This is a genomic window from Enterococcus sp. LX10 (genome assembly GCF_023539285.1).
GTDB lineage: Bacteria > Bacillota > Bacilli > Lactobacillales > Enterococcaceae > Enterococcus > Enterococcus faecalis.
Genome location: NZ_CP092784.1, coordinates 207501 through 265171, shown reverse-complemented (window position 1 = coordinate 265171; position 57671 = coordinate 207501). Strand labels below are relative to the sequence as shown.

At 38.5% G+C, this 57671-nt stretch carries 54 protein-coding genes, 22 tRNA genes and 1 pseudogene (2 of these 77 cut by a window edge); 17 read left to right on the top strand and 60 right to left on the bottom strand.

Annotation, left to right across the window (positions count from 1 at the left end):
• Positions 1 to 531 carry the 5' portion of a bifunctional FdrA/YlbE family protein gene (locus MKZ30_RS01375; RefSeq protein ID WP_002355249.1) on the bottom strand. It extends 2481 nt beyond the left edge of the window, so the window shows 531 of its 3012 coding nt (coding positions 1-531); its start codon is at positions 529 to 531; its stop codon lies beyond the left edge, outside the window.
• Positions 532 to 653: 122 nt separating this feature from the next.
• On the opposite strand from MKZ30_RS01375, the gene MKZ30_RS01370 reads away from it, so the two are divergent.
• Together MKZ30_RS01370 and MKZ30_RS01365 are read left to right on the top strand one after the other, a co-directional pair.
• Entirely contained in the window at positions 654 to 2246 is a 1593-nt protein-coding gene (locus tag MKZ30_RS01370) for a PucR family transcriptional regulator (protein WP_033601264.1), read from the top strand.
• Positions 2221 to 3033 (top strand): alpha/beta hydrolase, encoded by an 813-nt coding sequence (locus MKZ30_RS01365; protein ID WP_033601263.1) that lies wholly within the window; start codon positions 2221 to 2223, stop codon positions 3031 to 3033. The genes MKZ30_RS01370 and MKZ30_RS01365 overlap by 26 nt, the downstream gene beginning before the upstream one ends.
• A gap of 40 nt (positions 3034 to 3073) precedes the next feature.
• Here the strand turns inward: MKZ30_RS01365 and MKZ30_RS01360 are convergent, their stop codons facing one another.
• From MKZ30_RS01360 to MKZ30_RS01345, 4 genes are all read right to left on the bottom strand, one after another.
• Entirely contained in the window at positions 3074 to 4285 is a 1212-nt protein-coding gene (locus MKZ30_RS01360) for an amidohydrolase family protein (protein WP_002413500.1), read from the bottom strand.
• A gap of 51 nt (positions 4286 to 4336) precedes the next feature.
• Entirely contained in the window at positions 4337 to 5140 is an 804-nt protein-coding gene (locus MKZ30_RS01355; protein WP_002383656.1) for an ankyrin repeat domain-containing protein, read from the bottom strand.
• Positions 5141 to 5313: 173 nt separating this feature from the next.
• Positions 5314 to 6279 (bottom strand): DUF4822 domain-containing protein, encoded by a 966-nt coding sequence (locus MKZ30_RS01350; protein ID WP_033601262.1) that lies wholly within the window; start codon positions 6277 to 6279, stop codon positions 5314 to 5316.
• Positions 6280 to 6463: 184 nt separating this feature from the next.
• The gene (locus MKZ30_RS01345) at positions 6464 to 7441 is read right to left on the bottom strand and encodes a DUF4822 domain-containing protein (protein WP_002383654.1); all 978 of its coding nucleotides are present in this window, start codon (positions 7439 to 7441) and stop codon (positions 6464 to 6466) included.
• Positions 7442 to 7764: 323 nt separating this feature from the next.
• On the opposite strand from MKZ30_RS01345, the gene MKZ30_RS01340 reads away from it, so the two are divergent.
• Together MKZ30_RS01340 and MKZ30_RS01335 are read left to right on the top strand one after the other, a co-directional pair.
• Positions 7765 to 9108: a sensor histidine kinase gene (locus tag MKZ30_RS01340; protein ID WP_016613996.1), complete on the top strand. Its 1344-nt coding sequence runs from the start codon at positions 7765 to 7767 to the stop codon at positions 9106 to 9108.
• Complete coding sequence (locus tag MKZ30_RS01335; protein ID WP_002355236.1) at positions 9105 to 9797, top strand: response regulator transcription factor; 693 nt, start codon at positions 9105 to 9107, stop codon at positions 9795 to 9797. The genes MKZ30_RS01340 and MKZ30_RS01335 overlap by 4 nt, the downstream gene beginning before the upstream one ends.
• 52 nt (positions 9798 to 9849) lie before the next feature.
• Here the strand turns inward: MKZ30_RS01335 and MKZ30_RS01330 are convergent, their stop codons facing one another.
• The 3 genes from MKZ30_RS01330 to MKZ30_RS01320 form a co-directional block, all read right to left on the bottom strand.
• Positions 9850 to 10995: a cysteine desulfurase family protein gene (locus tag MKZ30_RS01330; protein WP_002383651.1), complete on the bottom strand. Its 1146-nt coding sequence runs from the start codon at positions 10993 to 10995 to the stop codon at positions 9850 to 9852.
• A 125-nt stretch (positions 10996 to 11120) separates the two neighbouring features.
• Positions 11121 to 12857, bottom strand: coding sequence for a septation ring formation regulator EzrA (gene ezrA / locus MKZ30_RS01325; protein ID WP_002375789.1), 1737 nt, complete (start codon positions 12855 to 12857; stop codon positions 11121 to 11123).
• 185 nt (positions 12858 to 13042) lie between these two features.
• Positions 13043 to 13729, bottom strand: coding sequence for an HAD family hydrolase (locus MKZ30_RS01320; RefSeq protein ID WP_010816277.1), 687 nt, complete (start codon positions 13727 to 13729; stop codon positions 13043 to 13045).
• Positions 13730 to 13915: 186 nt separating this feature from the next.
• Here MKZ30_RS01320 and MKZ30_RS01315 point away from each other — a divergent pair, with 186 nt between their 5' ends.
• Positions 13916 to 15268 (top strand): aspartate kinase, encoded by a 1353-nt coding sequence (locus MKZ30_RS01315; RefSeq protein WP_002385384.1) that lies wholly within the window; start codon positions 13916 to 13918, stop codon positions 15266 to 15268.
• Between the two features lie 22 nt (positions 15269 to 15290).
• Here MKZ30_RS01315 and MKZ30_RS01310 read toward each other — a convergent pair whose 3' ends face one another.
• From MKZ30_RS01310 to MKZ30_RS01300, 3 genes are read right to left on the bottom strand one after another with little or no spacing between them, the layout of a single operon-like run.
• Positions 15291 to 15827, bottom strand: a complete 537-nt coding sequence (locus tag MKZ30_RS01310; protein ID WP_002383648.1) for a pyrophosphohydrolase domain-containing protein — start codon at positions 15825 to 15827, stop codon at positions 15291 to 15293.
• Between the two features lie 16 nt (positions 15828 to 15843).
• Positions 15844 to 16677, bottom strand: coding sequence for a DUF72 domain-containing protein (locus MKZ30_RS01305; protein ID WP_002358361.1), 834 nt, complete (start codon positions 16675 to 16677; stop codon positions 15844 to 15846).
• A gap of 50 nt (positions 16678 to 16727) precedes the next feature.
• Positions 16728 to 17462 carry an acyl-ACP thioesterase domain-containing protein gene (locus MKZ30_RS01300; protein WP_010715004.1) on the bottom strand — a complete coding sequence of 245 codons (735 nt, stop codon included), beginning with the start codon at positions 17460 to 17462 and terminating at the stop codon, positions 16728 to 16730.
• A 274-nt stretch (positions 17463 to 17736) separates the two neighbouring features.
• Here MKZ30_RS01300 and MKZ30_RS01295 point away from each other — a divergent pair, with 274 nt between their 5' ends.
• Both MKZ30_RS01295 and MKZ30_RS01290 read left to right on the top strand, forming a co-directional pair.
• The gene (locus tag MKZ30_RS01295; protein WP_002355225.1) at positions 17737 to 18321 is read left to right on the top strand and encodes a lytic polysaccharide monooxygenase; all 585 of its coding nucleotides are present in this window, start codon (positions 17737 to 17739) and stop codon (positions 18319 to 18321) included.
• A gap of 42 nt (positions 18322 to 18363) precedes the next feature.
• Positions 18364 to 19410 (top strand): chitinase, encoded by a 1047-nt coding sequence (locus MKZ30_RS01290; protein WP_033601260.1) that lies wholly within the window; start codon positions 18364 to 18366, stop codon positions 19408 to 19410.
• A 95-nt stretch (positions 19411 to 19505) separates the two neighbouring features.
• Here MKZ30_RS01290 and MKZ30_RS01285 read toward each other — a convergent pair whose 3' ends face one another.
• Together MKZ30_RS01285 and MKZ30_RS01280 are read right to left on the bottom strand one after the other, a co-directional pair.
• Positions 19506 to 19817 carry a DMT family transporter gene (locus MKZ30_RS01285; RefSeq protein ID WP_002361148.1) on the bottom strand — a complete coding sequence of 104 codons (312 nt, stop codon included), beginning with the start codon at positions 19815 to 19817 and terminating at the stop codon, positions 19506 to 19508.
• Complete coding sequence (locus MKZ30_RS01280) at positions 19814 to 20170, bottom strand: DMT family transporter (RefSeq protein WP_002386054.1); 357 nt, start codon at positions 20168 to 20170, stop codon at positions 19814 to 19816. The genes MKZ30_RS01285 and MKZ30_RS01280 overlap by 4 nt, the downstream gene beginning before the upstream one ends.
• Positions 20171 to 20435: 265 nt before the next feature.
• On the opposite strand from MKZ30_RS01280, the gene MKZ30_RS01275 reads away from it, so the two are divergent.
• Together MKZ30_RS01275 and MKZ30_RS01270 are read left to right on the top strand one after the other, a co-directional pair.
• Positions 20436 to 21410, top strand: coding sequence for a ring-cleaving dioxygenase (locus tag MKZ30_RS01275; protein WP_002355221.1), 975 nt, complete (start codon positions 20436 to 20438; stop codon positions 21408 to 21410).
• A gap of 21 nt (positions 21411 to 21431) precedes the next feature.
• Positions 21432 to 22052 carry a flavin reductase family protein gene (locus MKZ30_RS01270; protein WP_002383902.1) on the top strand — a complete coding sequence of 207 codons (621 nt, stop codon included), beginning with the start codon at positions 21432 to 21434 and terminating at the stop codon, positions 22050 to 22052.
• Between the two features lie 44 nt (positions 22053 to 22096).
• On the opposite strand, the gene MKZ30_RS01265 is transcribed toward MKZ30_RS01270, so the two are convergent.
• Positions 22097 to 23425 carry a C1 family peptidase gene (locus MKZ30_RS01265; protein ID WP_002358357.1) on the bottom strand — a complete coding sequence of 443 codons (1329 nt, stop codon included), beginning with the start codon at positions 23423 to 23425 and terminating at the stop codon, positions 22097 to 22099.
• A 149-nt stretch (positions 23426 to 23574) separates the two neighbouring features.
• Here MKZ30_RS01265 and MKZ30_RS01260 point away from each other — a divergent pair, with 149 nt between their 5' ends.
• Both MKZ30_RS01260 and MKZ30_RS01255 read left to right on the top strand, forming a co-directional pair.
• Complete coding sequence (locus tag MKZ30_RS01260) at positions 23575 to 23964, top strand: GntR family transcriptional regulator (protein WP_002358356.1); 390 nt, start codon at positions 23575 to 23577, stop codon at positions 23962 to 23964.
• The gene (locus MKZ30_RS01255) at positions 23964 to 25334 is read left to right on the top strand and encodes a DUF5808 domain-containing protein (protein ID WP_010715002.1); all 1371 of its coding nucleotides are present in this window, start codon (positions 23964 to 23966) and stop codon (positions 25332 to 25334) included. The genes MKZ30_RS01260 and MKZ30_RS01255 overlap by 1 nt, the downstream gene beginning before the upstream one ends.
• Before the next feature lie 43 nt (positions 25335 to 25377).
• On the opposite strand, the gene MKZ30_RS01250 is transcribed toward MKZ30_RS01255, so the two are convergent.
• From MKZ30_RS01250 to MKZ30_RS01225, 6 genes are all read right to left on the bottom strand, one after another.
• On the bottom strand, positions 25378 to 25584 hold the full coding sequence (locus MKZ30_RS01250) for a heavy-metal-associated domain-containing protein (RefSeq protein WP_002355215.1): 207 nt from the start codon (positions 25582 to 25584) through the stop codon (positions 25378 to 25380).
• Between the two features lie 21 nt (positions 25585 to 25605).
• Positions 25606 to 28092, bottom strand: a complete 2487-nt coding sequence (locus tag MKZ30_RS01245; RefSeq protein ID WP_033601149.1) for a heavy metal translocating P-type ATPase — start codon at positions 28090 to 28092, stop codon at positions 25606 to 25608.
• A gap of 15 nt (positions 28093 to 28107) precedes the next feature.
• Complete coding sequence (locus MKZ30_RS01240; protein WP_002379040.1) at positions 28108 to 28548, bottom strand: CopY/TcrY family copper transport repressor; 441 nt, start codon at positions 28546 to 28548, stop codon at positions 28108 to 28110.
• A 128-nt stretch (positions 28549 to 28676) separates the two neighbouring features.
• Entirely contained in the window at positions 28677 to 29840 is a 1164-nt protein-coding gene (locus MKZ30_RS01235; RefSeq protein ID WP_002355211.1) for a cation:proton antiporter, read from the bottom strand.
• 20 nt (positions 29841 to 29860) lie between these two features.
• Positions 29861 to 31228 carry a TrkH family potassium uptake protein gene (locus MKZ30_RS01230; protein ID WP_010816275.1) on the bottom strand — a complete coding sequence of 456 codons (1368 nt, stop codon included), beginning with the start codon at positions 31226 to 31228 and terminating at the stop codon, positions 29861 to 29863.
• A 131-nt stretch (positions 31229 to 31359) separates the two neighbouring features.
• Complete coding sequence (locus MKZ30_RS01225) at positions 31360 to 31902, bottom strand: dihydrofolate reductase family protein (protein ID WP_002419241.1); 543 nt, start codon at positions 31900 to 31902, stop codon at positions 31360 to 31362.
• 246 nt (positions 31903 to 32148) lie between these two features.
• Here MKZ30_RS01225 and genR point away from each other — a divergent pair, with 246 nt between their 5' ends.
• The 3 genes from genR to genA all read left to right on the top strand — a co-directional run bounded on the left by genR (position 32149) and on the right by genA (position 35875).
• Positions 32149 to 32910: a transcriptional regulator GenR gene (gene genR / locus MKZ30_RS01220; protein ID WP_002362941.1), complete on the top strand. Its 762-nt coding sequence runs from the start codon at positions 32149 to 32151 to the stop codon at positions 32908 to 32910.
• A 173-nt stretch (positions 32911 to 33083) separates the two neighbouring features.
• Positions 33084 to 34418: a PTS sugar transporter subunit IIC gene (gene genB, locus MKZ30_RS01215; RefSeq protein ID WP_002355207.1), complete on the top strand. Its 1335-nt coding sequence runs from the start codon at positions 33084 to 33086 to the stop codon at positions 34416 to 34418.
• A 26-nt stretch (positions 34419 to 34444) separates the two neighbouring features.
• Positions 34445 to 35875: a 6-phospho-beta-glucosidase GenA gene (gene genA, locus MKZ30_RS01210; RefSeq protein WP_033601150.1), complete on the top strand. Its 1431-nt coding sequence runs from the start codon at positions 34445 to 34447 to the stop codon at positions 35873 to 35875.
• Positions 35876 to 35911: 36 nt separating this feature from the next.
• On the opposite strand, the gene MKZ30_RS01205 is transcribed toward genA, so the two are convergent.
• The 4 genes from MKZ30_RS01205 to efp form a co-directional block, all read right to left on the bottom strand.
• Positions 35912 to 37048, bottom strand: coding sequence for a cystathionine gamma-synthase (locus tag MKZ30_RS01205; protein WP_033601151.1), 1137 nt, complete (start codon positions 37046 to 37048; stop codon positions 35912 to 35914).
• Between the two features lie 13 nt (positions 37049 to 37061).
• A complete protein-coding gene (locus MKZ30_RS01200; protein ID WP_002383912.1) occupies positions 37062 to 37979 on the bottom strand; it encodes a PLP-dependent cysteine synthase family protein in 918 nt (305 codons plus the stop codon).
• Positions 37980 to 38068: 89 nt separating this feature from the next.
• Entirely contained in the window at positions 38069 to 38206 is a 138-nt protein-coding gene (locus MKZ30_RS01195; RefSeq protein WP_002366057.1) for a hypothetical protein, read from the bottom strand.
• A gap of 168 nt (positions 38207 to 38374) precedes the next feature.
• A complete protein-coding gene (efp, locus tag MKZ30_RS01190; RefSeq protein WP_002355202.1) occupies positions 38375 to 38935 on the bottom strand; it encodes an elongation factor P in 561 nt (186 codons plus the stop codon).
• A gap of 354 nt (positions 38936 to 39289) precedes the next feature.
• Here efp and MKZ30_RS01185 point away from each other — a divergent pair, with 354 nt between their 5' ends.
• Entirely contained in the window at positions 39290 to 39937 is a 648-nt protein-coding gene (locus MKZ30_RS01185; protein WP_002355200.1) for a FusB/FusC family EF-G-binding protein, read from the top strand.
• Between the two features lie 38 nt (positions 39938 to 39975).
• Here MKZ30_RS01185 and MKZ30_RS01180 read toward each other — a convergent pair whose 3' ends face one another.
• The 3 genes from MKZ30_RS01180 to fabF all read right to left on the bottom strand — a co-directional run bounded on the left by MKZ30_RS01180 (position 39976) and on the right by fabF (position 42763).
• Positions 39976 to 40944 (bottom strand): dihydroorotate oxidase, encoded by a 969-nt coding sequence (locus MKZ30_RS01180; protein ID WP_002386045.1) that lies wholly within the window; start codon positions 40942 to 40944, stop codon positions 39976 to 39978.
• Between the two features lie 144 nt (positions 40945 to 41088).
• Positions 41089 to 41523 carry a 3-hydroxyacyl-ACP dehydratase FabZ gene (fabZ, locus tag MKZ30_RS01175; protein WP_002355197.1) on the bottom strand — a complete coding sequence of 145 codons (435 nt, stop codon included), beginning with the start codon at positions 41521 to 41523 and terminating at the stop codon, positions 41089 to 41091.
• A gap of 1 nt (position 41524) precedes the next feature.
• Positions 41525 to 42763, bottom strand: a complete 1239-nt coding sequence (gene fabF / locus MKZ30_RS01170) for a beta-ketoacyl-ACP synthase II (protein WP_002358339.1) — start codon at positions 42761 to 42763, stop codon at positions 41525 to 41527.
• A gap of 297 nt (positions 42764 to 43060) precedes the next feature.
• Between fabF and fabI the strand changes: the two genes are divergently transcribed.
• Positions 43061 to 43813: an enoyl-ACP reductase FabI gene (gene fabI, locus MKZ30_RS01165; protein WP_002358338.1), complete on the top strand. Its 753-nt coding sequence runs from the start codon at positions 43061 to 43063 to the stop codon at positions 43811 to 43813.
• Positions 43814 to 43911: 98 nt separating this feature from the next.
• Here fabI and MKZ30_RS01160 read toward each other — a convergent pair whose 3' ends face one another.
• The 5 genes from MKZ30_RS01160 to MKZ30_RS01140 form a co-directional block, all read right to left on the bottom strand.
• On the bottom strand, positions 43912 to 44325 hold the full coding sequence (locus MKZ30_RS01160; protein ID WP_016614498.1) for a DUF4809 family protein: 414 nt from the start codon (positions 44323 to 44325) through the stop codon (positions 43912 to 43914).
• A gap of 29 nt (positions 44326 to 44354) precedes the next feature.
• Positions 44355 to 45290, bottom strand: a complete 936-nt coding sequence (locus MKZ30_RS01155) for a cation diffusion facilitator family transporter (protein ID WP_016614499.1) — start codon at positions 45288 to 45290, stop codon at positions 44355 to 44357.
• Between the two features lie 142 nt (positions 45291 to 45432).
• Positions 45433 to 46107, bottom strand: coding sequence for an HD domain-containing protein (locus tag MKZ30_RS01150; RefSeq protein WP_002408651.1), 675 nt, complete (start codon positions 46105 to 46107; stop codon positions 45433 to 45435).
• Between the two features lie 12 nt (positions 46108 to 46119).
• Entirely contained in the window at positions 46120 to 46632 is a 513-nt protein-coding gene (locus MKZ30_RS01145) for a DNA-3-methyladenine glycosylase I (protein ID WP_002355189.1), read from the bottom strand.
• 12 nt (positions 46633 to 46644) lie between these two features.
• The gene (locus MKZ30_RS01140; protein WP_002383917.1) at positions 46645 to 47136 is read right to left on the bottom strand and encodes a methylated-DNA--[protein]-cysteine S-methyltransferase; all 492 of its coding nucleotides are present in this window, start codon (positions 47134 to 47136) and stop codon (positions 46645 to 46647) included.
• 110 nt (positions 47137 to 47246) lie between these two features.
• On the opposite strand from MKZ30_RS01140, the pseudogene MKZ30_RS01135 reads away from it, so the two are divergent.
• Positions 47247 to 47839, top strand: a pseudogene (locus MKZ30_RS01135) (bifunctional transcriptional activator/DNA repair enzyme AdaA).
• 17 nt (positions 47840 to 47856) lie between these two features.
• Here MKZ30_RS01135 and MKZ30_RS01130 read toward each other — a convergent pair.
• The 28 genes from MKZ30_RS01130 to MKZ30_RS00995 all read right to left on the bottom strand — a co-directional run.
• Positions 47857 to 48600: an alpha/beta hydrolase gene (locus MKZ30_RS01130; protein WP_002383919.1), complete on the bottom strand. Its 744-nt coding sequence runs from the start codon at positions 48598 to 48600 to the stop codon at positions 47857 to 47859.
• Positions 48601 to 48737: 137 nt separating this feature from the next.
• Positions 48738 to 49556 (bottom strand): histidine phosphatase family protein, encoded by an 819-nt coding sequence (locus tag MKZ30_RS01125; protein WP_033601152.1) that lies wholly within the window; start codon positions 49554 to 49556, stop codon positions 48738 to 48740.
• A gap of 20 nt (positions 49557 to 49576) precedes the next feature.
• Positions 49577 to 51043 carry a glycoside hydrolase family 1 protein gene (locus tag MKZ30_RS01120; RefSeq protein WP_002373156.1) on the bottom strand — a complete coding sequence of 489 codons (1467 nt, stop codon included), beginning with the start codon at positions 51041 to 51043 and terminating at the stop codon, positions 49577 to 49579.
• A 122-nt stretch (positions 51044 to 51165) separates the two neighbouring features.
• The gene (locus MKZ30_RS01115) at positions 51166 to 52596 is read right to left on the bottom strand and encodes a 6-phospho-beta-glucosidase (RefSeq protein ID WP_002355183.1); all 1431 of its coding nucleotides are present in this window, start codon (positions 52594 to 52596) and stop codon (positions 51166 to 51168) included.
• 23 nt (positions 52597 to 52619) lie between these two features.
• Positions 52620 to 54518, bottom strand: a complete 1899-nt coding sequence (locus tag MKZ30_RS01110) for a beta-glucoside-specific PTS transporter subunit IIABC (protein WP_002358327.1) — start codon at positions 54516 to 54518, stop codon at positions 52620 to 52622.
• Between the two features lie 73 nt (positions 54519 to 54591).
• Positions 54592 to 55434, bottom strand: coding sequence for a BglG family transcription antiterminator LicT (gene licT / locus MKZ30_RS01105; RefSeq protein WP_002355181.1), 843 nt, complete (start codon positions 55432 to 55434; stop codon positions 54592 to 54594).
• Between the two features lie 242 nt (positions 55435 to 55676).
• Positions 55677 to 55748, bottom strand: a tRNA-Glu gene (locus tag MKZ30_RS01100).
• Between the two features lie 15 nt (positions 55749 to 55763).
• Positions 55764 to 55851, bottom strand: a tRNA-Ser gene (locus MKZ30_RS01095).
• 10 nt (positions 55852 to 55861) lie between these two features.
• Positions 55862 to 55935, bottom strand: a tRNA-Ile gene (locus MKZ30_RS01090).
• 13 nt (positions 55936 to 55948) lie between these two features.
• Positions 55949 to 56019, bottom strand: a tRNA-Gly gene (locus MKZ30_RS01085).
• 14 nt (positions 56020 to 56033) lie between these two features.
• A tRNA-Phe gene (locus tag MKZ30_RS01080) sits at positions 56034 to 56106 on the bottom strand.
• A gap of 5 nt (positions 56107 to 56111) precedes the next feature.
• Positions 56112 to 56185 (bottom strand) — tRNA-Asp (locus tag MKZ30_RS01075).
• 48 nt (positions 56186 to 56233) lie between these two features.
• Positions 56234 to 56307 (bottom strand) — tRNA-Met (locus MKZ30_RS01070).
• 33 nt (positions 56308 to 56340) lie between these two features.
• A tRNA-Ser gene (locus MKZ30_RS01065) sits at positions 56341 to 56430 on the bottom strand.
• A gap of 12 nt (positions 56431 to 56442) precedes the next feature.
• Positions 56443 to 56514 (bottom strand) — tRNA-Glu (locus MKZ30_RS01060).
• A gap of 14 nt (positions 56515 to 56528) precedes the next feature.
• Positions 56529 to 56602, bottom strand: a tRNA-Ile gene (locus MKZ30_RS01055).
• A 9-nt stretch (positions 56603 to 56611) separates the two neighbouring features.
• Positions 56612 to 56682 (bottom strand) — tRNA-Gly (locus tag MKZ30_RS01050).
• Position 56683: 1 nt separating this feature from the next.
• Positions 56684 to 56760: transfer RNA gene (locus MKZ30_RS01045), tRNA-Asp, on the bottom strand.
• A 38-nt stretch (positions 56761 to 56798) separates the two neighbouring features.
• Positions 56799 to 56872: transfer RNA gene (locus MKZ30_RS01040), tRNA-Met, on the bottom strand.
• A 33-nt stretch (positions 56873 to 56905) separates the two neighbouring features.
• Positions 56906 to 56995: transfer RNA gene (locus MKZ30_RS01035), tRNA-Ser, on the bottom strand.
• 33 nt (positions 56996 to 57028) lie between these two features.
• Positions 57029 to 57102, bottom strand: a tRNA-Ile gene (locus tag MKZ30_RS01030).
• Positions 57103 to 57122: 20 nt separating this feature from the next.
• A tRNA-Met gene (locus MKZ30_RS01025) sits at positions 57123 to 57196 on the bottom strand.
• 22 nt (positions 57197 to 57218) lie between these two features.
• A tRNA-Ala gene (locus tag MKZ30_RS01020) sits at positions 57219 to 57291 on the bottom strand.
• 13 nt (positions 57292 to 57304) lie between these two features.
• A tRNA-Pro gene (locus MKZ30_RS01015) sits at positions 57305 to 57378 on the bottom strand.
• Between the two features lie 11 nt (positions 57379 to 57389).
• Positions 57390 to 57463: transfer RNA gene (locus tag MKZ30_RS01010), tRNA-Arg, on the bottom strand.
• Between the two features lie 14 nt (positions 57464 to 57477).
• A tRNA-Leu gene (locus tag MKZ30_RS01005) sits at positions 57478 to 57563 on the bottom strand.
• A gap of 15 nt (positions 57564 to 57578) precedes the next feature.
• Positions 57579 to 57650, bottom strand: a tRNA-Gly gene (locus MKZ30_RS01000).
• 4 nt (positions 57651 to 57654) lie between these two features.
• Positions 57655 to 57671 (bottom strand) — tRNA-Thr (locus MKZ30_RS00995) (it continues 59 nt past the right edge of the window).

Genomic DNA, 57671 nt, shown 5'->3' with positions numbered 1-57671 from the left:
GATAATACCAGTTCCACAGTCAGGGCCCATCATTAGTAAGCCTTTTTCATGCGCTAATTTTTTCAAACGTACTTCATCTTCAATTGACACGTTATCCGTGAAAGAGAACACGTGTAAATCATTTTTTAAGGCACGTTCCATTTCTGGCGCACCATATTCACCAGGAATACTGAATAGCGCTACATTCGCCTCTGGTAAAAGATCAAACGCTTCTGACCAAGAAGTTGCTGCTTGTGCTTCTTCACTAGTTCCCTTTGCTGATAAATCATCTAAGAATTCATCAATCGCTGGCATAACTTCTTCCATGATGTTTTCTTTTTCACTGTCAACCACAATCATCATGTCGTTTGCAGATGCACTATTGGCCTCATCCGTTAACAAGTTCGTGTTGTTAAGGATGTCTTTGTTGGCATCTGTTCCCATCATGATTTGACTCATGGTTACACCATCTAATGCATTGATTTTATTGGTCAATAACATTAAGTTGATGGAGTCTTGGTAATTGTTTTTCAAAATTACTGTGTGTAACATTGTTCATCCTCCTATCTATTCCTTACAATGCTATTGTATCGAAACGAGAAAGTGTTTTCATCGGACATAATTCTAAAAAAATGGTATAATTTTTATCCATAAGAGGAAAAAAGGAGAAAACGATGAAATTAAGAGAGTTATTATCGATAGGTGACTTAAAAAAAGGTAAAATTTTGACGAAAGAGATTGGTTTAGACAATGAAGTTGATTCGGCAATGGTCTTAGAAGCGATTGATATCGAGAACTGGAGTAGAAAGAATCAGTTAATTTTGACTTCTTTCTACGCATTGCATGATCTACCCGAAAAAGAGTTGGAAAATTTTTTCGTAAAGATGCGCCGAATTGGCATCAGCGGCTTAATTTTGAAAACAGATCGATTCATTAAAATGATTCCAGAGTGGTTTATCGAATTATGTTTCAATTATGAAATTCCTTTAATTAAAATCACACAAGACATTAGCTATGAAAAAATTCTATTTACGATTTACGAGCCTTTGTTGAATTATCAGTCGCATGTCTTACGTACGTATTACGATGTGCGCCAACGTTTCACCAAATTAGAGCGCCACTACCCAACGGTTGAGACGATTATGCAAGAATTTTATGACATCATTAAATTACCCTTCGCTTTAAAAATGTTGGATAAACATCTGGAAATTAGCGATGGTGACTTACCCCATGATGCGATTGTGCTCTCAAGAGAAAAACTAAAAAACAGTGAATTCACTAAAAATGATTACTCTCTTTTAACACTTTATTCTCATGCCAACCCCAAAAAACAGTTGGCACTAGAAGTTTCTATTTTCAATAGTTATTCCACTAATTGTTTACTTCTGGTTTATTTACAAGATGAAAAGGTTAAAGAAACGGATTTAGTGATTATCGAAAATGCGATTGATGTCTTACAAGAAAAATTCAATACCGAAAATTTGTTAAAAAAAGAACGGTATACTCGTTTGAACAACTTAGCGGATGCTATTTTACAAAATACACCGCAAAATCCTGACGAGCTAAACAGTTTGCTTCGTGAAGTGCAAATGCAAGAGCTAGATTCTTACCAAGCGATTGCTTTTTCTACCAAAGACACCAATACACAACTCATGAAAGAACGAATTATTGCCTTACTTCGTACCCTGCGTGTGAAATCCATCTTCTTCGATCAGCTAAATTATTCGGCGGTCCTTTTTAACTTCAATGAAAGTGATGGAAAAATTACAAAGCTGCAATTAAGTCGTTTATTAGCTGAACTTTTAGAAGAAAACGACACGCTTACCGTTGCCGTCAGCAGTTTAAAATCACGAGAAGGGATTAAAGAGCTACTGATTGAATGTCTGGACATTCTGCGCTTTAATGAAACTTTTTATAACGGACCAATTGTCACCTTAGCCGATATCGGGGTATTTAAAAATTTTATCCGCGAAGACCAATTGGAAAATTTAGACGAATTAATTCCTCGCGCACTTTATCAATTAGCCGAAAATAACTACGATTTGTTTGAAACCTTGTACAGTTTTTTCCAAAATAATCGCAACTATAAACAGACCTCTGAAGCGATGTTCCTTCATTCAAAAACGATTCGTTATCGTTTAAACAAAGTGGAACAACTTCTTGATATTGAATTAGCCAATCCCTTGCAATTGTTAAATTATGAAATTGCCACATACATTATAAAGATGAGGAGACGTGCACTTGAAAAACAATCAAACACTCGCTAATGGCGCAACAGTTACTATCTACCCCACTACGACTGAATCAACGAACTATGTCGTCTATTTACATGGTGGCGGGATGATTTATGGAACCAAAAGTGATTTACCAGAAGAACTGAAGGAGCTGTTTACAAGCAATGGCTATACCGTTTTAGCGCTGGACTATTTGTTGGCTCCAAATACAAAAATCGATCACATCTTAGGGACGCTAACAGAAACCTTCCAATTGCTAAACGAAGAGATTATTCAAAATCAGCCATTTGGTTTGTGCGGACGTTCCGCTGGCGGTTATTTAATGTTACAGTTAACCAAACAATTACAAACACTAAATTTGACGCCACAATTTTTAGTCAATTTTTACGGCTATACAGATTTAGAATTTATTAAAGAGCCACGAAAATTATTAAAGCAAGCCATTTCCGCTAAAGAAATAGCTACCATTGACCAAACAAAGCTTGTTTGGGATGATCCTTTTCTTTCTCGCTATCTGCTGTATCATTACAGTATTCAGCAAGGGCTATTGCCGCACTTTTACGGATTACCAGAAAATGAGGACTGGTCTGCTTACGCACTGTCAGACGAAACATTAAAAACGTTTCCACCTTGTTTCAGTACAGCTAGTAGCTCAGACGAAGAAGTGCCGTTCCGCTATAGCAAAAAAATCGGACGGACCATTCCTGAGAGTACCTTTAAAGCGGTTTACTATTTAGAACATGATTTTTTAAAACAAACCAAAGATCCTTCGGTCATCGTTTTATTTGAGCAATTGGATAGCTGGTTGAAGGAACGATAAGCATAACAAAAAAAGAAGCGAGAAATCTCGCTTCTTTTTGTTATTTTTGATAAAGTGTGGTTCCTTTTACCACACTGATTTCCACCGGTGTCTGACGAGCGACAAAAGCCGCCGCACATTCTGCTTCAGTGAGTAAGTAAGTTGCTTCAGCACCAACTTGCGGCCAATTTGCTTGCCCTTGTTCATCTAAAGTCGTGATACCATCTGTCACTAAGCCTAATAATTGTGTTAAAGCATCTTGATCTTTCACATTAAAAAGTTCACCTAAACGAGCCAATTTTTCTTGTAATGAGCCATCACCATAAGGAGACCAGCAATCGTAGATATTGTCACAACCAAGATGGACATTGACTCCATGACGTAACAATTCCATAATTGGCGGAATCGTGTTAGGTGTGATTGGCACGCTGGAATTAATATGAATTTTTTCTGCTGCTAAAGCGTCATAAACTTCGTCACGTTCTTCACCAATGAAATCATTTAACCCGAAGGCATGGCTGATAAATACTTTGTCTTGTAGGCCATATTCTTTCGTTAAACGGATAATTTCTTTAATCGTTGTTGTCCCAGCTTCGTGACGGTCATGTAAATGAATATCCACACCGACACCATGTTTATCTGCTAAGCGGAATGTTTCAGCCAATGATTTTTTGTAATCACCATCTAGTGAATAAGGATCCACGCCACCAATAAAATCGGCACCTTTTGCCAATGCTTGATCAACTAATTCAACGGAATCTGAACGCAGTAAGCCGTGCTGTGGAAAGACGACAATTTCTACCGCAAATGGTTTCGTTTGGGCCAACGCTTGGACTTCATCAAAATAACGTAAGTCTGTCATCGGTTCCACGTCGACATGTGTTCTGAAGGCTGTCGCGCCATGTGGTAATTCTAAGTCAATTAAATGATTTGCGCGTTCTGTTAAAGAAAGTTCTAAACTATCTAAATAAGGGATTTCTGCTTCGACACGTTCCACAATTGACTTCGCTGGCGTCACCGGATACCACGGAACACCTAGTTTACTTTTATCAAAGTGACAATGTTTTTCAATCAAACCTGGTAAAATCAATTGATGGTGACCATCAATAATTGTCAACCCAGGTTCTTCTACCAATTCTTCATTGGGGATGATTTTTGTAAATACTCCATCTGTTACTTCAATTGCCACTTCTTTGGTTACTGTCCCAGATAACCAGTCACCTTCTTTTTGATACCCTGTTTCAATTCGAACATTTTTTAACCAATAATTCATGCTTTCCTTCACTCCTACCTGTATTTATTCCTTCCCGAAAGGACACAATACTTAGTTGTACTGTGCTAAAATTTTACTAATTTCCGTATAACCTTTTTGATTGGCATAGTCCATTGCTGTTCGACCAGAATTGTCTTTAATGGATTGATCCGCACCATTTTCCATTAACAATTTTACAATATCTTGGTAAAGTTGGTTCCCTTCACGTAACCCCACTGCCTCAATCAACGCTGTATAGCCAAAGTCATTTTGGAAATCTATGTCTTCTCGTCCATCTTCTAACAAGAGCTTCACATTGTCAATATGTCCTTTTTCAGCTGCCGGAATTAACGCATTGCCACCGTAACGGTTATGCTTAGTTAAATCTGGTGTCGCATTTTTTAACATATACGCTAAAATCTCCGTACGTCCTTGCGCTCCCGCATAAAGATAGGGACTATCACTAATGCTATTTTGCAGATTAATATCGGCACCCCGATCAATCAACGCTTTTGCAATCTCAATGTCATTATTGTGAACAGCGATATTGAGCGGTGTGTTGCCTTCTGTGTCGACTTCATCCACTTGATAAGTAGTATCTTGTAAAATTTCCTTGACCTTCTTCGTATCTCGTTGATTGGCTGCTTCTAAAAGCGCACCCACTTCATAGGTCTTCATCGGTTCTTTCACTTCCTCTTTTGATGTTGTTTGAGCTACCGAACGGGTTGTACTGGTGCTTTCAGTTTTTGCACTACTTTGAGTAGTCACCGTTTGACTATTTTTTGACGCTGCGGAAGGTGTTTCTCCTCCTTGACACGCAGCAAGTAATGGAATGGTCACGACACTTAATAGCCCCATTAAAATTTTTTTGTTCATTGTGCTCAACTTCCTTTCCTCGAGAGAAATATGAGATTTTTCTCCAGTGGTTCTAATCTAACGAATCTTTTTTTATTTGTCGATTAAAACGCTTTCTCTGTTTTTCTATTTTAAAAAGAGAGAAACCAAAAGCAGGAAGTCCTGCTTTTGGTTCCTATTCTCATGTCTAGTTTTTAAAAGGTAAATGTTGGATTAAAAGTTCCTTGGTAAGGTTCATGTTCCACGAATACTTGAATATCATTACCAGCGTTATCTTTGCCCATTCGAGTATACGTAAATCGATCATTGTTTAGTTCCGTTAATTCTAGCGCCGCACCGTAACGATTCGTACCAATAGATACATGGGCCCGAATCTTGTTATTGTCCACCACTTGGAAGTACCCAAAGTCGCCGCGGGTTTCACCCGTTTGTAAATTGAAAAATTCATATTTACTTGTGTTTGGATCAAATTTCGCTAAACTAATGAAATTTTGATTGGCCGCTGTCACATCATTCCCATTTTTATCTACGACTTTTGTGCCATTCCACAATGTTGTTCCTAAAATTTTATCCCCTGATTTATTTGTCACAATTTTGCCAGTTTGATTGGTTAATGCTTCACGTCCATTTGTAAAAGCTAATTTTTTCCCATGATAAGGGATGTGTTCCACGTAAACTTCAACATCATTCCCCAGTTTATCTTTTCCTAAACGTTTGTAAGTAAATTTATCTTTACTCACTTCGGTTAAATCCACTACGGCTTGATAATTTTGTGTCCGCGAAATTAAAATTCGTTTTGTGCCATCACCTGTCACAAAAAAAGTTCCTTCGTCACCACGGGTTTCCCCAGTATTTTTGTCGAAAAACTCGTAAAAACCGGTTTCACCATCATATTTTGCTAACCCAATAAAATTAGCATTTTCTGCCGTTAAATCATTACCTGCAGCATCATAAACTCGGGTTCCTTGCCAGTCCGTACCAGATAAAATCTTAGTCGCCTTGTCGCCTTTTGTTTGGCCATTGTTTTGATGTTTACCTAAATTTGCTGTAGCACTGTTTGGATTGGCTGCATGATCTGCAAATGCTGGACTTGCATAACCTGCTATCAGTAACGTACTTAATGTTACTAAAGTAATCGAACTTAATACTTTCTTTTTCATAAAGCATCGCTCCTTTTCTTTGATAAACCTATCTTAACAAACGATTCTAAACTACCACTGTCAGAAAAATGAACAATTTATAAACGATTAAAAACAACTATAAACTATTTTTTTGTTAAAAATAAAGTGGTCAAAAGAATCCTTTACTTTCTTTTGGCCACTTCATCTACTCGTAATTGACTAATTAGAACGTGAAGTTTGGCGTAAAGTCGCCTTCATACGGTTCATGTTCCACAAAAACTTTAATTTCTTTGCCGTTATTGTCTTTACCCATTCGTGTATACGTAAAACGTTTATCATTTAATTCTGTTAATTCTAATGCAGCTCCATATTTATTGTCACCAATTGAAACATGGGCACGGATTTTGTTATTATCAATTACTTGGAAGTAACCAAAATCTCCACGAGTTTTACCCGTTTCTAAATCAAAGAATTCATATTTACTTGTTTTATTATCAAATTTTGCTAAACTAATAAACATTTTATTTGCTTCAGTAACATCGTTACCGTCTTCATCTAAAACTTTCGTGCCATTCCATAATGTGGCCCCTAAAATGTCATCGCCAGGTTCATTGGTAACAATCTTGCCAGTTTCTGTTTCTAAATCTTTACGACCGTTCGTAAAAGTTAACTTTTTGTCAGAATAAGGGACATGTTCTACAAAGACTTCTACATCTTTCCCATCTTTATCTTTCCCCATTCGCTTATAGGTAAATTTATCTTTCGTCACTTCCGTTAAATCAACCACTGCTTGATAGTTTTGTGTATCCGAAATTAAGATACGCTTTTCGCCATCGTCTGTCACGAAGAATGTGCCTTCATCGCCACGGGTTTCACCTGTTTCTTTGTCGAAAAATTCATAAAAACCTGTTTCACCATCATATTTTGCTAAACCAATAAAATTAGCATTTTCTGCTGTTAAATCATTATTGTTTTTGTCGTAAACTTTTGTGCCTTGCCAATCAGTACTGGATAAAATTTCTGTTAATTCTTGTCCTTTTGATTGCTCTTTAGCTGCTTCTGCTGAACTAGAGACTGCAGTGCTTGAGCTAGCTGCACTTGATTTATCTGTTGCAGAGTTGGCTCCGCCAGCACAGCCTGCAATCAACAACGTACTAAAGGTTAATAAGGTAAGCGCACTAAAAACTTTTTTCTTTTTCATGGTTGGTAATCCCCTTTTTCTTTTTGATATATCTAGAATAGCAAAGCCTTATAAACTCCTACTTGCCGAAAAATGAACAAATTATAAACAAATGAAAAAAAGTTAATAACAATACTAGCTTTTTTTTGTTCACTTGTAATACACTATAATTAAGAAATAGATTAAAACCACTAGGAGGGACGCTTTTGACCATTAAACGCCGCTTTTTTATTTCTTATATTAGTGCCATCATTATTACTTTAGCCTCTGTTTTAGCTGTTTTATCCTTAGCTTCTTACATCACATTAGGAACTGTCCCCAGTTTGCCCCAAGCTTACCGAATGATGAATAAGCAACGACCATTGACCGCTAACGAAGAAGAAAGTTATTTGGCCTTAGATCAACTGCTAAAAAAATCACCGAAATTACTAGATACGCCTTTGAGTAAAGAATTAAAGGAAACGATTCAAACAATTGAAGCAAAAGGATTAAGTGTGATTATTCGAAAGAATGCACGGTTTCCTTATTATTCGGATAATTTAGTAGAAAAATCTTTGTCTGTACATATTCCAAACTACGAAATGAATAATATTACGCCAACTGGCACACTGGATAACGCAGGGCGTCTGTATCATTATGTCAAATCCGATTTTCATTATTTAGATGGTTCTAATGGGAGCTTTATTATCTTGAAACGCGAAAGTAGCCTTTTTGAATTCTTCACACGCTGGATTATCTGGATGATTTTGTTAATTGTCCTTGTAGCAATTGCGGCAGCTTGGCTCATTAATAAACGCTTAACCAAAACCACTATCGAGCCATTAGAAGCATTAGAAAAAGCGACTAAAACATTGGGTAAGGAGGCCCAAAAAGAAAATCCATTTACACCAACTAACCACCAAACCGTCTCAACGGAAGTCAAACAGCTTCAACTTAGTTTTGAACAAATGTGGCAAGATTTAGAAGAAGCCAATGCGGAACGCGAAAAATATGAAGATAATCGGAAAGAATTAATTGCCAATATTTCTCATGACTTAAAAACACCAATTACTTCTATCATTGGTTACGTTGAAGGCTTGATGGATGGTGTTGCCAATACCGAAGAAAAAAAACAGCGCTATTTAACGGTCATTCATGAAAAAAGTTTAGGCCTCAATGATTTAATTGAAGAATTATTTTTGTATTCTAAATTAGACCTAGACCGTGCTGTCTTTACAATGGAAAAGACCAATTTCACTCGTTTTATTGCACATATTCTTGAAGAATACCGTTTGGAACAAGAACTCGTGATCACTTCTGTCCTTCCCGCCGAAGCTTTATATGTTCAAATGGATCCAACGCAGATGAATCGCGTAATTACCAATCTAATTCAAAATAGTATTAAATTTGCGGATCCCACTAAAGAACAACTAGCCTTTACGATTTCTTTAGCGCATAATCAAACAGACTTAATTTTAACCATTACAGATAATGGTATTGGTATCGATGAAAAAGAATTACCTTATTTATTCGAACGCTTCTATCGTGTGGACAAATCTCGAACCCCAACGGTCAAAGGAAGCGGCTTGGGGTTAAGTATTGTCAAACAAATTATTGACTATCATCAGGGAACAATCACTGTCACAAGTAAAAAAGGAGACGGCACCAACGTGATAATTACGCTGCCGTTGTTGGAGGATGAAAAATGAAACCACATGTATTAATTATTGAAGATGATCCAAGTATTGCTGATTTGCAAAAAGATTATTTAGAAATTAACGATATGACTGTCACAATCGAACATGATGGAAAAAAAGGATTGGAAGCAGCTTTAAATGAGCCCTTTGATTTAATTATTTTAGATGTGATGCTGCCAACTATGGATGGTTTTGAAATCTGTCGTGCAATTCGGAAAAAAAAGCAAACGCCGATCATGATTGTTTCGGCTAAAAAAGAAGATATTGATAAAATTCGTGGTCTTGGCTTAGGTGCGGATGATTATATAATTAAACCGTTTAGTCCCAATGAATTGGTCGCTCGAGCAAAAGCCCATATGAACCGCTATCAATTGTTAAGCAAGGCAGAGCAACCGCCACAATTACTAAAAATCAATGAAATCGCTGTCGACACTGCCGCCCACAAAGTGTTTGTTTTAGAAAATGAAGTTATTTTTACAAGCAAAGAATACAAATTGTTGGTTTTCTTGATGGAACATCCTAACCGTGTGTGGAATAAAGAAGAACTTTTTGAAAGTGTCTGGGGGTTTGATGCCTTAGATACTGAGGTTTCGACTGTCGTTGTTCACATTAAACGGATTCGGGAAAAATTAAAAAAAGCCAATCTTTCTGACTCTCCAATTGAAACACTCTGGGGAAGTGGCTACCGCTTCAATCGATAAAGAGAACAAAAAATAAGTCGGAACCTATTTCTAGGCTCCGACTTATTTTTTATTAATTTACACGAGAAAATTTTTGATAAAGTTGGTTGAAAACAATCATAAATTGTTCAATTTCTGCCATTGTATTGCTTTCATCTAAACTAATGCGCACAGCGGAAGTCGCTAATTCCCCTGGCACATGCATGGCATACAAGGTGCTGCTAGCCATTTTTTTCCGGCTAGAACAAGCACTCGTAGTCGAAATATAAATCTGTTTTTCTTCCAATGCATGGACCAGCACTTCGCCACGAATCCCTTTCAAAGCAAAACATAAAATGTGTGGCGCAAAATGTTCATTATCTTGTGAAAAAACAGTTACATTTTGAAATTCTTCTAGCGCCTTTAATAAATAACTCCGTAATGTCGCCACATGCTGCGGCCGTTGTTGTTCGTTCTCTAAATGCAAACGTAACGCTTTGGCCATTGCCACAATTGCTGGTACGTTTTCTGTCCCACTGCGTTGGTTGTTTTCTTGCCCGCCTCCTGTTAAAAGCGGCGCTAAACGTTTTCCTTGTTTCCAATACATAAAACCAATGCCTCGTGGTCCATGAAATTTATGTGCAGAAAACGTTGCAAAATCCACCCGATCCGTTAACCACTCTGAGTAATTAACTTTCCCAATTGCTTGAACCGCGTCTACATGAAAATGAATTTTAGGAAACTCCACTAAAACCTCGCTAATTTCTTTAATTGGTTGAATCGTTCCCACTTCATTGTTGACTGCCATAACAGAAACCAAAATCGTTTCTTTTCTAATTAATTTCTGTAGTTCCTCGACTTTTACACGACCTTCTTTATCCACTGGCGCATAAGAAAGTTCAAAACCTAGTTCGACTAATTGTTCCGCTGTTTCTGTAACTGCTGGATGTTCCACTGCAGAAATAATAATATGATTACCAAATTCTCGTTTTTCGATTGCCGTTCCTTTTAAAACCCAATTATCTCCTTCAGTTCCGCCACTTGTAAAATAGATTTCATTTGCTGAAACATTGATTAGCTCCGCAATCTGCTTCCGTGCTTGTTGTAAGAGCCGATTCGCTTGGTTGCCTAAGTCATGCAGACTAGACGGATTGCCAATAATCCGCTGACTGGTTTTTACATATGTATCTAAAGCCTGGGGGTAAATCGGTGTAGTTGCACTATTATCAAAATAAATCATTTGTCACCCTTCTTTTTTAAAATTCTTTCCCATTATATACTTTCTAAAGTATCACTTCAAGTCACCCCCACGCCATAAAAACAGAGGCTTGTCTGTCGACAAACCTCTGTTTAGTGATTGTTTAATTAAATTGCTGTTAGATTAGGGTTATTGATATTTTTAAAATAAAAATCTTCGATTCGTTTGAACGCCCCTGGCTCAACAGCTTCCAATGCTGTTCCAATTTCATCTAATGCATCTTGATAACGGAATTCTGTCGAGAATAAATACATGCTTTTATCTAAAGCCGTTCGGATGTTCTCGTGAGTATGACGATAGCGGTTTGCATATTGCATCATTTGTTCTGTCAGAGCTGCTGCATTGACTAAATCTTTTGTTTTCTTATCTAATAACTCTAAATCATCTTCGCATAAGTCACACAAACGATTGATTTCATCCATGTTAATGCGCATTTTATTTAAGGCTCGGCTTAAATCTTCAATTCGATCCGTTGCCACATAGAAAAATTCTAAGTAATCAGCAGACAAACCTGGTAATCGTTGCTTTTCAACATACCGTTTGATACTCCGTAAACGGAATTCGTATTCGTCGACTTTTTCTTGGGCGACTTTTTCGCCTTTTCTTAGTTCTTTCAATGAAGCATCAATTTCTAATTGTTGATTTTCAATATCATCTAAAATCTTATAGCATTCTTTATAGAACGCTTGAATTTCAGAGTAAGGAACGGTATGTTCTTTCATTCGAGGTTCCAAGTCTTTTTGACGGCGAATAATTTCTTCAATTTCCGTTTGGAAACCACGACTACGTCCTAGCTCGTTGTTATTTAAGGTGTAGCTTTGTGATACATGGTCCAATTCAATCATTAATTGACGGTTATTTTTTAAGGAATGAGAAATATAATCGTCAATAATTTTTTGATTGGTCACGACATATTTCTTCGCTTCAATCTCACGTTCCATCACTTCATATAATGCATCAATCGCCGTTGCTGTGTCGCGATTTGCGACCTCTACTGCGGCAATCTCTGTTTTCTCTAAATCAGCCATTGAATTCTCGACACGTTTTTTCGCATGTTGAATTTCTTCAGCAAAGTTTTGTTCAGGGAACACGTAATCGTCAGCTAATAATTGGTTGTAGCCTTCTTCGATTTCTTTTAATTGATCTGGGAAAGTTTCATTTAATTCTTCATACATTGGTGGAATCCGTTTCATTAAGTCTTCCAATTCATACGTATGACGTTCCGCATCTTCTAGGACTTCTCGAGCCTCGATTGGGTCCCCCGATGTATTTAGTGTGACAAATTGTGTGAATTCAATTTCGACGTTTCTTAATTGTTTTTGGATTTCGGAGTATGCTGGACCAAAGCTAGCTTTATCATCTTTTAGTGATTTACTTAATTCTTCATAGACATCCAAAGCTTTTTGAACTTCTAATGAATTGCGCTCTTCACTTTCACGTAATTCTTTCAAGCCATTACGAATGACTTCCACTTCGGCTTCCATTTCGGTCATCGTTTCATTCGCTTCCACGACTGCTTTCTTCGCTTTCATGAAACGGAAAATTTCATTTTGATTTTCGACTTCATAAATTTGACTCTCTAGTTCGGCGAAAGAACGCGTTGATAGTTCTACCCAACGTTGATTCCATTCACGGAAACTATTTTGACTCTGTCCAACTAGATGCATTTTTTTAATGTCATCGATTTCTTCAAAGACTGGCAAGTCAAACAGGGCTTCTTTACGAACTTCTAATTCATCTAATTGTTCTTGATTTTTTTTGCGCATAAAATAACCAATTAAGTATAGCACCGCAGCAATAATAACGATTACTAGTACTAAAATGATAATCCAATTATTCTTCATTTTGGCTCCTCCGATAATTTTTCTATAATAAAAGAAAGGTTGTTTGTTCTCTTCACACGGTTATCTATTGTTTCTGACCCTTGAAAAAGGGCATTCTTGCAGAAATACCTATAGAAAATTATAGCACAAACTGTATATTCATTCACTAGTTATAACAAATTTTTTTAAGAAAACCCGCGATCTTCTTACGAAGGGGTTGATTCACTGCTTTCATCGATCCGATTTTCACTAATTTTTTTACAAATATCACTTAGTTGTGTTAAGAAGGCATCCGCTTGACTTTGATCCATCCCAAAGTGTTCATCACGCATAGCCCAAACTTCTAGCCCAGCTTCTTTGGCAGAAGCAATGCCTTTTTCTGAATCTTCAATGGCTATACATTCCTGTGGCGCAACAGCTAATTCTTGTAACGTGTGCAGATAAATATCCGGCGCCGGTTTACTTTCTTCGAAATCTTCCCCACTCACGACCGCATCAAAATAACTACTTAATTGCCCCACTGTCAAAACCTCTTCAATTGCGTCTTTTGTGGAAGAAGAAGCTAATCCGATTTTATAGCCTTGTCTTTTTAAAAATTGTAAAACACGTTTCGCATTTTCATCAAGCACAGCTAAATAATCTATCGGATGCGCTTTTTTATAGGCTATGTATTGTTCATTTAAAAAAGCAATATCTAGCTCTCTTTTGTTGACTTGTTCAATCTTTTGCCATAATGAACGCATATCCGCACCGACTAATTCCGGCAAGGTTAGGCCCTCAATGGTCAAATCAAATTCCGCTAAAAATGCTTTACGTCGCTCATAATAATAAGCTTCGCTATCTACTAGGACACCGTCCATATCAAAAATAATGGCAGTTTTGGATTCTGTCATACTATTTAACTCCTTCGTTACGACTCATATCTTTACAGTTTAACAAAATTTTAAGAAAAAATGAAGAACAAATATTTTCATGATTTCCTAACTTTCTGAAAATAAGTGGTTGCTTTTCTAAATGTTTTTCGGTATCCTTTTACTAATCTACAAATGAGAAAATAATTAAAAACAGGAGTGATAAACGTGAACGTAGTTAAATTCGGCGGTAGCTCGCTAGCATCAGCACCACAGTTACAGAAAGTCTTACAAATCGTCAAGGAAGAGCCGCGCCGAACGTTTGTCGTTGTATCCGCTCCTGGAAAGCGAACCCCGCAAGATATTAAAGTGACTGATTTATTGATTCAATACTATCAGCGCTACTTAAATAATGAGGAAATTGAATCGACAATCTCTGCCATCATTCGTCGTTATGAAGATCTTTTTGATGAATTACACTTGGATAAAGCAGTTTTAGCTGATATTGCTATTTCGATTCGCCAATTAGCCACTTTACCAAAAGAAAACAATGCTTTTTTATTTGACTATTTTTTAGCTAGCGGCGAGGACAATAATGCAAAAGTTGTTGCCAGTTTTTTCAATCAGAATGGCTTAGATGCTCGCTACATTAGTCCAAAAGAATTAGGTCTCCTAGTGACACCTGAGCCAGGCAATGCCCGCATTTTACCAAAAGCTTTAGAGAAAATTAGTGCCTATCGTGAGACTCAACAAATCTTGGTTATTCCAGGTTTCTTTGGTTATACAGAAGCCGGCGAAATTTGTACTTTTTCTCGTGGCGGTTCCGATATCACAGGGTCCATTGTTGCCGCAGGTGTTCAAGCAGATTTGTATGAAAACTTTACCGATGTGGACGGAATTTATGTCGCCCATCCTGGAATTATTGAACAGCCTCAAACGATTCAAGAATTGACCTACAGAGAAATGCGGGAGTTAGCTTATGCAGGATTTGCCGTCCTCCACGACGAAGCTTTAATGCCTGCCTATCGCGCAAATATTCCAGTCGTTATCAAAAATACTAACAACCCACATCATCCTGGCACCCTAATTACCACTTCTCGCAAAGTGAAGCATGCCCCTGTTGTAGGAATTGCTAGTGATCAAGGGTTCGCAAGTATTTACATTAGTAAGTATTTAATGAATAGAGAGTTAGGTTTTGGGCGACGGCTTTTAGAAGTACTAGAAAAATTAGCCTTAAGCTATGAGCATATGCCCTCAGGAATTGATGACATCACAATTGTTTTAAGAGAAGACCAGTTAACAACTGAAATTGAAAATAGACTGATGGCCCAACTCCAAGAAGTTTTAGCGCCTGATGAGTTACGCATCACGCATCACCTTTCCATGATTATGATTGTCGGGGAAGGCATGCGCCAACGAATTGGGGTTACTGCTGAAAGTACAATGGCGTTAGCCAAAGAAAAAATCAACTTAGAAATGATTAACCAAGGATCTTCGGAAGTAAGTATTATGTTTGGTATCAAAAAAGAACAAGAAGAAAAAGCCATCAAAGCCTTATATCGGACGTTCTTCCATGATTAATGAAAAAGACGAATGAGTTTTCTCATTCGTCTTTTTCATTGGTCTCAGTAATTTTCAATTGGCGTTGAATTTCCGCTTTAATTTTAGCTTCTGGCGCAAAATCTTGTTCCCAATTTTCAGGTTTTAATACTTTATTTGTTTCCGGATCATAATGTGGCTGTCCATCTGGAAATAATTTTCCCATATTGGCTTGATGAACGATTTCAATAATTTTTGTTGGATTGACGCCCATTAAGCAAAACGAACCATAAGTAAAATACAATAAATCGACTAGTGCATCCACTTCCTCCACTAAAGGATCAGATACTGGTTTGCCTTTCGCCAAGACTTTCTGCTCTGCTTTATCGACAGATTTTTTTAATCCGTTGACCAATTGTTGAAAAAGCACCTGGTCATTATTAGCAGCACTATATAAAAATTCTACAAGTTCTTCAACTTTAAACTCTGCTCGTCGACTGGCTAGCTCTGGCGAAAAAGCAGTTGGTTGCTCTGGTTGTTGTGGATTAAAAACCTCGTGGAATGCACAAGCCATTTCATAAGGGGATTGCTTTTCAGACATTCAGCTACCTTCTTTCTCAAAATAAATCTAATTGTTTTGGATTCAAATCATCGTAACTCAAATTCAAGACTTTTTGCATCTGTAGGGCGTTTTCTGCGGCATCGCCGCCAGAATTATTATTAAAAATTACGCCCACTTCTTTAGCTTCTTGCGACATTTTTAAAACAGCTTCGCTTAAATCAGCGATTTCCTGCGTATTATAATGATAGAGGGTTCTTTTTTTACGCCACTCTGCATCATTGGCTAACCAGCCAGCCGCATTACGTCCGTGAAACCGGAAGAGCACGAGATTAGGATTCGTTACATACGGATAAAAGGGCACTGGATTTGTAGGAATCTGCGGTTCATCTACAATCACAAGTGAAAATTGATTTTCTTTCATAAATTGCAACATTTGTTTTACAAAGTTTGGTTGATACCATGAATTATTTCGTAATTCAATGGCGATGGGTAGGTCTTTAAACCAGTGACGAATTTTTTGCAAGTAAGCGACATTTTCTTTCGTACAACCAAATGTTCCTGAAAATTGTACCAGAAAGGCAAATAATTTTTTACTTTCAATTAATGGGGCCATACTTTCTAAAAAGGCGGTGATCATTTCTTCTTCACTTGCATAATAGGTCTGCCACTCACCTTGACAACTGATTCCACTATAAACTTTCATGACAAAGCGAAAGTTTTCGGGAACTGCTTTGACCCATTCAGCTACTCGTTCTTTGGGAGGAATCCCGTAATACGCCGTGTCCATTTCAACTAGCGGTAAATGACTGGCATATTCATAAAGCGTGGCCCGTTTTTTTCCAGTTAAATAGTCGTGTTCACTAAAAGATGTTAATCCTAAGCGAATCATGTCCTTCCTCCTCTGCGTAACTTTTTATTTTTCTAAACCGTCATCTCAACTTAGTTGGTCCAATCGATATTCGCTTCACAATAGGTTTGACCATCAATCCGAATCTCATGGCGTGTTTTCAAGTGATTTTCTTGTTCGACAATTTCGTAATGACTTTCGACTTCTTGGCCATATTCTACTTCTTTGTCAAATTTCACAAGAATTTTTTTCGGTTGATGCGTTGTTAAAAAGTCATACCCTAACACATCCAATAACCAATTAAAATAAATCGCATTATTAACATGTTGATTGCCATCAATATCAAAAAAACGCACACGATAAGGTAAAAAGTTCCCCTCTGTGACCTTTTCAATTTTTTCATGGCGATAAATTTTAGTGATTTTTTCAGAATCAAAAGGTGCAATAATTTCTGGTAGCACACTACTGATTTTCCGATTTTTTTGATCCATTAAGACAAAGGTTGATTTCACAAAGACACATTCATTGCCTTCTTCATCATGAACCCAAAAGTTACGATAACAAAAATATTTGTTATAACTCATAGCTTGCGTTGTAATTGCTACTTTTTCACCAACTTTTGGTAAGCGGTGAATCTCTATTTCATAGTTGGTGATGACCCATCCTAGGCCAAATTGGGCGACATAAGCTGCATTTCTTCCTAGTAATTCTGTTTGTTCTTCTGATACTTTAATGACAACCGCTAACAAAGCCGGTATTTTCATTGCACCAGTAAAATCGCCGTCATAGTAGGCAACTTCATAAGAGGATGTATGTTTTTTTCCCACGAAATAATCTCCTTTTTCCAATGGCTACTTTCGTGTCATTGTTTCTTCTTAAAAGTATACCACGTGATTTCTTCAATTGCGATTCCGAATGAAAAATTAACAAAACTTTGAAAAACACTATTATTTATATTATTTAAAAACATTCTTAATATTACTTAAAAAATATTGTTTTATTTTTAAAAATAACATTTCTTATTATTTGTATCCGAAAGATTATTATGTTATATTCCTATCTGTAAGCGCATACAAAATAATTTTTTAGGAGGTTTTTTTCGTGAAAAAGAGTTTATTAACAATCGTCCTGGCTTTTAGTTTTGTTTTAGGTGGCGCTGCATTGGCCCCTACTGTTTCGGAGGCTCATGGTTACGTAGCAAGTCCTGGAAGTCGTGCTTTCTTTGGTAGTTCTGCTGGTGGTAACTTAAATACAAATGTTGGTCGTGCACAATGGGAACCTCAAAGTATCGAAGCGCCCAAAAATACGTTTATTACTGGTAAATTAGCCAGTGCAGGTGTCTCAGGTTTTGAACCTTTGGATGAACAAACAGCTACTCGTTGGCACAAAACAAACATTACCACAGGTCCCCTTGACATCACTTGGAACTTAACTGCCCAACATAGAACTGCTTCTTGGGATTACTATATTACTAAAAATGGCTGGAATCCCAATCAACCATTAGACATTAAAAACTTCGACAAAATTGCTTCAATTGACGGCAAACAAGAAGTTCCTAATAAAGTTGTTAAACAAACAATTAATATTCCGACAGACCGCAAAGGTTATCATGTCATTTACGCTGTTTGGGGCATTGGTGATACGGTGAACGCCTTTTACCAAGCGATTGATGTGAACATTCAGTAAAAACACTCACATCTTAAACTAAATTAAAGGAGTTCTCAAAAAATGAAGTTAAAAAAAATAATTCCTGCTTTTCTCCTTCTTTCAACCGTAGCAGTTGGCTTGTGGTTAACGCCTACTCAAGCTTCTGCAGATGCTGCGGATACGATGGTAGATATCTCTGGTAAAAAAGTGTTGGTTGGATATTGGCATAACTGGGCCTCAAAAGGACGCGATGGTTACAAACAAGGAACATCAGCATCACTGAACCTTTCAGAAGTAAATCAAGCCTACAATGTCGTACCGGTTTCCTTCATGAAAAGCGATGGTCTGACACGGATTCCTACGTTCAAGCCTTATAACCAAACGGACACTGCCTTCCGACAAGAAGTCGCACAATTAAATAGTCAAGGTCGCGCAGTTTTATTGGCACTTGGTGGAGCAGATGCACATATTCAATTAGTCAAAGGCGATGAACAAGCCTTTGCGAATGAAATCATTCGTCAAGTGGAAACATACGGCTTTGATGGTTTAGACATCGATTTAGAGCAATTGGCGATTACTGCTGGCGACAACCAAACCGTTATCCCTGCTGCGTTGAAAATAGTCAAAGACCATTATCGAGCACAAGGAAAAAATTTCATCATTACGATGGCGCCAGAATTCCCTTATTTAAAACCTGGTGCCGCTTATGAAACATACATTACTTCCCTAAATGGTTATTATGATTACATTGCCCCACAATTATATAACCAAGGCGGCGACGGTGTCTGGGTTGATGAAATTATGACTTGGGTTGCTCAAAGCAACGATGCTCTAAAATACGAGTTCCTCTATTATATGTCTGATTCATTAATCCATGGCACACGCGGCTATCTACAGATACCAAACGATAAATTAGTCCTTGGTTTACCAGCAAATCGGGATGCTGCTGGTAGTGGCTATGTTGTTGAGGCTACCCCTGTAGCCAAAACTTTTGATCAGTTAGCAAAAGACGGTAATCCTATCCGTGGCTTAATGACTTGGTCTTCAAATTGGGACGTTGGTCAAGATGTCAACGGCAAGTCCTACAACAATGAATTTGCGACACGTTATAGTAACCTCGTAAAATAAAAGCTATTTTGAGACAGAACACCGCATTTGGTTCTGTCTCTTTTTAAATTTTACTCACCTGTCTTTCAATAATCCAAACAATGTTATCTCGCTTTCTAACCAATTAATTTTAAACCAATCACAGAAACAATGATTAAAAAAATAAAAAATATCCGGCGTGGGTCTTTTGATTCACCTAAGAGCATTCCTAAAATAGCGCCTCCTGCTGTACCAATTCCTGTCCAAACCGCATAAGAAACGCCCATCGGTAATTGTCTCATCCCTAAATATAAGAATAAGAAACTACCACTAAACGCTAGAATTAAAATTAACAATGAACGTAAGTCTTTTTTTGTTGTAAATAGTTTAATTGAACCTACGCCAAAAATTTCAAAACAGCCTGCAATAACTAAGTATAACCAACTCATCTTGTTTCCTCCTCTTTATTTCCAGTTACCATTTTTAAGCCAATTACACCTATTAATAACAGCAACAGAAAAAGAACTTTTCCTATGCCCAATGGTGTGTGGAATAAAAAATGATCTGTTACAATAGTTCCAGCACTACCTAAGCCGACAAATACAGCATAGGCTGTGCCGACTGGCAATTCCTCTCCTGCTTTAATCAGCGCATAGAAACTGATAAAGATTGCGATTACTGTCCCTAAAATCTCCCACCATGTTGTACTATGCTTCATGCCAATGACCCAAATCACTTCACAAAAAGCGCCAAAAATAACTTTTAACCAAGCTTTACTCATCTTGTTTTCCTTCCCTTCCAAACAAAAAAAGTGCCAACAAACAGTTCAGCTATGGCCTAAGAACTGTTCATTAACACTTTAGTCGCAAGCATCCGGCGATGTTTACGAAAGTTTATGTATTAAAATATCTCAGGTTATTATATTCTTATTTTTTAAAAAAATCAACTAAAAAATAATAGTTCGAATTCGAGACATTTCTTTTGCATTTTTAGAACTAATCATTTAAACTTACTTTTAGTAAGTTAGTTAATTAAAAAATTATTTTTCTTTTAGGAGGATTTTTATTATGAATACACAAATTTTAGGTTTACACCACGTCACTGCCATGACTTCAAGTGCTGAAAAAATTTATCACTTTTTCACCGATATTTTAGGTCTACGTTTAATTAAGAAGACTGTCAACCAAGACGATATTGAAACATATCATTTATTTTTTGCTGATGATGCCGGCTCTCCCGGAACAGACATGACTTTCTTTGACTTCCCAGGCTTACCTAAAGGAACCAAAGGAACGAATACAATTTCTCGTACTTCCTTCCGTGTAAAAGATGATGCTGCTTTGGATTACTGGGTATCACGCTTTAATGAATATGCAATTGATCATGGAGAAATTCAAGAACGTTTTGGCAAAAAGTATTTAGAATTTGAAGATTTTGACAATCAACGTTACCAACTTATTTCTGATGAAAAGAACCAAGGTGTTGCAGCCGGCACGCCTTGGAAAAAATCTAACGTCCCTAGCGAACACGCTTTAATCGGCTTAGGTCCAGCCTTTGTAACTGTCGAAAATTACGAACATCTGCAACTAGTTTTAACTGAAGTTTTAGGGTTCAAATTGATTGATGCTGAAGGTAGTTTCCATTTATTTGAAGTTGGCGAAGGTGGGAATGGTGCCAGCATTATCGTAGAGCATCGAGAAGATTTGCCAGCGGCCCAAGAAGGCTACGGCAATGTCCATCACTTAGCCTTGCGCGTTGCCGATGAGGAAGCACTACGTTTCTGGATTGAAAAAATTAATCGTTTGGAATTTCCTAATTCTGGCTTTGTGGAACGTTTTTACTTTAAATCTGAATATTTCTTGGCAGCAACACATGTTTTATTTGAACTGGCAACCGATGGTCCTGGTTTTTTAGAGGATGAAACCTATGAACACGCTGGTGAAAAATTATCATTACCGCCATTTTTAGAACCAAAACGGGCAGGGATTGAAGAATTTGTGCGTCCTTTCGATACTTCAGATGCGAATGTTCAAAGAAATTAGTATTTTTTCTAGGAGGTTCCTATGATTCATTACAATAGTAACGAGTTATCTGCAAAAACAGCGTATAAATTTTTATCAGGAAGTATTATTCCTCGGCCAATCGCTTGGGTTACAACACAAGATACAGCTACAGGTGTCGTCAACGCTGCTCCCTTTAGTTTCTTTAATGCGGCGGCAGCTGAAATTCCTTTAGCAACGTTGTCCATTTTACGACCAGACAAAGAGCCTAAAGATACGGCACGAAACATCTTGGCTACTAAAGAACTTGTCATCCATTTCGTTAACGAAGACGTTCTTACTCAAATGAATCAGACTTCGGCGTCTTTAGCAGCAGAGATCAGTGAAATTGACACATTCGGTATTGAAACCATTGCCAGCCAGACTGTTACTGTTCCAGCAATCAAAGCCGCGCCGATTCGGATGGAAGCTCGCTTACATCAATATGTACCTATTGCTAACCATGAAGGTCAAATTATTACGGATTTATTCATTGTAGAAATTACCGATTTCTATTTTGATTCAGCCGTTTTCGATGAAGAACATCAGTACATTTTACCTGAAAAACTCCAACCGATTGCTCGTTTAGCAGGCAATGATTATACAACATTGGGCGAAATCCGTGAAGTTCGCCGCCCAACGTAAAAAGAAGGCCCCCGCCATGACGGCGGGGGCCTTCTTTTTCTGTTTTATGCTAATGCTCCCATTGGATCCCAAGGTGCCAAAACAGTTGGCGCTTGTTCCCAAGCTTTTTTCTGTTCGTCAGTTAATAAATCTTTGTGCACAACGATTTGATAAGTGTATTCGTCCATCCACGCATCGCTCATAACGAAGAAGCCATTTTCACCGACTTTTTCACCCCAGCTATTTTCCACTTTCCATTTTGTTGTTTGGCCATCAACGATATCAACACCTGTTAAAACCATGGCGTGTGTCATTAAGCTTTCACCAAAGTCTAAACGTTCTGCTTTAGTCATCGTAAAATCAATATCAAAAAGATCGTTCATATCGTAAACATCTAATGCCATAATTCCTGTGTCACGTGTTGAAGATTGTCCGACATCACAACCAAACCAAACAGATTCGCCTTGTTCCAATTGTGCAGCAGCTAATTTTTTGAAAGCAGCCATTTCTACATTTAAATATTTAACTTCTTTGCCGCCGACAACATTCCCTAACATTTCAACAGTGTATGTTTTGTTGAAGGGTTTATCTTCTGTAGGAGCATTAATAATACTTACATAATCATGTAAATTAACGCCAACGTATTTTTCAAAGAATGTTTGCGGTGTTAGATTTTGATCCAAATGATAATTTTTTTCTTCGTCACGGTATTCAAAATCAAAGGTTTCTGGCGGCGTTCCTAAAGAGATTGCTAAGAAATTATAAATTTCTTGTAACATTGCTTCTTTGTTTTTTTGGACTTCTTCAGCAGAAGCGCCTTTTTCAATTAAACTACGTAAAATTGTTGCATCTTTGCGTAATTTTTTATTTAAATAGTTGTTTAAATCACGTGAATTGGAACTGTTGCTGCTTTCAGGCATTGCCGTTTTAGGCACTACGCCATATTTATCAAAAATTGAAACGATCATATCCCATTGCCCACCATCTTGTTGTGGTGTAGCTAATAAAAAGGCCACTTTACGACTAGTCAACGGTTGATCGGCTGTTGCAATAATATTTTCATAGAAATAATTTGATTTTTCATATTTATCCCAGAAAAATGTATAGTTTTGTGATAATTCAAAATCTTTTAATTGAAACGCATTTAACATTCTATGTCTAAATGTATTTAATGCCGCAAACATCCAGCAGCGACCGCTTTGTTTTTGATTGGCCACTTTTCCAGTAGCTAAGTCGACTGAAAAGACGGGTACGTTATTCACGGCTCCTTGTACAGATTCACCTGAAGCGCTGATACCATTTTTTACTACACTACGTTGTAAGGCATTTTGTTTATTATTGTTCAAGAAATCTTGATGGAATTTCTCTGTTAATTTTGGTTCAATTGCTGTCATATTTTCATCGTCCTTTCATTTTACGTTCTTCTTCATTATATGCTTCTCTTTAAGTAGAAACAACCATTTACTCTAAATTCCTTGCTTTCCAACTCTTTTTGTATTAGTATATATAATACAGATAGCACAAATAAGACAGGAGTGATTCGATGCTTTTAGAAATAGATGAACAAAGCGAACAGCCCATCTATCAGCAACTCATTGATCAAATCATTGTAGGCATTGCCAAAGGTGAACTGGTTCCCAATGAAAGTTTGCCTTCTATCCGACAATTGGCGGACGAAATCGGGGTCAATATGATGACTGTTTCAAAAGCTTATAATAAGTTAAAGCAATCAGGTTATATTGTGACTGACCGTCGTAACGGCACCAAAATTGCCGCAAAGTTACCTGCTACCGCTGTTTGGCAACAGCAATTGCATGAGCGTTTAGAACTTCTGTTGGCTGAAAGTTTTTTACATCAGCAATCCGAAGCAGAAATCCAAGCACTTATTCAGAAAATTTATCAAAATTTTGATTCGAAAGGGCGTGCATTATAATGGCGGTATTCTTTTATTTCATCCTAGTTTCTGTCGCTTTTTTTATGGCATTTACTATGGGGATTTATGCAAATCCTCACAAAAATATTATTTTGGAAAATACTTTACCAGAAGATAAACTACAAGATCCCAGCGTTCAAGCAATCCGAAAACGTTATAAAAAACGCTTGGTTCAACTAGCAGCTGTTTTTAGTGTTCTTAGTTTACCTTTGTTATTTATTCCTTATGATTCGATTTTATTGTTCCTTTTTCTGTTACTTTTATTTAGTTTTATTGGCAGTGGCTACTATCTGCAAATTGTTTATATTCGCAAAATGGCCGCTTTAAAAATGCAAAACGGCTGGTTGTTGCCTAAACGTCCTCTCTTAATCGATACGCAATTAGTTTTAAATAAAAACCAGAAACTTATTTCATTTTGGTGGTTTTTACCTGCGATTATTCTTACTTTTGCTGGGGGCTTTTATTCCTTGCAAACGGCGATTGGTTCCTGGATTCTTTTCTTAATTACTGTTTTGATGTTAAGTTTGTTCATTGGCGGCTATTATTTTATTGCGCGCTTACCTGTCAAACCGCTAACTAGCGACTCAAAAATTAATCAGCAAATCAATGACTTATTTCGGCATCATTGGTCTGTTTTAATGGTTTTATCCGCCTTAGTTTTTGCACCGCTAACCATTTTACCAACTTTCACAATTGTCATTGATTATACGGTTGCGATGGCCCTTACTTTTTGTTATTTTATTCTTTTGTTTGTTTATGTAGGCTTTCTCTTCTACTACCTATTTTCAATGCGCAAAAAACAAGATCAATTCGTTTTACAGGCTGGCGATTATCGCTATGGGGATGATGATCAATATTGGCGGTATGGGATTTATATCAATCCAAAGGACCCCAAAATCATGGTTCCTGATCGCATTGGTATGAATTTATCTATTAACCTAGGACGGCCTGCTGGGAAAATTATTCTAGCCGCTACTGGTATTTTAACGATTGCAGTGCTGTTCTTTGCCACAGTACCAATGTTTATAAATGATTTTTCTAGTCATGCCTTTCAAGCAACTATTGAAAAGAAACAAATTGAGTTATCTGCCCCATTAGCAAAAACAAGGTCAATTCCTTTTAACCAAATCACTGCTGTTTCTTTGATTGATGACTTACCTCAAGAACGCATCCGCACAATGGGTGCTGCGACAGATAGTTACTTAACAGGAGAATTTAAAGTCGCTGGAAAACCTGCTTATTTACTAATTTATACAAAAAGTCATCCGATTCTGAAAATAGAAACGCGGGAGAAAGTTTATTATTATACTGCGCGTGATGGTCAAGAAACGACTAAGATTTATCAGGAAATCAAAGCAAAACTTCCATAACAAAAAAACAGGGACTACTCATGATGGTAGGCCCTGTTTTTTGTTATTCGCTGACAACCTTGAATTTTGTATCTGCCAACGTGGTATTCAGTTCATCCTGGCTTACTTCACGATCTGCTGTCACAACGGCTGTTTGATCTGCCAAGTGAACCGCAACATTCGTTACGCCGTCAATTCCACTAAATTTTTCAGTGACCGCTTGAACACAGCCATCACATTTCATCCCATCAATTTTTACTGTTTTTTCCATTTCACTTCATCCTTTTCAATTTTATTTTTGACTTCCACTAGTTTTTTTCACCGTCGAAGGTTTAAATCCTTTTAAGCGTAAGGCGTTTAGTAAGACAGAGACTGAACTAAAACTCATAGCTGCTGCTGCAATCATCGGACTTAACAAAGGTCCACCAAATAAGTGTAACACACCCATAGCCACTGGAATACCTAATGTATTATAGGCAAATGCCCAGAAAAGATTTTCTTTGATGTTTTTGATGGTCGCTTTACTTAATTCAACTGCTGTAGGCACATCCATTAAATCACTACGCATTAGCACAATATCGGCCGATTCCATTGCAACATCTGTGCCTGAACCAATAGCAATCCCCACATCTGCTTGGGCAAGTGCTGGTGCATCATTAATCCCGTCACCCACCATCGCAACTTTTTTGCCTTCTGCTTGTAGTTTTTTCACTTCTAACGCTTTATCTTCTGGTAAAACTTCACTTAAGACACGATCGATACCTACTTGTTTTGCAATCGCCTCTGCAGTACGCTTGTTGTCTCCCGTAATCATCACGGCTTCGATCCCCATTTTATGCAAACGTGCAATGGCTGTTTGACTGCTATCCTTCACAGTATCTGCTACCGCAATGATACCCGCAAACGAACCATCTTTTGCCACAAACATTGGGGTTTTCCCTTCTTCTGCCAAACGATCCGCTTGTTGAACAAACGTTGATAGCTCAATGCCTTCTTCTTTCATTAATTTTATATTGCCCAAAAGTAGGACTCGTTCGTTGATTGTCACACGGATGCCATGACCTGGAATCGCTGAAAAATCGCTTCCTTCTGCTAATGGCAATTGACGTTCTTTAGCCGCTCCCACAATTGCTTCACCTAGAGGATGTTCTGATCCTTGTTCTGCAGAAGCTGCTAATGTTAGTAACTCAGCTTCTGAAAGTGCTGAATCAGCAACTAAAATATCCGTAACCACCGGTTTGCCTTCTGTAATAGTTCCTGTTTTATCAAACACGATTGTTTGAATTTTGTGAGTGGTTTCTAAAGCATCCCCACTTTTAATTAAAACGCCATTTTCAGCGCCCTTACCTGTCCCCACCATAATCGCAGTCGGCGTTGCCAAGCCGAGCGCACAAGGACAAGCAATCACTAACACAGAAATGGTAATTGTCAAAGCGAAAATCCATGACTCTTGTCCTAAAAAGAACCAAGCCAAGCCAGAAAGAACAGCCAAACCAATAACGATTGGGACAAAAACACCCGAAATTTTATCAGCTAATTGTGCAATCGGTGCTTTTGAGCCTTGCGCATCTTCCACTAATTGAATGATTTGGGCAAGGGCCGTCTCTTTTCCCACTTTTGTTGCCTTGAATTGAAAGCTGCCATTTTTATTGATGCTAGCACCAATTACTGCATCACCGACTTTCTTTTCAACAGGCAAACTTTCGCCCGTTAACATGGCTTCATCCACAGAACTACTGCCTGAAACAATCACTCCATCAACAGGGATTTTATCTCCTGGGCGAACAATCACAATGTCATCCAACTGAACAGCATCAACTGGCACTTCAATTTCTGCGCCATCACGTAAAATATGGGCAGTTTTCGGTGCTAAACCCATTAATTTTTTTATCGCATCTGAGGTTTTCCCTTTTGAAACAGCTTCGAAATATTTTCCTAATGTAATTAAAGTTAAAATAACACCCGCTGATTCATAATAAAGAGCCATTGTAAAACTTGTGTCTCCTAAGAATATCATGACTGTGCCATATAAACTATACACAAAAGCAGCACTGGTTCCTAAAGCTACCAAAGAAAACATATTTGGATGCCCTTTAAATAACGCTTTAAAACCAACTGTGAAAAATTCTCTGCCGACATATAGGACGGGTAACGTCAAAATCAATTGAACCATTGCAAAGGTCGTCGCATGTGTCATTGGATTCAACAAATCCGGCAATGGTAAGCCTACCATGTGTCCCATCGCAATATAAAGAAGTGGCACTGTAAACACCGCTGAGATCCAAAAACGTTGCCACATCTCAGCAATATGTTTTTGTTTCTTTTCACGATCTTGGTCCGCTGTTGCACCTGCAGCGACTTCTTCTGTCGCCTGATAACCTGCATCCGTAACTGCTTTGATAATTTCAGCACTCGTTACTTGATGGTCGTCATAACTAACCACCAGTTTTTCCGTGGCTAAATTAACAATCGCTTGTTGAACACCAGATAATTGGTTCACAGCTTTTTCAATCGTTTGGGCACAGGAAGCACAACTCATTCCTTCAATCGCAAACGTTCGTTGCTGGGCTGGGCTAATCGCCTTGTAGCCAGCATCTGACACAGCTTCCTTAATTTCTTCTTCTGTGACTTCCGTCTGATCATACGTGACACTTAATTTTTCCGTAGCTAAATTGACACTTGCCTTTGCCATCCCAGGTAACTTCGCCGTAGCCTTTTCAATCGTTTGGGCACAGGAAGCACAGCTCATCCCTTCAATATCAAACGTTTTACTTTCCATTTTTTTCACTCCTTTTTAAATTAAATGACATTGGCATTGACCAGGAATACAGTTGCAAGGGACGGATTCAACCGCCGTCTTGCGCTTCTCTTTCAAGAGTTCCTCTAATCGATCCAAATCGTCATAACTCAACTGACTCTCTGTTAAAATTGTTTCTACCACGGAACCAACTTTACGGCTGCACACCTTGGCTAAAAGTTCGTCTGCCACCGTTTCAACGCTCTGACGTTCTTCTACTAGCGGATAATAAATATATTTATTGCCTGCTTTCTCCGTCCCAACTAACCCTTTATCTGTTAAACGACTTAGTAACGTCTTGACGGTCGTTGATTTCCATTCTTTCTTCTCATTTAAAAGTGTATGCACTTCACGACTCGTGGTCTTGCCTTGGGTCCAAATAACCCGCATGACTTCCCACTCTGCATCTGTAATTGTCGCTAATTTATCTTTTGCCATACTCGTTAAATTCCTCCTTCATCAATAAAAAAAGAGTTCAAGGTTATCGACTACAAACGTAGTCGTTTATCTTGAACTCATCATATAGCTATTTTATTTTTTTGTCAACAACTTCTGCTCATCTTTTTTTATTGCAACGCAGATTCTTGTTTTTTAACAAAGTATTTCAACAAGAACGGTGCAACTAAGGTCGTTAAGATAATTACCACAATCATGCTCGTATAATACGCTTCTGAAAGTAATTTAGATTGGTAGCCAATTTGCGCAATGATTAATGCCATTTCCCCACGCGAAACCATCCCAGCACCGACCATTAAAGAACTTGTATTGGAGAAACCAACCATTTTCGCTCCCCAGGCGCCGCCCAGTAATTTCGTTAAAATCGCCATAATCGTCATTACCAAAATAAAAGGTAAATCCTTTCCTAACGTGTTAAATGTCACTGATAAGCCAATGCTGGCAAAGAAGACGGGAATAAACACGGCATAGCCAATAGCTTCAATATTGAAATCAATTTCTGTTTTTGCATCCGTTTGTCCCACAGCAATCCCTGCAAAAAAGGCACCTACGACAGAACTTAAACCAACTAAATCAGCCAAATAAGCCATGCCCAAACAGATAATCAATGACATGATAATAACAGACGACCCAATGTTCATTTTTTGACTTAAACGTAGTAAATAGGGAGCGATAAAGCGGACCAAAAAGAAAATCCCAATAAAGAATAAGCCTTGTTCAATTAACTTAACAATAAAGCTGACTTCTGTATTGCCGCCTGTACTTGCACCAATCATGCCGACAGCGACGCTTAAAATAATCACGACCACGATATCGTCAACGACAGAAGCTCCAAGAATCGTTGCACCTTCTTTACTACTTAAAACATTCAACTCTCTTAATACTTCTACTGAAATGCTGACCGACGTTGCTGCTAAAACTAACCCAAGGAAAAAAGCTTCTTTCCAAGAAAAAGCAAACAGCTGACCAATCAACATAGTAAAACCAACCGGTAAAACGATGCCCAAAATAGCAACCATGACACTAGGTTTCGCATATTTTTTCAATAATTCCAATTCACATTCCATTCCAGCAATAAACATCAACATAATGACACCAATTTCTGAAAAGTCATGCACAAACACATCTTGATGCACAATATTTAACATCGCTGGACCTAACACAATCCCTACTAGCAATTGCCCAATTACCGCAGGAATTCCTACTCTTTTACAAGCAACACCTGCTAAAGTCGTTGTAATTAAAATCAAACATAAAATACCTAAAAATTCCATTCTATTTCCCTCTTTCTCTATTAACCAATCATCACTGATTCTTTTGGATATTGAACTTTCGACTGACTTTCCAAGCCTTTCTTAATTAATGACAATAACACCGTGTACACACCCACACGACCGACGAACATTAGAAAAATAATCACCAGTTTACCAAAAACAGTTAAATCTGGTGTTAACCCCATTGTTAAACCAACCGTTCCAAATGCAGAAACCACTTCAAAAACGATATACTCAATCCCGTTTTTTAAAGGTAATGTTTCTGTAAACGAGAGAATAACCGAAGCAGTTACACATAAAAAAGTTGCCAAGAAGAACAAAGTAAACGCTTGGAGCACTACTCGCTCAGGAATTGTGCGTTCATGGAATTCCACTCGCTGTTTCCCTTTAAAAATCGCACGAAATTGTAAAAATAACACACCAAACGTAGTGGTTTTCAAGCCGCCAGCGGTTGATCCTGAAGTGCCACCAATAAACATCCACAAAATCGTGACAATCAGGCCTGGATTACTCATTTTCAAATAATCAACTGAATAAAAGCCAGCCGTTCTTGGTGTAACCGACAAGAACCAACTGTTGACAAGACGCTGCCAAAAAGACATGTCAGCTGGAAAATGGCGATATTCCGAAATGTAAAAAATAACGGTCCCTAAGACTAAAAAGGTGGCGGTCACCGTTAAAGCAAGACGTGTATGAATACTAACACGGTGCTTAATTCTATTTTTATAACCTTTAATCATTGCAAAAATATCGCGCCACACAATAAATCCTAAACCACCAGCTATAATTAAAAAGCTAATGACTAGTAAAAGATAAGGCGAATTTTGATAAGGAACCATACTATCCCCTAGCAAATCAAAGCCAGCATTACAAAATGCCGAAACGGCATGGAAGAGACTAAAAAACATCCCTTTTTTCCACCCAAATGTTGGCACAAATTGAAAGGACAACAAGAAGGCTCCAAGTAATTGAATAATGGCCGCAAACTTCATAATATATTTCATTAAACGAAAAACTCCGGAAACTTCACTAACATTTAAAGCTTCTTGATACAACATCCGTACACTTAGTGACGCTTTTTTCCGTAGCAAACTAAAGAAAATCGTGGCAACGGTTAAAAAGCCTAAGCCGCCTAATTCAATCAAAATCATAATAATAACTTGCCCGATAGGACTCCAATGTTCCGCCGTATTCAAAGGCGAAAGCCCTGTAACACAGACGGCGGAAGTTGCCACGAAAAAAGCATCAATCCATTGCGTTTTTTGTCCAGCTTGTGCAGAAAAAGGCATCATTAATAAGATTGTGCCTACAACAATTAATAGAAAAAAGCCTAAGACAATTGTTTGAACAGGTGAAATATACAACCTTCTTTTGATCTGATGTTTCATTTTTTTCTCCTCTACCATTTCTTTGTCAATCAAAAACAACACAAACGGCTAGACAACTGTTGCTTTGTTCCTCTCGCCCTATGAGAAACTCAAAACCTTGAAAGCAACTTGCCCAACCGAATAATTATTTTTTAATTTTTGTTTTCACGTTGATAAATCGAATAAACCAACTCATTTTTTTGATAAACCTGTTTTAAACGAACTGGGATTGATTGATCCATTGTCTCGTATAGAGCAATGCCCTCACCCAGAAACAGTGGTATTGTCGTCAAAATGAAGGTATCAATTAAATCAGCTGCCAAAAGCGGTTGAACCACTTTCGGGCCTCCAACAATCCAAATTCCCGCGCCGTCTTCTTCTTTGATACGACGAATTAATGTGACGGGATCTTCCTTTGTAAAAGTTCTTGAAGCAGTTGATGGTTCTGGATGAGAGGTAATGATATAAGAATGCTTGTCTTCATAAAAATACACATCTGGGGACAATTCTTGTGTCACTTGATCATAAGTAGTCCGCCCCATTACCACAGTGTCTATTTTTTCATACATTTCATCGTAACTACGATCTTCTTCATCGCCACGAATATTCTCTTCTAACCAAGCAACACCGCCCGCTTTGTCCGCAATGAAACCATCAATACTCGCTGCAATAAATAAAATTACTTCCCGTGCCACATCAACGCCTCCTTTTCTCTTCTTATCTATTTTAGCTTGTTTTCACAAAAAACTCTAGGGGTGCGCATTGTTATTTTTAAAAGAAAAAAGAGAAAAACTAGGATAATTGGGCTACTTTTTGTAAAATAGGAAATAAGAAACTTTTTATTGAGTTATTTTACATTTTTTTCAAGAAAAATAAGAATTGGTGTATTTGATTTACACAAAAAAATAACATATTCAGTTTTTATATAAAGGAGGATTACTTTGTTTGACTTAGAGAAGGTTCAGACCTTGAATGAATTAGAAATGCTCGTTTACCATTATGTATTGGAACACCTGCACCAAATCCCTCAACAGACCATTCGCCAACTGGCTACTTCCTGTCATGTCTCCACCTCAACGATTCTACGATTTTGTAACAAAATGGGCTATGCTGGTTTTTCCGAATTAAAATATGCAGTGAAAGAAGAAGCCAAACAAACACAAACGTTTGAAAATTTTTATGATGCCACAGTTCACGTCGATGCTTTTTTGAAAAAATTAAACCAAGAAACCTATTACGAAATGCTTCGTCCAGCAATTCAAATGATTGTTCAAGCACGTCACGTTGCCTTTACTGGCATTGGTACTAGCGGAATTTTAGGTAGTTATGGCAGTCGTTATTTTGCCAACTTAAATATCAATTCTTACAGTATTGCTGACCCCTTTACGCCTATCCCCAAGCGCGGATTTGAAAATACATTAGCCTTGATTCTGTCTGTATCTGGGGAAACCAATGAAATGATTAAACAAATGACCGACTTTAAAACAGCTGGCGCCAAAGTGCTAAGCATTACCAACAATCAACATTCAACTATTGCCCGCTTGGCTGACTACAACATCTCCTATTATATGCCCGACGAACGTTCTCCATTTGCAGATAAATCAGTCAATACAACCACTCAAATCCCTGTCATTGCTTTAATTGAACTCCTAGCTCATCAAGCAAGTCAACTTTTAAAGGAACTAGATGAAACACCTTCCTAGTTGTTTTTCACAAAAGCTCATGCTGTCTAAAACAGCATGAGCTTTTGTGTTTTTTTTCTTGGTACATGTTTCTCATTCAAGCAAAAGTCTATTTTTTCTTCAAATAAGCTTATATAGTAAATATGTAAACGGATACATTTGCATTTATATTATTCTTCAAAGGAGAGATTTTTATGAACGAATGGATTAACGAGAAATTATTACCTCCAGTACTAAAATTCGTCAATACCAAAGCAATTACTGCCTTACGGAACGGGATGCTTTACACGATGCCTTTTACCATTGTTGGTTCCGTATTTCTTCTATTAGCGAATTTCCCAGTTACAGCTATTTCTGAATGGGTTAACGCAAGTGGCCTGGCCGTTTATTTCAATCAAGCATATGGTGCATCTTTTGCGATTATGTCGTTATTTGCGGTCATCGGTATTGCCTACTCGTATGTAAAAAGCGAGGGATTTGAAGGCCTCCCAGCGGGTATGATTGCCATGGTGGTTTTCATTTTGTTTATGTCATCTGAAGTCAAAGATGCGGTTTCTGGCGCAGTAGTTGGCAATGTCATCAACAAAGATTGGACAGCTGGCAAAGGGATGATTACAGCTATTATTGTTGGTTTGTTAGTCGGCGTTGTATATAGTTGGTTTTTACGTCATGATATTCGTATCAAATTACCAGAAGCTGTACCAGAAAATGTGGCCAATTCCTTTACTGCGTTAATTCCTGCCAGCGTCATTGTAACTGGTGCAATGCTAATTTTCATTCTTCTAGATAAAGTCTTCAATACGACATTCTTTGACTTTATTTACGAAGTGCTACAATCACCACTTCAAGGAGTCACAGATTCACTAGGTGGCGCATTACTATTAGGTTTTGTCATTCCGCTCTTTTGGTTTTTTGGTGTTCACGGGTCAACAATCGTTGGCGGTATCATGGGCCCTATTTTACAAGCAAACTCTTTAGAAAACACCGAAATTTTGAAATCAGGAAAAGACTTAACACTGGCTAATGGCGGCCATATTGTTACACAACAATTTTTAGATCAATTTTTAACGGTCACTGGTGCGGGCATGACAATCGGGTTAGTCGTGTTCATGGTTTTCTTTGCCAAATCAGCTCAGTTCAAGCAATTAGGTCGGCTTTCAATTGGGCCAGCTGTTTTCAATATTAACGAGCCAATTGTCTTTGCTACACCTATCGTGATGAACCCAATCATGGCTGTGCCATTCATTATCACACCGATTGTTTCTTCTGTTGTGACATATTTTGCCTTGTACACAGGACTGGTTCCTCTCTTTACTGCGGTACAAGTTCCCTGGACTACTCCTCCAATCATTTCTGGACTTTTAGTTGGTGGTTGGCAAGCAGCGTTGCTTCAAGTAGTGGTACTAACGATGAGTTTCTTTATCTATTTACCGTTTGCTAAAAAAATGGATGCACTTAATTACGCAGAAGAAACCAATCAACCAATTACTGAAGAAACCCTTGAAAAAGTCGAAGCACAAAACGTATAAAAATTTGAACAAAGGACTGAAACGATATGTCAATTTTGAAAAATGATTTTCTTTGGGGCGGCGCTGTCGCTGCTCATCAATTAGAAGGAGGCTGGGACCAAGGCGGTAAAGGGGTGAGCGTGGCGGATGTAATGACTGCCGGTGCACATGGCGTTCCTCGTAAAATTACCGCAGGCGTTTTACCAGATGAACACTATCCTAACCATGAAGCGATTGATTTTTACCATCGCTATCAAGAAGATATTCAACTATTCAAAGAACTTGGTTTAAATTGTTTCCGAACCTCTATTGCTTGGACACGAATTTTTCCTAACGGAGATGAAGAAACGCCCAATGAAGAAGGCCTTCGTTTTTATGATGCACTTTTTGACGAGTGTTTGAAAAATGGCATTGAGCCAGTCGTGACACTGTCTCACTTTGAAATGCCTTATCATTTAGTCACAAAATATGGCGGCTTTCGCAATCGCCAGGTCATTGATTTTTTTGTCAAATTTGCTGAAGTCTGTTTCACTCGTTACCAGAAAAAAGTCAAATATTGGATGACCTTTAACGAAATTAACAACCAAGCCAATTATGAAGAAGATTTTGCACCTTTTACTAACTCTGGTATTACTTACCAGGAAGGAGAAGACCGCGAAGCAATTATGTATCAGGCTGCTCATTATGAACTAGTCGCTAGCGCACGTGCAGTGAAAATTGGCCACGCTATCAATCCCGACTTCCAAATTGGCTGTATGATTGCGATGGTGCCTATTTATCCTTATTCTTGTAATCCTGAGGATATGATGATGAGTGTTAGCGCAATGCAAAAACGTTATTGGTTTACCGATGTTCATGTCCGCGGTCATTATCCAAGTGCAATTCAATGCTATTTGAAACGAAAAAACATTTCATTAGATGTCACAGAAGAAGATTTAACTGATTTGGCTAATGGCTGTGTTGATTATATTGGCTTTAGCTATTACATGTCGTTTGCTGTGAAAGGTGCAGAAAAGGACCCTACTTTTGACTACAATGAAGCAAAAGACTTGGTGCGAAATCCTTATGTAGCAACATCTGATTGGGGTTGGCAAATCGATCCTATGGGCTTACGCTATGCAATGAATTGGTTCAATGATCGGTATGAATTACCACTCTTTATTGTTGAAAATGGCTTTGGTGCTATTGATGAGCTAGAACCAGACGGAACGATTAACGACACTTACCGAATCGCTTATTTACGTGAACATATCGAGATGATGAAAGAAGCCGTTGCGTATGACGGCATTGATTTGATGGGCTATACACCTTGGGGATTCATCGATTTAGTGAGCGCTAGTACAGGCGAAATGAAGAAACGGTATGGCTTCATTTATGTAGATAAGGACAACGATGGTCACGGAACGTTGGAACGGCGAAAGAAAAAATCGTTTGCTTGGTATCAACAAGTGATTGCTACGAATGGAGAAGAATTATAAACAAAAGGCCTTCGTCTAAAGACGAGGGCCTTTTGTTTATGCTTGTAATCCCTTTTCTAAATCAGCCAACAAATCTTCGACTGCTTCAATTCCTACAGATAAACGAATGAGTCCATCTTTAATTCCCACGGCTTCACGATTTTCCTTGGGAATAGATGCGTGAGTCATAATGGCAGGTACTTCAATTAAACTTTCTACGCCACCTAAACTTTCCGCTAAAGTAAAAATTTCCAACGCTTCTACGAAAGGAACGACTTGCTCATCTTTGGCTAATTCAAAAGAAATCATACCACTAAACCCCGACATCTGTTTTTGTGCAATTTCGTGACCAGGATGACTCGCTAGTCCTGGATAATACACCGTTGCTACAGCTGGATGCGCTTCTAAAAATTCTGCGATTTTTTGAGCATTTTGGGCATGCGCTGCCATCCGGACGCCTAATGTTTTTAAACTACGTTGGACCAACCAACTATCATGTGGTCCTAAAACAGCGCCAATCGCATTTTGTAAAAAGGCAATCTTTTCTGCGCTTTCTGAATGATTCGTTACGACTAAACCAGAAACTACATCACTATGGCCCCCTAAATATTTTGTCCCGCTGTGAACCACAATATCAGCACCTAACGCTAACGGCCGTTGAAAATAAGGCGTTGCAAAAGTATTATCGACAATGGTTAACAACTGATGTTTTTTAGCAAGCTTAGCCGCCGCTTCAATATCTGTAATTTTTAACAGTGGATTACTTGGTGTTTCCAAAAACAAGGCTTTTGTATTTGGCTGAATTGCGGCTTCAATTGTTGCTAAGTCGCTGGCGTTTACAATCGTATAGCTTAACCCATTTGCTACAAATACTTTGTCCAATAAACGGAAACTGCCCCCATAGACATCGTCACCTAATAAAATATGATCTTCGGGTCCAAACATAGAAATGATTGCATGAATACCCGCTAAGCCTGAGCTAAACGCAAAGCCATGGCTCCCACCTTCTAACTCAGCAATTAAGGTTTCTAACGCGTGACGTGTGGGATTACCTGAACGAGAATATTCATATTCTTTGGGCTGGCCCACGCCGTTTTGTTCAAAGGTTGACGTTTGATAAATAGGAACACTCACTGCACCTGTTGTTGTATCTTTACTAATGCCGCCATGAATTAATTTGGTATTGAATTTCATAAAAGTTTTCCTCCTAAGAATAAATATTTTTTGATAAATAACGGTCACTACCGTCAGGAAAAATAGTTACAATTGTGCTACCTGCTGGTAAGCGGCGCGCCTCTCTTAATGCCGCCGCAAACGCTGCGCCGCTGGAGCTTCCCACCAGCAAAGCGCTTTTCTTGGCTAATTGTTTGACCCAGAAAAAACCATCCTCGTCTGAAATGGTATAAAAGCCGTCCACAGGAATCTGTTTAAGAAAAGGCGGCACGAACTCCACGCCAATACCTTCGATTTCATGTCCGTGTGCAGGTCCGCCATTTAAAATTGAACCTTCTGGCTCCACACCCCATAATTGCGTCTTACTATTTTGTTCTTTGAGATATCTGCCAACACCTGCAAACGTTCCACCACTGCCTAAACCTGCGACAAAGCTAGTAATCTTCCCGCCTAGGTCTTGAACAATTTCAGGTCCTAATCCTTCGTAGTAAGCAGCAGGATTATCCGGATTTTCAAATTGTAACGGCACGTAACTATTAGGAATTTCCTTGGCTAAGTCTTTGGCACTAGTTATCGCTCCGACAATCCCTTGCTCTGTTGGCGAAGGGACAATTTTAGCACCTAACGCTTGCATCAGCTGTTGTTTTTCCTGACTAAATTTTTCTGGCACAACAAAGATTGTCTTGAGGCCCAGTTGACTGGCAGCTAATGCAAGTCCAATCCCTGTATTCCCCGCTGTCGGTTCAATAATTGTTGTGGCTTGATTTATCTTTCCCGTTTTCATTGCTTCTTTGAGAAGATGCACACCAAGCCGATCTTTGACACTGCCACCTGGATTCAAATATTCTAGTTTCGCATAAATTTTAGTGCCTTCTGGCATAGGATATTGTTCACTTGTAAATTCAAATAATGGTGTTGCTCCGATTGTGTCTAAAATTGACTGAACAATCATAGCGAATTCCTCCTTCTAATACATGTACATAAAACAAAAAGGTGCTGATCGCATCAGCACCTTTTTTGTTTATTTCTGGTTGTCTAGATTCAGAGAGGAATCGTGTTAGGCAATTTTTCAGAAATAACGGAGGTTTTCCCCATCACAAAAGAGTATGCTGCACTATTTTGCACCATACAACAACAGCTTTCCGTTTCTAAAAAAAGGCTAGCTTGTTTTTTCGTCATGGTTGATTTCCTCCTTCGTCATGTGTTGACCAAACTATACCATTTCCCATTTTCTAGTGTCAACGATTCTAACGATTGCTATTTCCTATCACACCAATGGTTTTCTTATAGGTAAAAGAATTAATAGACCAAAAAAAACAGAAGGCTAGCCTTCTGTTTTTCTGCTACTTATTTAGCACGTTTTAAATACGTACCTTCCGCAGTATTGATTTCTAATAATTCGTCTGCTTCAACAAAATCTGGAACGTTAACAACTAATCCTGTTTCCATTGTAGCAGGTTTACCAGAACCAGTTACTGTTGCGCCTTTGATTGAAGGTTGCGTTTCAGCAACACGTAAGATTACCGTTGTTGGTAAAGTTAAACCAATGACTTCTTCACCATAAAATTGAATTTTTACTTCCATATTTTCTAATAAATATTTTAGTTCTTCTTCAATTAAAGCAGTTGGTACTTCATATTGTTCATATGTTTCTAAATCCATGAAAATAGCCATATCATCTTGACTGTATAAATATTGAACTGGTTTTGTATCGATGTGCGCTTTTTTCACTTTTTCATCTGGGCGCATTGTTGTATCTGTTGTTGAACCCGTACGAACATCTTTTAATTTCATACGCATAACCGTGTTACCTTTACCTGGTTTGTGGTGGCTAGCTTCCATTACTTTAATTAATTTGCCGTCTTGCTCAAAAGTCATACCGGCTTTTAAATCGCTTGCTGCAATCATTGTAATTTCTCCTTTTCTCTGGTTAATTCTTCATTATTGTAGCAAATAACCTAGGATTAATCTAGGAAATCACGTATCTTTTTTAGAAGTTTATCACTCCCCAGACATTGAATTGGGAAATAAAACGAGTTTAACTTGCCTTTTTTCTTGAATTGCGTTAGAATTACCAAGCTTTCATCAATTATTTTCACTTTTTACATAGAAAAAATCAATCATTAAAGGGGGTGATGATATGATACGTCAAACGCTATCTTTATCAAAAACACATGAGGTTGTCTGTCACTAAACATACGTTGGTGAGACAAATTGCCTTTCAGCGTATGTATTCGGTCTATTTGAAAGGAATTTAAAATCATGAACCCAACTATTCAACCTTACCAATTTAACATAATTAAAGAACAAGTCGCTGTGTTACTAAACACCTATACGTCTGTCAACGATGCTACCACTGTCAAAACTGTCCAGGCCCTATGTGCCGAAAAAATCAATGGGTTATTTCCAGAAGAACACCCTGCTGTTACGATTTTGTTGGACAAAGTGATGGATCGTCGTTTAACACGCGCACGTGCTGAAAAATATTTAGATGAATTAAAAGAAACCGTGCTGCCCTTTAAAGAACCTTCAACACCACAAGTCACGAAAGTCTTTCGCAAAGTGAAAAAGTTAAAGATTCCTGAGTGGGAAAACATGGATTTACGGAACAATACCTATGTCGGTTGGAACGACGCTGGGACTCAGAAAAAATTTATCTTAGCTTATCGAGAAAATAAATTAATCGGCGTCCACGGCACCCTTTCACCCACCATTGTTAAAGGTGTTTGCTCCATCTGTCAAACAATCACGAATGTGTCTATGTTCCTAGCTACCACCAAATCAGGCGGTGACGGAACCTACACGAAAAAAGGCAATTACATTTGCCATGATAGCGACACCTGTAACCAACAATTAACACAACCTGAATATTTGGAAGCCTTTATGGAAAATGTTAAGGCTGTGAAATAACAAAAAAACCGTCAAGAAATTTTCTTGACGTTTTTTTGTTACATCTCTTTCAATTTCCCACGAAATTCTTCAATACTTTCATAACCTTTTGCTGCCATGATTTCTTGTAATTCTTTGGCTAGACGCTCAAAAACTTGTGGACCTTCTTGATGCAATTGTGTGCCAACTTGTACTAATGTCGCACCACATAAAAGATGCTCAAAAACATCCTTTCCGCATGTAATACCGCCCGTTCCAATAATTTTGATTTCTGGTTTCAAACGTTGCGCAAACGCACGAACATTGGCTAACGCTGTTGGTTTGACATATTCGCCGCCCAGTCCACCGAAGCCTCCTTTTGGTTTAATGACCACTTCTTCCTTGTCACTGTCAATATATAAACCATTACCGATGCTATTAATACTATTCACGTATACTAAAGGGAATTTATTTAAAATTTCAGCCATTGCGTCAAAATGTGCAATATCAAAAAATGGGGGTAATTTTACACCTAATGGTTTAGTAAAAAATTGAAAAACTTCTGTTAAAAGCTTTTCTGTTAATTCAAAATCATAAGCAATTTGCGGTTTACCAGGTAAATTGGGACAAGACAAATTAAATTCTGTCACTCCTGTGTATTCACTTTCTTGCACTTTTTTTAAAATAGCGATATTTTCCTCATAATTCATACCAGATACAGATAAAAAGCGTAACTCCTCAGGAAATTCCTTTTGACGTGCAATCTGATAATCTAAATAATAATCAATCCCTAAATTAGGCAAGCCCATTGAGTTAATACTTCCTAATGGTGTATCAAAATACCGAGGCTCCTCATTGCCCTGACGAGGATTAGGTGTTGCTGTCTTAGCGACAAAAGCACCTGCTTGAGAAGCCGCTAACTCATCCATTTCCTTAATTGTCATACAATGAATGCCTGATGCGTTCATTAACACATTCGCCAATTTATGTCCCGAAAACTCTACTGAAATATCCAAAAGAAAAACCCTCCTGTAAATTGTTTTACTCATAAGCTTACCACCTTCACATAAGCTTTTTATGATTATAGCATGTTTTTTTGCGTTAGTGTTATTTATATAAATTTAAAAAGGAATAAGCCAATATGACTTATTCCTTTTCTTAGGGAAACTAACGTATCCAAAATTGATTGATTCTTATCGTCCCACAATAAACGTCAATTCACATTCGCAGACCTTTTTATCTTCCACGTAAGCAGTCGCTTTGCCGATGCCGACAAAGTCACGTAATTTGACGATTTCAAAATGTAATTTCAAGACATCACCAGGGACCACTTTTTGACGGAATTTGGCCTTGTTGATACCGCCAATATAGGCCGTTTCACCTTCAAATTGATCCATTTTTAAGATTAAAATCGAACCTACTTGTGCCAATGCTTCAATAATCAAAACGCCTGGCATTGTTGGATTTCCAGGGAAATGTCCTTGGAAAAATTCTTCGTTAATTGTCACATTTTTTGTTGCAATAATCTTTTCATTTGGAATAATTTCATCCACATAATCAATATAACAAATCGGATAGCGATTAGGAATCATTTCCATAATTTCTGTTGCAGTCATTACTTTTTTCATACTAGTTTTCCTCCCATTTCTTCAAGCAAATTACACCATTATGGCCACCAAAGCCAAACGAATTACTAATTGTATAGTCCGCTGTAATGTCACGTGCACCTTCTGTGACATAATCTAAATCACAATCTGGATCAGCTACTTGGTAGCCTACTGTCGGATGAGCTTTTCCTTCTTGCAATGTTTGCACACAAGCGATCGCTTCGATACCGCCAGCCGCGCCCAATAAATGTCCAGTCATACTCTTTGTACTTGAAATTGGAATTTGCGATGCTCGCTCACCAAAGACACGTTTGATGGCCGTTGTTTCCGCAGCGTCATTCGCTGGGGTTGACGTACCATGAGCATTGATATACCCAATTTGTTCCGGCGTAATCCCTGCTTCCGCAATCGCCATTTCCATCGCAGCCGCCGCGCCACTACCGTCTTTTAAAGGAGCGGTCATGTGGCTAGCATCACAGTTGCTGCCATATCCAACAATTTCGCCGTAGATAGTTGCGCCACGTTTCTGTGCATGCTCGAGTTCTTCTAAAACCAGCATTCCTGCGCCTTCACCCATCACAAAACCTTTTCGTTCTTTATCAAAAGGAATCGAAGCCCGAGTCGCATCTTCTGTTGTATTTAAAGCATTCAATGCCGCAAAACCGGCAATCCCAATTTCACATACTGTGGCTTCTGTGCCACCAGTTACCATCATGTCCGCTAAACCATATTTAATCGTGCGAAAAGCTTCACCAATCGCATTCGTCGCAGAAGCACAAGCAGTCACGATAGTTTGAGAAGGTCCTTTTGCACCTAGACGAATCGAAATATTTCCCGCTGCCATATTAGCAATTACCATAGGCACGAAAAATGGTGTTACGCGTTTTGCGCCTTTTTTATCCATTACCCGTACTTGGTCTTGTAAGGTAGTCATCCCGCCGATCCCACTACCGACAATCACACCTAAACGAGTCGGGTCAATCGTTGCTTCTGTTAAACCACTCATTTCCCACGCTTCTAAAGCAGCCACCAAGCCATATTGAGAAAATAAGTCCATTCTTTTTTGCTCTTTGCGTTCTAAAACAGCACTTGGGTCAAACTCTTTCACTTCGCCAGCCAAAGCTACCCCAGTATCTTCAGAATCAAATTTAGTGATTTTGCCAATTCCTAGCTTGCCATCCACTAGATTATGCCAAAATTCTTTTACGGTATTGCCTAATGGTGTTACGGCTCCCATGCCGGTTATGACCACTCTTTTCATACTGTACCTCCGAGTTTATTTTGATTATCAAACTATTATTTCATGCGGTTTCCAGCACTTTTTCTTAAAAAACAAGAAAAATAGTTTGACTTTCAAAGTATTTTGGTTAATAATTCAGACATCAGGAAAAATGTCTGTTTTTTTCAAGATTAGAAAATTGAGAAGATTTTGTTATCATTCTCACACAGATAATACCAGTTGAAATTTTATTCGTCAACTCAATAAATGTAACTTTTACATTTTGATGAAGAAAAGCCTATTCTATCAACAAAAATTTTTTATTAAAGGAGATTTTATATGTTTTTACAAAATAAGAATGTCGTCGTAATGGGTGTTGCCAACAAAAAAAGTATTGCTTGGGGCTGTGCAAAAGCATTAAAAGATCAAGGGGCCAATGTTATTTATACGTATCAAAACGAACGCATGAAAAAGCAAGTAGTTAAATTAGCAGATGAAAATGATTTGTTGGTGGAGTGCGATGTTGCTTCTGATGCGTCCATTCAAGCAGCCTTTGAAACAATTAAAAACGAAGTGGGCACAATCGATGGACTAGTCCATGCGATTGCTTTTGCCAAAAAAGAAGAATTGTCTGGAAACGTTAGTGACATCACTCGTGATGGTTTCCTATTAGCACAAGATATTAGTAGCTACTCTCTTTTAGCAGTCACTCATTATGCGAAACCTTTGTTAAATCCTGGTTCAGGAATTGTCACATTGACGTATTTAGGTTCCGAACGTGCGATTCCTAACTACAATATGATGGGGATTGCTAAAGCTTCTTTAGAAACTGCCGTGAAATATTTAGCTTTTGAATTAGCTGCAGATAAAATTCGTGTCAATGGAATCTCCGCAGGAGCGATTAAAACATTGGCTGTGACTGGTGTAAAAGACTACGATCAATTGATTAGTATTTCTAATGAGCGGACACCAGATAAAACAGGTGTAACCATTGAAGAAGTCGGAAACACTTGTGCCTTTTTAGTCAGTGAACTAGCTAGTGGTGTGGTCGGTGACATCATTTATGTCGATAAAGGCGTTCACTTAACTTAATCATTTTTTGTCTTTATTTTCTATTTATACATTAAAAAACAGAGATTGGACAATCTCTTTCACTCATTGATTGTCCAATTTCTGTTCTATTTTGTACTTTATTCTATAATAAAATTGACAGTTTCAATTCCAAAAACAGTTGTTAGGATTTGATTGACTTGTTCAAAAAGTTTTGGTAAATCTTCCAGTTTATTTTTAGATTGGATTTTTTCAGAACCGTTATCGTAGCTTAAATGATTGTACGTTTCTTTAAAGGTTACTGCTGTGCCTTCTTTTCGATAAAGGATATATTCGTCATCTAGCATATCCATTTGCAGCTCCTGTTTAAATCCATTTCTGGCAACAACAGCAGAAACTAGATGAGCAACAGTCAAGCCATCTAACGGAATGTCCACTCCATTCATTGCTAATGTGTAGACGGTATCTTCCACTAAACCACAGGCGTTGCAACCACCACTGGTTAAATCTACTGTACTTGTTATAATTGCCTCTTGCATCGTTTCTTCCCCCATATTGTTTTTTAAAGTTATTCTTTCATTTGTTATTTACGAACGTAATTCACATCATAATCGTCAACTTCAATATAGATATAGATTTTTTTATCAGGCATTTTACTGCGAATGTCTCGTTCAATCGCATTCACAACATCAGGTGCATCTTCTTCCATTGGTTCTACCACATCAATTTTTGCCGCTACTAAAATTTCAGTTGGGCCTAAATGAACGGTTTTTACATCAATTAGTTTTTCAACATCCGCCCGATCAAATGCGGTTTTAATTTTTGCTAAATCTGTAGCGGTCACACTTTCGCCTATAATCAAACTATAAAATTCTTTCGCTAAGAAAATGGCTGCACACATTAATAGTAAACCAATCAGTAAACCACTGATAGCATCAAATGCAGCAATCCCAGTTACCATCGTTAAAAGGGTCCCCACCAAAGCTAAACACAAACCAATAACCGCACAAAAGTCTTCCGTAAAAATAATTAAAATTTCACTGTGACGACTTTCTCGCAAAAATTTTAAGAGCGATAACTTCTCTGTATTCAATTCTTTGATTTCTTTCATCGCTACACGCAACGAGCTACCTTCCACAAGCAAACCAAAAATTAAAATACCAATGACAATAGTCACATTTTCTACTTCATGAGAGGGATGCAGTAACTTCTGAATAGCCTCCATTACGCCTAACGCACCCCCACCAAAAAAGAGCATCGTTGCAACAATTGTACTAAAAAAGTATTTTGCACGGCCTTCTCCAAATTGATGTAACGCACTTTGTCCACGAGAAGCGCGCTTATTCCCAAAAAGTAATAATACCTGATTACTACAGTCCACGACACTGTGGATACTTTCATTCATCATAGCGGTACTACCACTTAAAGCAAAACCAACAAATTTACTAATCGCTACTAAAATATTCGCAATCAGTGCGGCAATAACTGCAAACATGCCACTCGATTTTTTTGTCTCCATAATTACCTCCTATATGTAACGTAAAACTAAGATAAACCACCCGTTTATTCATCCATCATTTTACCACTTCTGAGGTATTTGTAAAAAAGAGTTCTCTTAAAATTCAAAAAGAAATGTACTGACTGTTTTAGTTGGCCCTCATTTATCGGTGTCCATCCCACTCTTGATAAAATTCCTCCAGATAAAGTTCCATAAATTGATGACGCTTTTCCGCCAATAAGCGACCATAATTTGTATTCATTTGTTCCTTTAACTTTAAAAGTTTCTCATAAAAATGCATAATGGCAGTATCTTCCCCATTCCGGTATTCTTCTTGGGTTAACTGTTCACGAGGTTGTTTGTGGGGATCGTGAATTAGACGGCCTTTATTTCCCGAATAAGCCATCACCCGTGCAATTCCAATCGCGCCGATGGCATCTAATCGATCCGCATCCTGGACCACTTTTCCTTCTAATGTAGTGACTGTTTTCCCAGTATTTCCTCCTTTAAAGGACATATTAGCAATAATAGAAAGGATGTGATTCGTTTGCTCTGTTGATACGTCATTCGCTTCCAACCATTGTTGCACCTTTAGCAAGCCAGCCTCTTCACTTTCGTTAAATTTTTCATCGCCAATATCATGTAACAATGCTGTTAATATACATAAAAATAAATTTGCTTGTTCTTTCTCTGCAATTGTTTTTGCTAATTGTGTCACCCGATAAATATGCCACCAGTCATGGCCACTTGCTTCGTTGGCTAATTCTTGTTGAACATAACGCTCTGCTGCTTGAATAATTATTTTTTCTTCAAAACTAAGAGATTCATTTTCAAACATCCTAACACTCCTTTATTCTGGATTTAAAATTTCCACTTGGATAATCCCACTAGCTTTCAGAAACATATTGGTGACAATCGGACCTACAAAAGAAAATCCTCTTTTTTTTAAGTCTTTTGCTACGTTATCTGACAAAAGCTGTGTGCGTGGGACTTGGTATGCTTCTTCATAAATAGATAAAACGGGGACGTTTTTTACAAATTGCCATAGATAATTGGCAAAACTGCCAAATTCTTCTTGTACTTTTAAAATTGCTTGCGCATTTTTAATGGTTGCTTCAATTTTGCGCCGATTGCGAATCATATCTGGATCAGCTACTATTCGATCGACTTCGTCAGGCAACAGCGCGGCAACTTTTTCCGGCTTCATTTGGCAAAAATTTTTCATGAATGCTACTTTTTTCCCTGCTGCTGCTTTCCAACTTAAACCAACTTGAAAAACACCCACCGTCAACAATAAAAACAGCAAATCATCCTCTCTTGTAGGTTTTCCCCATTGTTCTGTATACCATTGATAGTTGTTCATCGCCGCCTCCTTTTAAGACTGTTCAAATGTTAATAATGCTTGTTTCATTGCTAAACCACCACGGTAACCGGTTAATTGTCCCTTGCTGCCGATGACTCGATGGCAAGGAATGACCATTAATAAAGGATTTTTCCCAATCGCTGTGCCAACTGCTCGAACCGCACGTGGACGCCCAATTTTTTCTGAAATTTCTTGATAGGTCATTGTCTCACCATAAGGTATTTCTTGCAACGCCTGCCAAACTTCTTTTTGAAATGGTGTTCCTTCGATGTCTATGGGATAAGCAAACGTTGTCGAATGTTGGTTAAGATAACTTATTAATGCTTCTTTATAAGGCGCAGTTTTCTTTTCAGAAGCTTCTAATTGTGCTTGAGGGTACCAGTTTTTCAGCTCTTCTATCGATTGATTGGCTGAACCTACAAAAGCTAGTCCAGCGTCTGTCACACCAAGATAATAGTGATCTTTCTGCCATTCTTGTTGCGCATAATAAATCTTTTTTACCATATGTCTACACTTCTTTCTCGTGTTTTCTTATCTTCATTATAATTCTTTTGGCTTTCAAAATCTTGCGCTCCTATCACTTTTTACTTGTTTTTATTAGGGATTCTTTTACAATGAAGAAAACGGGAGGTGTGCTTACAATGAAAACAACGTATCGACTTACTCAGAAACGTTGGGAAGCCATTCAAAATAATAATACGCAATTTGATGGTGATTTTTTTATGGTGTGACCACAACTAAAATTTTTTGTCGTCCTTCGTGCCCTTCCCGTGTGCCCAACAAGAACCACGTTCTGATTTTCAAAACGGCTCAGGAAGCTTTAACACTTGGTTTTCGTCCATGTAAAAGATGTCAACCAACCGGGCAAGTCGTTCCTAACGAGGAATGGGTTGCTCAAATTAAGCAATTTATTGATCGGCATTCAGCGGAACCTTTAAGTTTAGACTATTTAGCGCAAGCCTGCCACGGTAGTCCCTTTCATTTGCAGCGAACCTTTAAGGAACAGACGAAACAAACCCCATTAGCTTATTTAACAAGTGTCCGAATTAGGCAAGCCCAAGAATTGCTTCTCCATTCACCCCTTACGATTCAACAAATCGCGAAAAAAGTTGGCTTCCAAACCGCAGCATATTTTGCCACCACTTTTAAAAAAGAAACAGGCGTAACCCCCTCTGTTTATCGCAGTAAAAATGAGCCGAAAAAATAACATTTCGGCTCATCGGATTATTTATTGGGGCGTGATTGTAGCCACGCTACAATCAATTGACTGATTTCTGTTTGCTGTTGCTCGTTAGAAATTGTCGCTTTGTTATCTCCTTTTTGGACACCGTAATTACCAAACCCTGCATGATTACCACCTTTGATAGATACATACTGCGTATCTTTTGGCAAAAACTGTTTGGCTTTTTGGTAGCTAGTCCAATTTAAAACACCATCGTTTGTGGCTGTTATTGACAGAACCGGCAGATTTTGCTTGTTTAGTGCACCTTTTTCGTCAGGATAGCTGGCTAAATAAATCATGCCTTTGATTCGTTGCTCATTTTCCGCTACAAAACGACTAGCCATCACACCACCCAGAGAATGCCCAGCCAAAACGAAGTTTTGTTGTGGATGATCCTTTATAATTTGTTCTGCAGCATTTGGTGCAAGAACCGCTAAATTCAAAGGAAAATGAACAACATAGACATCGTAACCTTTCGTAGCAACTTCTTGCGCCCATTCACTATAACTAGCGGGCGCAACCAATGCACCTGGATAAAAAATCAGTGCTGTATCATTTTTTTGCCCGTTTGTGTAATAATCATAGTTTTTTTCTTGCGTGGCACTTTGACTTATTTTTAAGGCCGAATCGGTTGCTTGATACGTACTATTTTTAATAAAAATAGTCAGGCCGATGACTAAGATTACTAAAAAAAGCCCAAGTCCTAGGACAATTTTTTTCCAGCGTGATTTTGTTCTATTTTTCATCTTATTTCCTCCCAATGAAAAAATTCTTCTTTCTGATTCTACCTTTAATAAAAAAAGAACACAACAATAGGAGTTGGTGGAGCAACCCTTTTCTTGCTCCACCAACTCCTAAATAAACTGTTTCTCGACGCCTTAGATTATTTTGATTCTTTTTTGCCTGCTTCTAAGTAGCTGACATCATTGACTTTATCCAAAGTATACTCGCCATTTTTGTAATGAATCGTTGTAACACTAGCATTCTTCAAACCGCCTTCTGGGACTTTAAAATCATCAAATAAAGTTGCTAACAACGCTGAAATACTCAAGCCATGAGAGACCACTAAAACATTGCCATTCCCAGGATTGGCTGATTCTGTGGCAACAATTTTATCTAAGCCTTTTTTCAAACGTTTGGTAATTGTAGCATAGTCTTCTGCAGGCCAGTTATTCTTGCTTTCCTCGCGCTGTTGATCCAGTTTAGCTACACTGTTGGCAAAAGATTCAGGGGTCATGTTTTTCATAAATTCTTCTAAGGAAACACCTTGATCATCAGCAATATCCTGCCACATTGTCTTGTTTAAATCCCCTTCATAGCTACCAAAATTAAATTCACGTAAATCTGGGTCACGCACGACTTCAAGGTCTTTGCCTGCTTTATTTTGATCTAAAATAAGTTGAGCAGTTTGCAAGGCGCGGCCACTATCACTACTATATGCATTTTGAAAGGCAACATCTTTCAAACCAATCCCAGTTGCTGTCACAACTTTTTCACCTTCTGGTGTTAAGACCGCATCTGACCATCCTTGTACTCGGTCCGTCGTATTTAACATGGTTTTTCCATGGCGCACAATGTAAAGAGTTAGTTCTTCAGTTTTTGTCTCTTTTTCTTTTGTCGTTGCTTGCTGATTTTTACCACAACCAACCATTACTAAAATGGCCAGAAAAAGCATCCCCACAATCGTCAATCGTTTTTTCATTTTTTATTTCCCCTCATTTTCTACTCAGTTGTTAAGTTTTCACCATTACTAGCGATAACTTGTTTGTACCAATTAAATGATTTTTTCTTAGTTCGTTTCAAGGTTCCCTGACCTTCGTCATCCATGTCTACATAGATAAAGCCGTAACGTTTTTTCATTTCGCCAGTCCCTGCTGAAACTAAGTCAATACAACCCCATGGCGTATAACCAATTAAGTTAACCCCGTCTTCTTCTACTGCGGTTCTCATGGCTTCAATATGTTGTTTAAAATAATCAATGCGGTAATCGTCGACAATCGAGCCATCCTCTTGCAATGTGTCCACCGCGCCAAACCCGTTTTCAACCACAAACAATGGCATATTGTAACGATCTGACAACTGACACAATGAAATTCTTAATCCTAAAGGATCGACAGCCCAGCCCCATTCAGATTCTTGCAAATAAGGATTTTTAACCGCAGGCATTTGGTTGCCTCCGACATATTTTACTTCTTCGGGATAAGCAGTCGAAACGGTCGACATATAATAACTAAACCCGATATAATCAACTGTTCCTTTTTGAATAATCGCTAAATCCTCTGACTCCATTTGAATTGTCATTCCTTCACGCTCAAATTCTTTGAGCTTATGCGCTGGATAATATCCCTTAGCCTGGACATCCATATAAAATTCTTGCTCTCGGTTAAATTGAACAGCTGCCATCACGTCCTCAGGTTTGCAGGACAAAGGATAACTTGGGATATAAGCCACCATCATACCAATCTGGAAATCTGGATTGATGGAATGTCCTAATTCAACTGCTTTCGCACTTGCTACAAATAGATGATGTGCCGCTTGATATTTACTTTGTTTATCATTATTGTGAATCCCAATTTGCGTCCAACTTCTTAAAAAATTAATTTCATTAAAAGTCATCCAATACTTCACTTTATCCTGGTAACGTGTAAAAATGGTTTCGCAAAAGAAAACAAAGAAATCAATCACTTCACGATTTTTCCAACCATCATATTCATCGGCCAAATACATCGGAATATCAAAATGGTTAATCGTCACAACAGGCTCAATTCCATGGCGCAGCAAAGTATCAAAAACTTTATCATAAAAGGCTAAGCCTTCTTCATTAATCTCTTTTGTTCCATTTGGGCAAATCCGGCTCCAGGCGATAGACAGCCGAAAACATTTGAAACCCATTTCTGCAAATAAGGCGATATCTTCTTCGTAATGATGGTAAAAGTCCGTCGCTACATGGCTAGGATAGTATAACTCTTCATCGATATAGCCAATCGCTCCTTCGGGCAATGCTTGATCGCGCGTACACGAAGCTTTTTGGCCCTCTTTAGTTAAATACGTAATCCGTCGCGGTTCTGTTTGACTACCACCAGTAATTGCATCTAATGTACTCAGACCTTTGCCTCCTGAAAGGTAGCCACCTTCATATTGGTTAGCAGCTGTTGCGCCGCCCCATAAAAAATTTTCTGGAAATCCCATAAAATCCCTCTTTCCCTCTGTTTTTAGGCATAACAAAGAAACCATCAAGGGAATTGAGGCTGGCAGAAGAGTCCTTGTTTTTTCTGCCAACGTCAAACGCCCTTTAATAGTTGCTAATTTTATTAATTACTTAAATCTTCACCATTTGTTGCGATTACTTTTTTGTACCAATCAAACGATTTTTTCTTGCTTCGTTTTAACGTACCATTTCCTTCGTTATCGCGATCCACATAGATAAAGCCATAGCGTTTTTTCATTTCACCAGTTCCAGCTGATACTAAATCAATACAGCCCCAAGTCGTATAGCCTAACAAGTCGACACCATCTTGTTCAACGGCATCTTTCATCGCTTGAATATGCGCCGCCAAATAATCGATACGATAATCATCGACTACATAACCATTTTCGTCTGGTGTGTCTACCGCTCCTAAGCCATTTTCAACAATGAATAGTGGTTTTTGATAACGATCATATAAATCATTCATCGTAATTCTCAAACCAAGCGGATCAATTTGCCAACCCCATTCACTGGCTTTTAAATAAGGATTTTTCACAGAGGCAAAGATGTTACCAGCTGTTTGTTCATTAATTTCTGGATCTGTTGATGTGACACGAGAAGAATAATAAGAGAACGAAATGAAGTCCACCGTATGTTCTTTTAAAAGTTCTTCGTCGCCTTCTTCCATTTCAATTTGAATACCTTTACGTGCCATTTCTTTTAAAGCATACGCAGGGTATTCCCCACGTGATTGGACATCAATAAAGAAATAATTTTCACGATCTGCTTGTCGAGCAGCGAAAACATCTTCTGGTTTGCAAGTATAAGCGTAGTTGGAACCAGCCGCTAACATACAACCTACTTGGTTTTCAGGATCTACCTCATGAGCAATTTTTGTCGCAATTGCACTTGCTAGTAGTTCATGATGGGCCGCTTGGTATTTCACTTGTTCTTTGTTTTCGCCTTCTTCAAAGTATAGACCTGCTCCCATAAATGGTGCATGTAAAATCATATTAATTTCGTTAAATGTTAACCAATACTTGACTAATCCTTTATATCGGTTGAAAATTACACGGCAAAGATTTTCATAGAAACCTACTAACTTACGACTACGCCAAGCGCCATATTCTTCCACTAAGTGCATTGGACAGTCAAAGTGTGTAATCGTTACTAGTGGCTCAATCCCATATTTATGACATTCTTTGAATAAGTCTTCATAGAACTTCAAGCCTTCTTCATTCGGCTCTGTTTCATCTCCCATTGGAAAAATTCGACTCCAAGCAATGGATAAACGGTATGTTTTAAAACCCATTTCACCAAACAAGGCGATATCTTCTTTATAGCGATGATACATATCAATCGCCTCTTGTGCAGGATAGAAATGTTCCTCATCAAAGTTAAACATTTTCTTTTCACCAGTGATTACTGGAAAACGATCTGGACCAGTTGGCGCTAAATCGACGTTTGCCAGACCGCGTCCACCTTCGTTATAGCCACCTTCACATTGATTGGCTGCTGTTGCGCCACCCCATAAAAAGTCTTTTCTAAATGCCATAAATTCTCTTCCTCCACATCTTTTTATATTAAAGCGGTCAGCAAATCATCGCTTGTTGAAACTTCATTACTGCCGACTTCCAAAATATCTAAATAATCCGCTGTATTCGTCACAACGATTGGGATTTGTGTACTAAACCCAGCTTTTTTAATTCCTTCTAAATCAAAGGTTACTAATGTTTGACCTTTTTTCACGCGGTCACCTTGTTTTACAAAAGCTTCAAAGCCTTCACCTTCTAATTGAACTGTATCAATCCCAATATGAATCAATAATTCTGTGCCGTTATCTGAAATCAAACCTAATGCATGTTTTGTTGGGAATAGTGTGACAATCGTTCCATCAAAGGGTGCAACCACTTTACCTTCCGTTGGTTCAATCACGACCCCATTTCCTAAAGCTCCATTTGCAAAAGCAGGATCCTCTGCATTTTTTAAAGATAACACTCGTCCTTTGACTGGACTTGTAATATTTTCTTTTTTAATCGTTGTTTTATCAATAATCACTTCTTCTTCCTCAACTGTATTGTCTTTCCAGAAGAAGAATGTTAGACCAAAACCAACGACCGCTGCAATGGCAATTGCAATAAAGGACTGAATCATCCCACTTGCATCATCACCATTGATAAAGTTTAGCACACCGAAAATTCCTAAACCACCCATTGTATAAGCTGTCACATTGTTGATCATCAAATATAAACCACCGACAGCGCCACCAATCATTGAATAAATAAATGGCCATTTTTTCGGTAAAGTGATTCCATAAATCGCTGGCTCTGTTACACCAAAAATACCAGAGATAATTGCTGGCGGACACAAAGCTTTTAACTTTTTATCTTTCAATTTGAAGAACATCGCTAAAACAACCGCTGTTTGCGCAAAACTAGCTGCAAATGATCCCGTTAATACTTGGCTTGAACCTTCTTGTGTCACTTGCATAATAGCTAATGGCACAACGCTCCAATGTAAACCAAAAATAACTAAGACTTGCCAGAAGAAACCAAGAATCAAACCATACAAAGCTGGTGAGAAACTCATTAATGCTGTAAAGCCAGCGCTTAATAAATCCGTTAGCATGCTAACGATTGGCCCAATTACTAAGAAACCAATTGGTAAGGCAATCAACAAGACAAAAAACGGTACTAAGAACGTTTGAACAACTTCTGGAATAATACGTTTAAACACTTTTTGAACTTGTGCCGCAAAAGCAATAATGAAGATGATTGGTACGACACTACTTGTATAGTTCGCACCGACCCAAGGAATCCCCATAAATGTATTATAGGCAGGTAAGCCGAATAAATTATACGGTGCTGCGGCTCCGGCACCCGCTGTTGTTTCAAAGGCCGTTTGTAATGCACTTCCTTGAATCGTTGGGTAACATAAAGCTGCGCCAATCACGATCCCTACCATTGGATGCAACCGGAATTTTTTAGCTGCTGTATAACCTAAAATAACTGGCATAAAGTAGAAAATTGCATCGCCAATCCCATTTAACATGGTATAAGTCCCTGACGTAGCCGTATAGAGCTTTAAGAAAACCAATAAGGCATTTAACCCTTTAACCATCCCAGCCGCTGCTAACGCCCCTAAAAAGGGTTGGAAACAACCACTTAAAATATCTATTAAGCGATCAAATAAATTCCCACTGGAAGCTTCTTCTTCACGTTCTCCTGACAAGCCTGCAATACTAACTACTTCTTCGTAAACGGCTGGAACATGGTTCCCAATAACGACTTGATATTGTCCACCGCTTTTCATAACAGTTACCACACCGTCCATATTTTTTAAGACATCATCATTCGCTTGACTCTCATCTTTTAATTTGAAGCGAAGACGTGTGATACAATGTGTCAAACTATTAATATTCTCTTGCCCACCGACATTTTTTACAATTTTTTCTGCTAGTTCATGATATTTTCCCATCTTTTTTTCCTCCAAAAATTTATTTTCATTTGAAGGTTTAGCCAACTGAATGTCACTATCCAAAGTGGTGCGTTTATTGTTCCGTTGTTTGTACAATTCGTGCAATGTGAATCGTTAGGTACAAGCGTTCTTCATTTGAAACTTGATAGTCATAGTTCTCATTTAAATACAAGCTGATCTTTTCCACGCAACGATAGGCGTTGAGATATTTCTTTTTAATTACCGCATACAGTTCTTCATCATCATTTTCGACAACTTCACGTTGGTGTAATAAGCGATAACAGAAAAATTTTAAATGTGTGCTAAATCGATAAAAGTAAACAGAGTCTTCATCAAAACTTACCTTAAAATAGTATTTGACGATATTTGTAATCTCTTGCATCAACTTTGTCAATTCGTAAATATTACCGACTTCTTCCTCCATCTCCGCATTCACCAAGTGCAATGCGATAAAACCTGCCTCATCCGTTGACAATTCCATTCCTACGCGCTTTTGTACCATTTTTAAAGCATTTACTCCTACTTCGTACTCTTCAGGAAAAAAACGTTTAATATCCCATAATAATAAATTCTTAATTGCAATTCCTTGTTTTTTTCTTTCTAAAGCTGTGTACAAATGATCCGTCAGAGAAATATAAATGGTATCATTCAAACTCTTTTTCAACGTTGATTTTGCATAAACAATAATGTCATCCGAGAGTTTCATCATCTCTAAAGGAATATTTCCTAACAATTCTTGAAACTTAAGTGATGTTTCTTGATTGGCTAAATAAAAAACTTGATCGATACTTTCATCAGGAACCCAATCCCCAATGCGTTTCTTAAAAGCAATTCCTTTGCCCATAACAATTTGCTCTCGTTTATCATCATCTAATGTAATAACCACATTATTGTTCAAAATTTTGTGAATAATCAATGCCCCACCTCCTTTGTGTTTCGTTGAAAAAAGAAAAACCCAATTTCTTCAAAAAGAACGACACATCTGTCGCTTCATGAAAAAATTAGGTTTAGCTTGTCTTTAAACAATCACTATCCATCTATTTACTTATCCCTACATCCAAAGAATAACATATTTACAACAAATGTCAACGCTTTCAACGACATTTTTTTGTAATAAAAATAAAAAAAGCATACAAACAATGTTTGTATGCTTCACTATGACCCGTACGGGACTCGAACCCGTGTTACCGCCGTGAAAGGGCGGTGTCTTAACCGCTTGACCAACGGGCCATTAAAAAGAAAAAACGGAGAAGGAGGGATTTGAACCCTCGCGCCGGTTTCCCGACCTACACCCTTAGCAGGGGCGCCTCTTCAGCCACTTGAGTACTTCCCCAAGAAATAAATGGGCCTAAATGGACTCGAACCATCGACCTCACGCTTATCAGGCGTGCGCTCTAACCAGCTGAGCTATAGGCCCCAAATAAGAAAAAAGCGGGTGACGAGAATCGAACTCGCGACAACAGCTTGGAAGGCTGTGGTTTTACCACTAAACTACACCCGCAAATTTTTCTTGGATGGCGCGGGACAGAATCGAACTGCCGACACATGGAGCTTCAATCCATTGCTCTACCAACTGAGCTACCGAGCCAAAAACGGTCTGGACGGGACTCGAACCCGCGACCTCCTGCGTGACAGGCAGGCATTCTAACCAGCTGAACTACCAAACCAATTCGTTTTTGCTTTATGCAAATGTATGCTTTAAAAAATAAAAGCAATTGCGGGGGCAGGATTTGAACCTACGACCTTCGGGTTATGAGCCCGACGAGCTACCTGACTGCTCCACCCCGCGATAATTAGACCAAGGAAAATTGATTCCTAAGAAAGGAGGATAAGGGATTCGAACCCTTGCACGGTTTTACCCGCCTGACGGTTTTCAAGACCGTTCCCTTCAGCCGGACTTGGGTAATCCTCCGTAACAAAACTATGACCCGTACGGGACTCGAACCCGTGTTACCGCCGTGAAAGGGCGGTGTCTTAACCGCTTGACCAACGGGCCATTTTATAAAATTATGGGCCTAAATGGACTCGAACCATCGACCTCACGCTTATCAGGCGTGCGCTCTAACCAGCTGAGCTATAGGCCCAAAAAGAAAAGCGGGTGACGAGAATCGAACTCGCGACAACAGCTTGGAAGGCTGTGGTTTTACCACTAAACTACACCCGCATGGCGGTCTGGACGGGACTCGAACCCGCGACCTCCTGCGTGACAGGCAGGCATTCTAACCAGCTGAACTACCAAACCATACTTTTCTTTTTATGTGCTTTTGAAATCAAAAGCAATTGCGGGGGCAGGATTTGAACCTACGACCTTCGGGTTATGAGCCCGACGAGCTACCTGACTGCTCCACCCCGCGATAATTAGACTAAGGAAAATTGATTCCTAAGAAAGGAGGATAAGGGATTCGAACCCTTGCACGGTTTTACCCGCCTGACGGTTTTCAAGACCGTTCCCTTCAGCCGGACTTGGGTAATCCTCCATGATAAAAATAAAACTATAAACAACGTCACAATGGACCTTGTAGGACTCGAACCTACGACCGGACGGTTATGAGCCGTCTGCTCTAACCAACTGAGCTAAAGGTCCAGGCTCTTCCAAATGTATAATCGCGGCGGAGGGGATCGAACCCCCGACCTCCCGGGTATGAACCGGACGCTCTAGCCAGCTGAGCTACACCGCGAAACTCTTATATTAAATAAGAATGGAGCCTAGCGGGATCGAACCGCTGACCTCCTGCGTGCAAAGCAGGCGCTCTCCCAGCTGAGCTAAGGCCCCATGAAAATTATTATCGGGAAGACAGGATTCGAACCTGCGACCCCTTGGTCCCAAACCAAGTGCTCTACCAAGCTGAGCTACTTCCCGTATATAACTAATGCACCCAAAGGGAGTCGAACCCCTAACCTTTTGATTCGTAGTCAAACACTCTATCCAGTTGAGCTATGGGTGCTAAATATAAAACAATGCCGAGGACCGGAATCGAACCGGTACGGTGATCACTCACCGCAGGATTTTAAGTCCTGTGCGTCTGCCAGTTCCGCCACCCCGGCGTAATGAATTGGCTAAGCGGAAAACGGGGTTCGAACCCGCGACCCCCACCTTGGCAAGGTGGTGCTCTACCACTGAGCTATTTCCGCAAAATGGTGCCGGCTAAAGGA

Coding starts and splice junctions, on each gene's coding strand:
- MKZ30_RS01370 (WP_033601264.1), top strand. CDS start 654: ATGAAATTAAGAGAGTTATTATCGATAGGTGACTTAAAAAAAGGTAAA.
- MKZ30_RS01360 (WP_002413500.1), bottom strand. CDS start 4,285: ATGAATTATTGGTTAAAAAATGTTCGAATTGAAACAGGGTATCAAAAA.
- MKZ30_RS01355 (WP_002383656.1), bottom strand. CDS start 5,140: ATGAACAAAAAAATTTTAATGGGGCTATTAAGTGTCGTGACCATTCCA.
- MKZ30_RS01350 (WP_033601262.1), bottom strand. CDS start 6,279: ATGAAAAAGAAAGTATTAAGTTCGATTACTTTAGTAACATTAAGTACG.
- MKZ30_RS01345 (WP_002383654.1), bottom strand. CDS start 7,441: ATGAAAAAGAAAAAAGTTTTTAGTGCGCTTACCTTATTAACCTTTAGT.
- MKZ30_RS01340 (WP_016613996.1), top strand. CDS start 7,765: ATGAATAAGCAACGACCATTGACCGCTAACGAAGAAGAAAGTTATTTG.
- MKZ30_RS01335 (WP_002355236.1), top strand. CDS start 9,105: ATGAAACCACATGTATTAATTATTGAAGATGATCCAAGTATTGCTGAT.
- MKZ30_RS01330 (WP_002383651.1), bottom strand. CDS start 10,995: ATGATTTATTTTGATAATAGTGCAACTACACCGATTTACCCCCAGGCT.
- ezrA (WP_002375789.1), bottom strand. CDS start 12,857: ATGAAGAATAATTGGATTATCATTTTAGTACTAGTAATCGTTATTATT.
- MKZ30_RS01320 (WP_010816277.1), bottom strand. CDS start 13,729: ATGACAGAATCCAAAACTGCCATTATTTTTGATATGGACGGTGTCCTA.
- MKZ30_RS01310 (WP_002383648.1), bottom strand. CDS start 15,827: ATGTCTGAAAAGCAATCCCCTTATGAAATGGCTTGTGCATTCCACGAG.
- MKZ30_RS01305 (WP_002358361.1), bottom strand. CDS start 16,677: ATGATTCGCTTAGGATTAACATCTTTTAGTGAACACGACTATTTAACT.
- MKZ30_RS01290 (WP_033601260.1), top strand. CDS start 18,364: ATGAAGTTAAAAAAAATAATTCCTGCTTTTCTCCTTCTTTCAACCGTA.
- MKZ30_RS01285 (WP_002361148.1), bottom strand. CDS start 19,817: ATGAGTTGGTTATACTTAGTTATTGCAGGCTGTTTTGAAATTTTTGGC.
- MKZ30_RS01275 (WP_002355221.1), top strand. CDS start 20,436: ATGAATACACAAATTTTAGGTTTACACCACGTCACTGCCATGACTTCA.
- MKZ30_RS01270 (WP_002383902.1), top strand. CDS start 21,432: ATGATTCATTACAATAGTAACGAGTTATCTGCAAAAACAGCGTATAAA.
- MKZ30_RS01265 (WP_002358357.1), bottom strand. CDS start 23,425: ATGACAGCAATTGAACCAAAATTAACAGAGAAATTCCATCAAGATTTC.
- MKZ30_RS01260 (WP_002358356.1), top strand. CDS start 23,575: ATGCTTTTAGAAATAGATGAACAAAGCGAACAGCCCATCTATCAGCAA.
- MKZ30_RS01255 (WP_010715002.1), top strand. CDS start 23,964: ATGGCGGTATTCTTTTATTTCATCCTAGTTTCTGTCGCTTTTTTTATG.
- MKZ30_RS01250 (WP_002355215.1), bottom strand. CDS start 25,584: ATGGAAAAAACAGTAAAAATTGATGGGATGAAATGTGATGGCTGTGTT.
- MKZ30_RS01245 (WP_033601149.1), bottom strand. CDS start 28,092: ATGGAAAGTAAAACGTTTGATATTGAAGGGATGAGCTGTGCTTCCTGT.
- MKZ30_RS01240 (WP_002379040.1), bottom strand. CDS start 28,548: ATGGCAAAAGATAAATTAGCGACAATTACAGATGCAGAGTGGGAAGTC.
- MKZ30_RS01235 (WP_002355211.1), bottom strand. CDS start 29,840: ATGGAATTTTTAGGTATTTTATGTTTGATTTTAATTACAACGACTTTA.
- MKZ30_RS01230 (WP_010816275.1), bottom strand. CDS start 31,228: ATGAAACATCAGATCAAAAGAAGGTTGTATATTTCACCTGTTCAAACA.
- genB (WP_002355207.1), top strand. CDS start 33,084: ATGAACGAATGGATTAACGAGAAATTATTACCTCCAGTACTAAAATTC.
- genA (WP_033601150.1), top strand. CDS start 34,445: ATGTCAATTTTGAAAAATGATTTTCTTTGGGGCGGCGCTGTCGCTGCT.
- MKZ30_RS01205 (WP_033601151.1), bottom strand. CDS start 37,048: ATGAAATTCAATACCAAATTAATTCATGGCGGCATTAGTAAAGATACA.
- MKZ30_RS01200 (WP_002383912.1), bottom strand. CDS start 37,979: ATGATTGTTCAGTCAATTTTAGACACAATCGGAGCAACACCATTATTT.
- MKZ30_RS01195 (WP_002366057.1), bottom strand. CDS start 38,206: ATGACGAAAAAACAAGCTAGCCTTTTTTTAGAAACGGAAAGCTGTTGT.
- efp (WP_002355202.1), bottom strand. CDS start 38,935: ATGATTGCAGCAAGCGATTTAAAAGCCGGTATGACTTTTGAGCAAGAC.
- MKZ30_RS01185 (WP_002355200.1), top strand. CDS start 39,290: ATGAACCCAACTATTCAACCTTACCAATTTAACATAATTAAAGAACAA.
- MKZ30_RS01180 (WP_002386045.1), bottom strand. CDS start 40,944: ATGAGTAAAACAATTTACAGGAGGGTTTTTCTTTTGGATATTTCAGTA.
- fabZ (WP_002355197.1), bottom strand. CDS start 41,523: ATGAAAAAAGTAATGACTGCAACAGAAATTATGGAAATGATTCCTAAT.
- fabF (WP_002358339.1), bottom strand. CDS start 42,763: ATGAAAAGAGTGGTCATAACCGGCATGGGAGCCGTAACACCATTAGGC.
- fabI (WP_002358338.1), top strand. CDS start 43,061: ATGTTTTTACAAAATAAGAATGTCGTCGTAATGGGTGTTGCCAACAAA.
- MKZ30_RS01160 (WP_016614498.1), bottom strand. CDS start 44,325: ATGGGGGAAGAAACGATGCAAGAGGCAATTATAACAAGTACAGTAGAT.
- MKZ30_RS01155 (WP_016614499.1), bottom strand. CDS start 45,290: ATGGAGACAAAAAAATCGAGTGGCATGTTTGCAGTTATTGCCGCACTG.
- MKZ30_RS01150 (WP_002408651.1), bottom strand. CDS start 46,107: ATGTTTGAAAATGAATCTCTTAGTTTTGAAGAAAAAATAATTATTCAA.
- MKZ30_RS01145 (WP_002355189.1), bottom strand. CDS start 46,632: ATGAACAACTATCAATGGTATACAGAACAATGGGGAAAACCTACAAGA.
- MKZ30_RS01140 (WP_002383917.1), bottom strand. CDS start 47,136: ATGGTAAAAAAGATTTATTATGCGCAACAAGAATGGCAGAAAGATCAC.
- MKZ30_RS01130 (WP_002383919.1), bottom strand. CDS start 48,600: ATGAAAAATAGAACAAAATCACGCTGGAAAAAAATTGTCCTAGGACTT.
- MKZ30_RS01125 (WP_033601152.1), bottom strand. CDS start 49,556: ATGAAAAAACGATTGACGATTGTGGGGATGCTTTTTCTGGCCATTTTA.
- MKZ30_RS01120 (WP_002373156.1), bottom strand. CDS start 51,043: ATGGGATTTCCAGAAAATTTTTTATGGGGCGGCGCAACAGCTGCTAAC.
- MKZ30_RS01115 (WP_002355183.1), bottom strand. CDS start 52,596: ATGGCATTTAGAAAAGACTTTTTATGGGGTGGCGCAACAGCAGCCAAT.
- MKZ30_RS01110 (WP_002358327.1), bottom strand. CDS start 54,518: ATGGGAAAATATCATGAACTAGCAGAAAAAATTGTAAAAAATGTCGGT.